Raw genomic sequence first — 54,927 nt, 5'->3', positions numbered from 1 at the left:
CAGCAGGAGGAGCACCGACTTCGCGTTGAGCTTGGCGAGATTGTCGTAGAGGGTCGACAGCGGATAGCCACCCCGTTCTTCGCGATAGGGCTCCGCGTCCACCGGCAACAAATAATTGTCGCTGTGACTGCTATTGGTCGCCCCGAGACCGGAATAATAAACGATCACCCGGCCGCCCGGCTGCGCACGCACCAGACGGGCAAGCTCGCCGTCGGACCCCGGCACCGGGCCGAACAGCCGCTCCAGGTCGGCACGCTTCGCATTCCGCACGTCTATAATGTTGTCTTGGCGATAGCCGAGATGTTCGGTGAGGAAGAAGTACATCGCGCCGGCGTCGTTCCGTGCGGTCTCGGCGGTAGGCAGGTTCTCGTAAGCGCTATTGCCGATGATGACGGCAATGTCACCCGGACTCTCCGCAGCGGCCGGCAACGCCCGATAGAGCTCGCGAATGCGCGTGAAGGACTTCACGACGTTGCCGTTGCCGCTCCCCGGGCGCGGCAAGTGGCGCGGCGGCATGGTGCAAAGATCGAAATGACCTTCGCTCTCGATCTTCCGCACGTCGGCCAGGGACAAGTGCCCTTCGATCTGCACGCAATTGCGGCACCACACAACGCCATAGCGGCTCTGCAGATCATCGAGCTGGATCTGGTTGAGCCCGTCAGGCGACGGCAGGCAGCCGGACGCGCAAGCGCGGGCCCTGACACTGTCGCCGTGAGCCTTGCGCAGAATCCCGATAAGATCCTCCGGCAGGCAGTCTATCTCAAGCCGCGTCAGCGGCACGGGCGCCTCCTCCTCGATAGGCGGCGCGGATTCGGCGGGAGGTGCGAGCGCCGCGGTGACGCCGGTCTCACTGGCCTCGGTCGTATCGGCCTCCGGCGCATCGGGCCCCGTCGCCGGCTCGGCTGCCTCGGCGCCGGCCGCTTCCGCTTCGACGGCCTCGGGCGGCGGCGCGGGGGGCTCGGGCTTCGCCACCGGCAGGTCCTTGCACAGCGCCCTCAGCTTCTTCTGGACCGGTTCGGCGAGAAAATCGCCGTAGGCCTTCATCCCGTGTTCGTTCTTGAAATACCAATGGGCCGTCCACGTCTCGTCATTGGCCTTGCCGTCGATCGGGCCCTTGTAATATCCGAGCTGAGAAAAGCAGCGTTGCACCCAGGCCGTCGCCTCGGCCTTCTTGTCCTTGGGCTCGGCCGCCGCCGTGGCCTCCACCTCCGGCGTCACCACCGCGATGACCATATTTTGTGCCGCTGCTGCACCGGCCGCAGGCTCCGCACGTGCCACGGCAAGGCACGCCGCCGTACCCGCAAGCGTAAGGACGAGCCCGCCTAACAGGCTCCGCCCGCGTCCCAATCTCCCCGCCATGGATACCCTCAAACGCAAAAACGCACTCTGACCGCGCCCTCTGGCGCGGCCCACTTCAAACATATTTGCCATCTTCCAGAGCAAAGATTAGGCCAAGCAATCAGGCGACCCAAGGCCTCTCCGGGAGCGCCACCAGGAACGCTAAGGGGCGATGGCGGCAAGACATTGGCAAACCGCGCCATGGGACCGGATGGGACCCGCTAACGCACCACAAGCTTAATGGCAGTCCGGGCCAGAACCTCGGTGTCCTCGGAATCCCCGGAATCGGTGTCCCCGGACTCGCCCGCGCCCGGTTGATCGTCGTCGGACCCAGCCTCCTTGGCCTTGAGCGCCACCTGGCTCCCGGCTGCCTTCTGCCCAGCTGCGATCTTCGAAGCCCCTTCGACCACGATCTGGCGGGTCAGGAAGTCGCGATAATTCCCCAGCGGGGTGAACTGCCGCGTCTTGAAATCGTGCTCGATCCCATCGGCCTCGACACCGCTCGCGTTACAGATGGCGATTACGGTCTCCGTTCCGGGATCCTTGAGCCGGAACTGGAATGGCGCCTCGTCGCCCGGGAACCGCGCCTCGGTCTCCGCCGGCAGGAAATTGTCCTGCTGAAACTGGTTGGGGAAGATCACGGTGCCGTTCCCGTCCGCCTCCACATTGATCAGCGTGAGGTGGCAATCCCTGCCCGACCGGATGCTGAACACGGGAAGGTCGTTCACGCGGTAGGTGCTCTTGTCGGAGGTAAGCGCCAGATCGAAATCGTCGAACACGTCTTCATTGTCGTCTCTGATCCGAGCCACGGCGGTCGGCGTCAACGAAGCGATCTCGATGGGCTTGCTGGTGGAGACCTTGGCGACCAGATCCCCGAACTCGGCCTCGAGGATTTCGCGCGGTAGCACGCCCTGCTCCAGGCGGCGCTTGATCCGGCCGGCCTCGCCGCCGGCTTTGGCCAAGCCTTCGGCCAACACGTCCGCCTGAAGCCCGTACTCGCCGCCGCGATCCTCAGATCGACAGACTTCTCATAGGCCCGCGAGAGAAAGTTGATGCTCTCCACGCCCTCGGCCTGCGAGTCGAGATCGGGATCGAGACCGGCGCGGAGCATCGCCTTGCGGAAGCGCGCCGCGTCGGACGCGAGCAACTCTTTCATCTCGGCTTGCGGCGCATAGAGCGCCTCGACCTGACGGCGAACGCTCATGGGAAAGCTCTTGTCGTGCAGCACATGCTCGCGGATGTCGTCGGACGCCTGGCGGATGCCTTGGTTGTGGCAGCCGAAGCAGGAAATGGCATTGGTCACCGCGCGGTCGCGCTGGCTATCGTCGAGAACGATCTCGGTGGGGCCTTTGCGCAAACGTTCGCCCTCGGCGGTGTTGAGATAATAGGCCTGGAATCCGTTGGGCAGGCTGAAGATGGTCTCTCCGCCATCGTGCTGGAAAGCATCGGCGCCGTAAGGACCGAGCGGATGGACGAAAAGGCTCTGGGCCGACGCATCGCCCTTGAAGTCGTAGGATGTCCAGAAATAGCCGGTCGGGATCGGATGCCGTTCAATCAGACGATTATGCTTGGATACACCCGACTTCTGAAAGCCCGCGCGCCTGGCGAGGAATGCCTCGAGATTCGCTTTGACGTCGACGCCCTCCTCCCGTTCGAGCTCGGCGAATGTCTCGGGCAACCTGAGTAGGTCGTAATAGAGCGGCGGACGCGACGCGGCGAAGGCGAGCCAGTCGCCTCTGACCCAGGGCAGCTTCGTGCCGGTGGTGGATGTTGCCGTGTCGTAAGCCATCCCCTCCGGCTCCATGCCGTAGGGATAGCCGCCGGCTATCCGCGCCCAAGCCTCCTTGCGCCAATCGAGATCATCGAGATTGAAGGCGATGATCGTGGCGTTCGGATCGATCGTGCGCATTTTCAGCACGACCGAATTGCGGCTTAGGCTGTTGAGCAGCTTCACCACGCCTTGCCGGTAGCGCACCATGTCTTCGTTCGAGGCGCAGGCATTATAGAAGTGTGTCAGCGTGACGTAGCGCATGCCCGGACGCCGGGACGCATCCTGCGCGGCGATATCGTCGGCGATCGCGCTGACCATGGCGCCCGTATCGATGGGCACGCGGTTTCCGCACGCCGCCTCGACCGTATCGCCTAGCCCCTTGATCCAGTCATAGACGGCCTTGACGTCGTTCGCCGTCGGCTCGGCGTCGCAGTCGAACTCCTGATAGCAATCGTAGGGCATGTCCTTCTTGGCGATCTGAATGAACAGGCCGGAACCGTCCGGGTTGCCGGGTAGGATCAAATCCGGGTCGCGCGCGATCTCGTCGAGTCTCAGGACGTTGCCGAAATTCTTTGCGGGCTTCTGCCGCTTCAGGGCCGGCCCGGCCTGATGACAGCGCGCGCAATGCTTGTCGAGCGCGTTCAGGGCGGGCGCGCCACCGGATCGTCGGGGGTCGCCGCGACGTTCCCGGCCATCGTCTCGACGGCGACGGCACTGGCCCAATCCCGCCGCCATGCACAGCACGGCGAGCGCGAGCAGCGCGGGCATCGATCGCCACCTCATCAAGACCTCCGTTGGGTCGAGAACCACGGTTATCCGCTCCCCTTTAGAAGACGGCAACTGAACGCCCCATGAACGGGAATGGTTTACGGGGCTCCCGCTCTGCCGCTAGTTCTCGGCCTCTTCGCCAGCAGTCTCACCCTTGGCCTTCGATTTTTGCACGGCATTGGGGCGTGGCGGCAACGACTTGATGAAGGCGGCGATCGCGTTCCGATCCTGCGGCGTGAGCTTCGCCATATTCTCCTGCACCGGCGCCATGGTCTCGCCGATCACGTCGAAATCCGGCGTGTTCCCGGCCTCCAGCAGATAGGCGATGTCCTCCTCGGTCCAATCGCCGATTCCGTCCGCGCTCGGCGTAATGTTGGGAACCGTGCCGCCTTCGGGACTCTTCGCCCCGGCAAACGCCTCCGCCGCGATCGTTCCGCCGAGCCAATTGCGCGGCGAGTGACATTCACCACAATGGCCGGGCCCCAGCGCGAGATAGGCACCGCGGTTCAGTTCGTCGCTGGCGTCAGCATCCGGCGCCCGCGTCTTGCCGTCCACGTAGAGGCGTTGGAATAGCCCGACCCCTCGGCGAATATTGTAGGGAAAGCGCAACGCGTGGGCCGGCGCTTCATTGCTGATCGAAGGCAGCGTGTCGAGATAGGCCTTGAGGTCGATGAGATCGGCGTAGCTCATGCGCTGATAGGACGTGTAGGGAAACGCCGGATAGAGATGGACGCCGCCGGGTGCGACGCCTCGCTTCATGGCATTGACGAAGTCGAGCGTGGTCCACGCACCGATGCCGGTCTCCCTATCCGGGGAAATATTCGGAACATAGAAGGTGCCGAAATCGGTCTTGAGGCAACGCCCGCCCGCCAGCACCGTCTCGTCCTTGATATCGAGATCGTCGCACGCACCGGCCGGCGCGGCGTGACACTCGGCGCAACCGCCTGCGGTGAACATGGTCTTGCCGTTATCGAGATCGGGGACATGATCGTCCGGCAGCGCCGATGCCGGCACCGTCACGGGAATCGTCAGCAGATAGAAGGCAAGCGCACCCGCGGCACCAAGCACCAGCAGCACGAGCAAGGCTCTGCGCACAACCCGGTCCTCCCGAAAAGGCCTAGTCCTTCTTCACGCGGAAGGCCTTGTGGCACTCCTTGCAGACTTTCGTCATGTCGCCGAACGCGGCTTTGAACGGTCCTTCCCCTTGCTCGGCCGCTTCAGCCGCCGCCGTGCTCGCATCTTCCAGCTTCTGCGCCAGCGCCTTGAAGCCCTCGAAGTCCTCCCAAATCTTGGGCGACGCCTCGCTATCGGGGACAGCATCCACTTCCGAGCCGCGGGGAACAGCGTCACATAAGTCTCCGGCACATCGCTGATCTTCAGCATGGCCGCGGCCGCCTTGGCGCCATCGAACGGGATCGTGCCCTTGATCATGTCGCCGCCGAGCTTCGCCGCGGGCCGCACCACGTCGTCCATCAGCTCACGCCGTTCCTTTACGGCTTGGGCCAGATCGTCGGCCGCACTCGCCGCCGCAACGAAGACGATCGCGCCCAAGCAAGCGCCCACGATGAACGTCACTCTTTGCATGGACTTCTCCCAGATCGGCCGCGCATTGCGGCGGCCCTCATCCAACCTTGCGTTTCGTTCGCGCTGTCCAAGAGCGCATTGACGTCATCCTGCCATGCGCAAGCGCCGTCTTCTACCCGCCGGTTCGCCTAAGGCATGGGGATTGGTCGCCCCTCCTCGAGCACGTCCCAACCGCGCTTGACGGCGGGCCGCTCGGCGATCGCCGCATACCAGCGCTTCACATGCGGATAGTCGGCGAAGTCAACCGTCTGCCATTCGAAGCGGGAGATCCAAGGCCAGATTGCGATGTCGGCGATCGAGTAGTCGCCGGCGACATATGCCGACTCGGCGAGCCGCGTGTTCAGCACGCCCCAGATTCGCTTCGCCTCTTTGGCGTAGCGCTCCTCGGCGTAGGAACTCTTGCCCGGGTTGAACTTCACGAAATGATGGGTCTGGCCGAGAAAAGGACCCGCCCCGCCCATCTGCCACATGAGCCACTCGACCACGCGCCATTTGGTGGGAAAGTCCTGGCGCCACAACTGGCCGGTCTTCTCGGCGAGGTAGAGCAGGATGCGCCCCGACTCCATCAAGTGCAGCCCGTTGTCGTTGTCGACGATGGCGGGGATCTTGTTGTTGGGCGAGATCTTGAGAAAGGCCGGATCGAACTGATGGTCCTTGGTGATGTCGATTGGATGGACGCGATACGGAAGCCCGACCTCCTCCAACATGATCGAGATCTTCTGACCGTTCGGCGTCATCCACGTATAGAGATCGATCATCCTTCCCCCACTTTAATTGTTGCGCTGCACAGGTCTGCACACGAACCACATCGCCGTCAAAGGCGCACTGCGCAGGCTGGCTCGTTCGCATTTGCGAAAAATTCGATTCACCAAGTCTTCATCCCGCGGCCTCCCTATCGCCCAGAACCGGTCGCGTCCACGCCACAGCCGGCTGTTAGCCTTAAGGATTAGGCGCGGCTGACGCATTCGCGCGCCGAGGGAGGTTCTGATGCTCAATTGTGCTCATCTCGACAGTCAACGCCCGCAGGGTACCGTTCCTAGCCAATCGAGCTTCGCCCGTTACGCTATCTATTACACGCCACAGCCGGGAAGCGCCCTCGCGTCGTTTGGGCGCTCTTGGTTCGGCCGCGCCAATGACGGCGCAACGCTGCAGGCATTCTCCAGCGACGGCCTCCCCGGCTCGGGCTTGCCAAGACACCGGCCGCCGCCGGCCGTTACACCGGCTTGCACGCCCTCTTCCGGCCACCGTTTGCGCTGCGCGACAATGTTGGGCTCGACATGTTGAAATCGCGCCTCGTCACCTTCGCCGCGCACCGCAAACCCGTGGAGACCGGGCCGCTGACGCTCGCGCGGTCGGGCCGCTATCTCGTGCTACGCCCAGTCGAGCCGAGACCCGAGCTCGACTGGCTTGCCACGCAATGCGTGAACGCCTTCGACGACTTCGCCGCGACCGCCGGCTACGACGATGGCCAGGACAGCCGCCATCTGAGCGACCATCAGCGCCTGCTGTTACGGAGCTTCGGCCATCCCCACGTGATGAGCGAGTATCGCTTCTGCATCGCGCTCACCGGCCCGCTCGACGCGGCCCATCTGGAGCGGGTGTCGCAAGCCCTCTGGCCGGTGATGGAGGAGATCTGCGCGTCGGGAGTCAGCGTGGACGGCTTGTCCCTCTTCGGCGATGCCGGCGGCCGCATGCCCATGCGCCTGATCGGACGTATCATCTCGGCGGCTGAGCTTCGGCCCGGTGCCGGACTTGCTCCGACGCTTTAGAACGAGCCTAAGTTTTGACACACGGCTCCCCCACCCTCGTTCTGCTGGGGAAATACGGGGGTTCCAATGCCCGATTACGGGGAGATCCTGGCGTTCCTCGCCGCTAATCCGCCACAACTCGAGGCCGAGCGCGAGCTCCACGCATCGCTGCTTGAGCTGCTCGCCCAATGCCTGCGTTCCGAGCGCGTGGTCACCGACGGCGAAGAAGGCGAGGAGGATCTCGACCTCAGCGAAATCCGCTGGATCAGCGTCAACTGATCGCTGGCGCGATTTGACCCTAATCAATGGCGCGAAGCCTGGGTCGATCTAGTGCTTGGGGCTCGCCCCAACGGGGACCTGCCCTTGGCATTTGCGCCTAAGGGCGCCGGGGTGCTATTTGAGCGGTTGGATGGGTCTGCCTGGGCGCTGGATCAGCCAGCATTTTTTGCATCGTTTCGAGGGAGTTGACCTACACCATGAGGGAAAGCGTGGCGGTAAAGCAATCAGACGCTGAGACTGTGAAAAGTTCGGCCGACGACGTCGTCCGTGCCTTTTCGCAAAGCGTCGCAGCGGGTGAGCGCTCCGATCAGCCCTACCCGCACTGGGTCTTGAGGACCTGTCTTCCGGCCGACACCATCGAGGACATTCTTGCCCTCCCCTTCCCGGCCCCGTCTCTCGAAGGCGTGTCGGGAAAGCGAGAGCTCCACAACAACACGCGCCGATATTTCGACGCCGACAACCGCGCGGCCTTCCCGGTCTGCGAGGCAGTGGCCGAAGCCTTTCAGGACAAGCGCGTCACCCAGTTGGTCGAGAAGGCATTCGGCACCAAGCTCGACGGCACCTATCTGCGTATCGAGTTCGCCCAAGACACGGACGGCTTCTGGCTTGAGCCGCATACCGATCTCGGCGTGAAGTCCTTCACCATGCTGCTCTACCTGTCGACGGACGACAGCCACGAGGATCTCGGCACCGATATCTACGATGCCGACAAGAAGCATGTCGGCCGTTCACCCTTCGCCTCGAACGCGGCGATGATCTTCGTGCCGGGCAGCGACACCTATCACGGCTTCGAGAAGCGGCCGATCAAGGGCGTGCGCAAGTCGCTCATCATCAATTACGTGACCGACGAATGGCGCGCCCGCGAGCAGCTCGCCTTCCCGGAGGCGCCGATCGCCTGATCGCGCTGCGCTTCAGATCGGTTTTCGCAAATGGCCGGGCTCGTCCCGGCCATTTCATTTTGTGCTATGCCGACGAAAAGGCAGCGCAGGAACGAAGGACGGAACGTCGCCCATGAGCAAAGTCGCTTGGATCGGGCTCGGCGTGATGGGCTACCCCCTCGCCGGACATCTCAAAACCCACGGCCATGACGTGACCGTGTTCAATCGCACGCGCGAGAAGGCGGAGCGCTGGGTCGATGCGTTTGGCGGCAGACTCGCCGCGACGCCGGCCGAAGCGGCAGGCGATGCCGACTTCGTCTTCGCCTGCGTCGGCAACGACGACGACCTCCGCTCGGTGACCCTCGGCCCGGATGGGGTGTTCCAAACTCTCCAGTCGGGCGCCGTCTTCGTCGACCACACCACGGCTTCGGCCACCATCGCCCGGGAGCTGCATGGCGCGGCGCGTGAGCGCGGCGCAGGCAGCCTCGATGCGCCCGTCTCCGGCGGCCAGTCCGGCGCCGAAAGCGGCACGCTCACGGTTATGATCGGCGGCGACGAAGACGATTTCACCAAGGCAAAGCCGGTGATCGACGCCTATGCGCGCGCGGCCAATCTGATCGGCCCGTCGGGTTCTGGCCAGCTCACCAAGATGGTCAACCAGATCTGCATCGCCGGTCTCATCGAGGCCCTCGCCGAGGCGCTTCACTTCGCCAAGGCGGCCAACCTCGATGTCGAGAAGGTCATCGACACCATCTCGAAAGGCGCGGCCCAATCCTGGCAGATGGACAATCGCTGGCGGACGATGATCGAGGGAAAGTTCGACTTCGGCTTTGCCGTCGACTGGGTCCGCAAGGATTTCGCCATCTGCTTCGACGAGGCCCGCCGCAACGGCGCGAGCCTGCCGGTGACGGCGCTTGTCGATCAGTTCTATGCGGACGTTCAGGAGATGGGCGGCAACCGCTGGGACACTTCGAGCCTGATCGCGCGCCTCGGCCGCAAATAGCTCAGACCCGCGGTTCCTCGGCGGCATAGTCGAGCGGCAGCGCCGTGGTGAACTTGATCTGCTCCATGGCGAAGGCCGAGCTCACGTCTGACAGCTCGATCTTTGAGATGAGCCGCTTGTAGAACGCGTCGTAGCGCTCGATGTCGGGCACCACCACGCGGAGCAGATAGTCCACCTTGCCGCTCATGCGGTAGAACTCGACCACTTCGGGGAAATCGTTGAGCGCGGCGTGAAACCGCTCGAGCCACTCTTTCGTGTGATGGCTCGTGGTGATGGAGACGAACACCGTCACCCCGACATTGACCTTCTTGGGGTCGAGCAGCGCGACGCGGCGCTCGATCACCCCCTGCTCCTCCAGCTTCTGGATGCGGCGCCAGCACGGCGTGGTCGACAGGCCGATCTGCTTGCCGATCTCGGCCACCGGCAGCGTGCTGTCTTTCTGCAAGATTTCGAGGATCTTGCGGTCCATGCGGTCGAGTATCGCCATGGCCTGCTTGATTTTCCGGCTGCAAAATTCCGCACGGATATGGCGGCTTGTTAAAACAAGGTTCCATTACCCTGCTTCTCTGCTCACGGTGTTAGATTATTTTTCTACGACCCGCAAGCGAGCTTCCTACAGGAGCCGCCGCACCTCGCGCCGCAGCACCGGCAGCAGCTCGGCTTCGAACCAGGGATTCTTGGTCAACCAGGCATTGTTGCGCCAAGACGGGTGCGGCAGCGGCAAGATTCTGGGGCGCCGCTTTGCCTTGAGGTGCTCCCGCCAGCGCAGCATTGTTTCTTGCAAGGTCTTGCCCCGCGATGCGCCGAGATGGAATTCCTGCGCATAGGCTCCAACGGCGAGCACAAGCTCGATCTGCGGCAGCGCGTCGAACAAGCGGCGGTGCCACAGGGTCGAACACTCACGCCGCGGCGGGAGATCGCCGCCCTTGGCGTCCTGTCCCGGGAAGCAGAAGCCCATGGGCACGATGGCGAGACGGCTCTCGTCGTAGAACTCGTCCTCGGTCACGCCCATCCATGCGCGCAACCTGTCGCCGGAGGGATCGGTGAACGGCGTGCCAGAGGCATGCACGCGCGTGCCCGGCGCCTGGCCGCAAACGGCGAGCCGCGCCGTGCCGCTTGCCCGCAACACCGGCCGCGGTTCATGCGGCAGCGTCTTGCCGCGAGGGTTTTCGACACACTGGCGGCAGCGCGGATCGCGCCGAGCAGATCGGCGAGTTCAGTCGCGGGCGCGGTCATAGGTCGAGGGTCATGCCATCCTCGGCGACCAGATAACGTGCGGCATCGACCTTGCCCAATTCAGCGAGCATGGCGTCACCCATATGCGTGAGCAGCACGCGCTTGGCGCCGAGCCTTTCGTAGTTCGCATCGATCGTTTGGTAGTCGAGATGGATGGGCATCGTCACGTCGTATTGGAAGCATTCGCTGATGAAGAGCTCGGCGCCGCGCGCCACGTCACACAGCACCTCGACCCAGCCGGTATCTCCAGTGAAGGAAATCACCTTCCCGTCGACCTCGAGTCTGAGCGCATAAGGCGGCGCACCGGATGGATGTTTCACCTCGAACGGCGTCACCGTGACGTCTTCCACCGTGAACGGCGTCTGCTCTTCATACTCGACGAAGATGAGATCGAAGCCGCGCTCCGCCGTGCTGGCATTCGGATAGAGCGCCTCGGCCAAAGTGTTGAAGCGCGCCTCGATGCCCTTCGGTCCCAAGACGACCAGCGGCCGGGTCCGGTTGCTCACATATTTCGCGTCGATGAGGAGCCATGGCAGCCCGCCGAAATGATCGCCATGAAGATGGCTGATGAACACCGTGTCGATGTCGTTGGGGCTGATCCCAAGGCGGCGCATACCGATGAGCGACGTCGCCCCACAGTCGATGAGGAAGGTGGAAGGCCCGGAGCGGACGCAAAACGATGTCTGGAGGCGGCTGCCTGCGCCGAAAGCGTCGCCGCAGCCGATCACGGTCAGTTGCATGGAGTTCCCATCTTTTCGTAGTCCCTTCCATTCGTGAGCGCGTTATCGGCGGCTCCGCCTCATCCCATCCCGTGTCAGCCCGGAGCGACAGTAAACGCGCCGTTAGGGATTTCCGCTGATAGTTCTCGTTAAGCCTAAATCGGGGGGTCCGACTCCGGCCGCGCGCCGGAGCTATACCATTGATCCTTCGAGGCTTTTTGGTCAGCGGGATAGTTGCGAGTTTAATATAGGTCATGTCAGGAGGCGCGTCAGCCGAGGCCCCGCGGGTTCGTTCGGGATCGCTCGACAACCATAAGCGGCGTGCCTATCGCAGCGTCCAGGAGGCCCGCGAGAAGCTCGCCTATAAATCGGGGCCGAGGCCGGAGTTCGAATACGAGCTCCTGATGATGTTCGTGAAGAACGAACTCTCAGCCGCCATCACCACGCCCCTGCTCGCCATCGTCGTCGCCATGGGCGCCATGTTCTGGGCGCCCCCCCGCGCGCTGCTACTCTGGCTCTGCGCCGTGTTCGTGGCCAAGGGCATCCTCATCGCCCTTTGCCGGCAATTCTCCAAGGCCCCGCATGACGACGCCACCACCGCCAGCTGGCGCGCCAAGATCGCCTCCGCCGAGTTCCTCTACGGGGTGACCTGGGCGAGCGTCGCCTTCATCAGTCCCGAGACCCAAGGCGAGGCGGCTCACACCTTCATCTTCGCCTCCCTCCTCGTCGTCATCTCGATGCGGATGCTGTTCGCCTCGACGGTGATGCCCATCGTCTATGCCGGCACGCTGCCGATGACGATCGCCATCGTGGTGCGCTTCGCCCTCCTCGATAATCCATTCTTCTGGGCCATGGCGGCCATGGCCGTCGGCGTGCACATCTACTTCATTTGGCTCATGAACGGCTTCAACTCGACCGTCCTCGCCATGCTGGAATATCGGGCCGAGAAGGATGCCCTGATCGCGGAGCTCGAGCAGTCGAAGTCGATTTCCGACGATGCCCGGCTGCGCGCCGAGGAAGCCAACCTCGCCAAGTCCCGCTTCCTCGCGACGATGAGCCATGAGCTGCGTACGCCGCTCAACGCCATTCTCGGTTTCTCGGAAATCATGCGCGGCGAGATTCTGGGGCCACACGCCAACCCTACCTACAAGGAATATGCCGACGATATTCACCAGAGCGGACAGCACCTGCTCACGCTCATCAACGAGATTCTCGATATCAGCCGGATCGAGGCCGGCCGCTACGAGCTGCGCGAGTCGCCCATCTCGCTCCCCGAGGTTGTCGAGGATTGCCACCGCCTCATGCGGCTTCGCGCCGAGAACAAAGGACTGAAGATCGTCGAGTCGTTCGAGGAAAATCTGTCGCAGCTTTGGGCCGACGAACGCGCGATACGGCAGATCTGTCTCAACCTGCTGTCCAACGCCATCAAGTTCACCCCGTCCGGCGGCACCATCACCCTGAAGGTGGGGCGCACGGCGCTCGGCGGCCAGTTCCTCAGCATCAAGGATACCGGCCCCGGCATCCCGGAAGGCGAAATTCCGCGCGTACTCCGCAGCTTCGGCCAAGGGTCGCTCGCCCACCAGACCGCGGAAGGCGGCACCGGGCTCGGCCTGCCCATCACCAAAGGGCTCACCGAGCTGCATGACGGCACGTTCGAGCTCAAAAGCAAGCTCCGCTACGGCACCGAGGTGACCGTGACCCTGCCCCGCAGCCGGGTCATGGAGGCGCTGCCGCGCCTGGCCGAGCCGGGCGAAGATCAGCCCGACAAGCCGGACGTGCCGTGGCGGGCCGGCCGGGACAAGCGCGCGAGCTAGCCTGCCCCCCCGGGTCCTAATTTGCCCTGCCTCGCGAGACTCCCTACATAGGCCCGAGGGATACGATCAACCGGCAGGGCTTCTTGGAAACACCGTGCATCAATATCTGCCTGCTCGACGATAAGTCCGGGCTCTGCGTCGGCTGCGGCCGCAGCGGCGAGGAGATCGCGGGCTGGGTAGACATGCGCCCGCCGACCGGCGTGCCATCATGGTTGTCCTGGCCGAGCGCCTGGAGCAGCTGGAGCGTCAGGCAGAAGCGGAAGGCTCACGCGCGTGACCACTTGGCTTGCCCTGTTCATTCTCGCCCTCGGCGCCATGATGCTGGTGAGCGACGCTAATGGCATGATTGTCGGCCTCGATGCCACCACCTTCGGCTATGTCGCGGTCTTCCTCGCTCTTCTCGTTTACGTCGCCGGCGGGCTGGTGACACGTTATGCGGGAGGCACCAGCGCCATGTTCCGCGATGCGGTCACCTGGCTCGCGCTCGGTCTCGGCCTGGTGACGCTCTACGCCTATAAGGACGAGCTGACACCCATCGCGCCCGCGTCGTGGGCGAGCTCCTGCCCGGCACGGCCATGACCGTCGAGCAAAGCGCCGGCGGCCTCACCGAGGTCCGCATTCGCAAACGCCTGAACGGCCACTTCTTCGCCACCGTCAAGGTCAACGGCAAGGAGATCTCGATGATCGTCGACACCGGCGCCTCGTCCATCGTGCTGCGGCCCGAGGACGCCAGGAAGGCCGGCATCGACCCCGACACGCTCACTTACCGGGTTCCCGTGATGACGGCGAATGGGCGGACCGTGGCGGCGCGCGTGCGGCTCGACGAGGTCGCCATCGGCCCGCTGGACCGCACCAAGGTCGAGGCCCTGGTGGCCCGGCCCGGCGCCCTCACCCAAAGCCTGCTCGGTATGAGTTTCTTAAGCCGCCTCCGCTCCTATGAGTTTTCCGGCGACTTCCTAACCTTGCGCGGCTAAAGGCCCTCCACGCCCGCCGCTATCGAAGCGAGGCGTTTTGCGTTCAGCCACCAAACATACGCTGATCGAGGCAATGCAGTGGGGCGCTCTGGCCCTCGGCATCTTCGCGGTGATCTATTTCTTTGACGATCTGCGTGCGGCCTTCGGACCCGACCGCGGTGGCCTGCCGACCTTCGCCGAGGCCATGCGCGATCGCCCCGCCGCACCCGAGAACAAGGGGTCCGGCTTCACCCGAGAGGTCAGGTTGCGGGCGAACGAGAGCGGTCACTTCGTCTTCAAGGCGGCGGTCAACGATCGTCTCGCCAGCTTCGTGGCCGACACGGGCGCCACCTTCGTCGTGCTCACCTATGAAGATGCCGAGCGCCTCGGGCTGTCGCCGCGCAGCCTCGACTTCACCGCGCCGGTCCAGACCGCCAATGGCATCACCTATGTGGCACCGGTGACGCTGGACCGGGTGCGCGTGGAGGACATCACCATTCGCGACGTCCCCGCAGCCGTGGCCGAAAAGGGCGCCCTCGGGACCAATCTTCTCGGCATGACCTTCCTCGGCCGATTGAAGAGCTTCCAGATTCAACGCGGCGAGCTCGTGCTCGTCCAATAGCGGCAGCGCGGCCCGCTATACGACCGGCACGCCTCCCGGGTGCTTCGCCTTGTGCTCGGGCTCCACATGGATCGTGACCACCGCATCCGGCACGTCGGCCTTGATCGCCGCCTCGATCCGGTCGCAAATCTCATGGGACTCGGCAACGCTCATACTGCCCGGCACCACCAGGTGAAACTGCACGAAGGTGGCGCGCGCAGCGTGACGCGTGCGGAGGTCGTGCGCCTCGAGCGCGCCTTCGGCGCGGAGGAGATCGCCTGACGGATCTTCTCAAGCTCGTCTTCGGGGACCGCCTCATCCATCAACCCGCCGATCGACTGGCGTACGAGCACCCATCCCCACCACAGGATGTTCAGGCAACGATGACGGCCATGAGGGGATCGAGAACGAGCCAGTCGGTGGCCGCCACCAGCGCAACGCCGGCGAAGACGCCGATAGACGTGATCACGTCCGTAAGGAGATGGCGCGCATCCGCCAGCAACGCGGGCGACCGGCGCGTGCGGCCGGCCCGGAGCAGCACTAGACACCAAGCGCCATTGATGACCGTGGCGACGCCGTTGATCGCAAGGCCGAGAAAGGGCGCTTCGATCGGGCGCGGATCGAGGTAAGCGAAATAGGCCCTCTGCAGGATGGCGATCGCCGCCACGACGATCAGCACGCCTTCCAGCACGGCGGAAAGATATTCGGCCTTGTGGTGACCGTAAGGGTGATTGGAGTCCGGCGGACGGGCACTGAGACGAACGGCAAAGAAGGCCGCGAGCGCTGTCGCGACGTTAACGATGCTCTCTAGCGCGTCGGAGTACAGTGCGACGCTGCCGGTGAGATGATAAGCCGCATATTTCAGCGCCAAGACGAGAACGCCGATGCCGATTCCCGAAAGTGCGAGCTTGATCACCTTCTTCATAGTAGCCGATACGGTGCTTGATGGTGAGATGACGCAGGAGCCGACCCCGCGATGGATGATCAAATGGCTCCTAGGGGCCTAGACCGCGCGATGCAAGCGCTCTCTTTTCGATTGCAACTCGCTTGCATTAGGAGCGATGCATAACGAGTTCTGTTTCAGGAACTTCGCGGCTCTCGTCACGCTTGTTATGGACAGAATTTAGCCCGAAACGCAAAAAGCCAGGGGGGAGAATGTTCCCGAAACCGCGCCAAGACCTCGTACCCAACACCGCCGAGTTCGAACGTCTGCCTTTGGTCAAGGTCACCGGATTCCGCGAATATGACGCGCGGTGGCGCTACCCTGAGGAGATCAACCTGCTGGGCATGGAGGCGGTCGGTCTTGGGCTGACCACCTTGATGCGGGAGCGCGGCGTGCCGGTCCGCATCGTCGTCGGCCACGACTTCCGCTCTTATTCCTCCGCGATCAAGGCTGCACTCACCACGGGCATGCTCGCCGGCGGCGCCGAGGTCCACGATATCGGCTTGGCGCTGTCGCCCATGGCATATTTCGCGCAATTCGAGCTCAAGGTCGAAGGCGTCGCCATGGTCACCGCGAGTCACAACGACAATGGGTGGACCGGCATCAAGATGGGCATCGACCGGCCCCTCACCTTCTCGCCCGACGACATGACGGCGCTGAAGGAGATCGTGATGAACGCGAAATTCGCCCCCTATCACGAGGGCGCCCGTTACATCTATGTGCCAGACTTGGCCGAGCGCTACATGGCGGATCTGCTCAAGCGCCCCAAGCTGATGCGACCGCTCAAAGTGGTGGTGTCATGCGGCAACGGCACCGCCGGCGCCTTCGCGCCGCATGTCCTCGCCGAGATCGGCTGCACCGTCATCCCGCTCAATTGCGAGCTCGATCACAATTTCCCCGCCCACAACCCAAACCCTGAAGATCTCGGCATGCTCAACGCCACGCGCGATGCCGTGCTCGAGCACAAGGCGGATCTCGCCCTCGTCTTCGACGGCGACGGCGACCGCTGCGGCGTGGTCGACAATACGGGTGAGGCGATCTTCGCCGACAAGGTGGGCGTCATGCTCGCCCGCGACATCGCCGCGCAAAATCCGAATGCGCATTTCGTGACCGACGTGAAGTCGACCGGTCTGTTCCAGACCGATCCCGTCCTCAAGCAACACGGCGCCAAGACGGTCCTGTGGAAGACCGGCCACTCCTACATCAAGCGCTACAGCCACGAGACCGGCGCGCTGGTCGGCTTCGAGAAATCGGGGCACTTCTTCTTCAATCCCCCTCTCGGCCGGGGCTATGACGACGGCTTGGTCTCCGCGCTCGCGGTGCTCGACATGCTCGACCGCAACCCCGGCAAGACCCTCGCTGAGCTCAAGGATGCCCTGCCGCGCACCTGGCAGTCGCCCACCATGTCGCCGCATTGCGCCGACGAGGTGAAATACGACGTGGTCGACCGCGTGGTGAAACATTTTCAGGACGTTGCCGCAAAAGGCGGCACGCTCGCGGGACAGAAGATCCGTGAACTGATCACCGTGAACGGCATCCGGATCGTTCTCGATGACGGCACATGGGGATTGGTCCGCGCCTCCTCCAACAAACCGGAGCTGGTCGTCGTGGTAGAGAGCCCGACGTCGGAGGAAAATATGCGCGCGATCTTCGCCGAGATCGACGCGGAACTCGCCAAGCAGCCGGAGGTCGGGGAGTACAATCAAAAGATCTAGGAGAGGTCTCGGAATGCGATGACCGCAACAGAACCGTCAGATCTCTGTCGCAAATTTGCAATCCGAATCTGCTTCCTTGCACGCTTGTTATGATCCATTTCGATTACACAAGCGCCGTCTTCGCAGTGGGCCTCATCGTCGGCCTCACCCTCGATTGCCTGCTGCTGCGCACCCTCTTCTTTCCGCCCTTCCGCATCTGGCCCACGCCGGCGCCGGGCAGCTGGCAGAGCCTCACCTTCTGGGGACTGTTCCGCGGCGGCATGGTGCTGACCTTCGTCGTCGCCGTTCTCGATTGGAACGCGACCTCGCTGCTCGATTGGACACGGTTCATTATCGGACTGCCGCTCGGCCTCGGCGGACTGTTCGTCACCGTCTACGGCTACTTCAATCTCGGCCTTGGCAACACCTATTGCGGCTCCGACGGTCTCGTGAGCCACGGCCTGTATCGCTTCAGCCGCAACCCGCAATACACCGCCTCGATCGTCGGCCTGATCGGCCTGTCGATCGGCGCCAACTCAATCCTCACCATCGTCCTCTCCTGCGTGATGATCGGCGCCTATGTGCTGATGTCCTTGGTCGAAGAGGCGTGGCTGAAGGAGCATTACGGCACGAGCTACCGCGAATATTGCGAGCGCACCGCCCGCTTCCTCGACGTCCAAGGTCTCATCCTCGCTATCGGAGATCGCAAGAAACCGTCCCGCCAGACTGGTTGAACCGGCAACCCATACGACGTAGCGGACAAACGGAATTCGTCATGCCCGGGCACTAGCTTGGATCGAAACTCAGATCCGGGGTGCCCGGCATGACGAGATTGGTTTCAGCCAAACGGCGCCGCCGCTATTCGGCCGCCACCGCCCCATAGCTCTCACCCAAGACAATCGCCCGCGCCTCACGCAGCACCTCGATGCCGGCGCCGTCCCGATGGGCGTTCTCGGCGATATGGCGGCGGAAGGCGCGCGCGCGCGGCTGGCCATGGAACAGGCCGAGGATATGCCGCGTCATGGAATTTAGCCGGACACCACGGGCAAGTTCCCGCTCCACATAGACCATGAACCGGTCGAGTACCTCGCCCCGGCTGGGAGGCTTCGCCTCCGACCCGTAGAGCGCGCTGTCCACCCCGGCCAAGAGATAGGGGTCCGCATAGGCCGCCCGGCCGAGCATCACGCCGTCGAGCTGCTTTAGCTGCGGCGCGGCTTCGGCCAGCGAAGCGATGCCGCCATTGATGACGATCTCAAGCTCGGGCCGGCGCGCCTTCAAGCGATGAACGCGGCCGTGATCGAGCGGCGGCACGTCGCGGTTCTCCTTCGGGCTCAAGCCCTGCAGCCAGGCTTTGCGCGCATGCACGATGAACGTAGCGCAGCCGGCATTCGCCACCGTGTCGACGAAGCTGTCGAGGCTCTCCTCGGCATCCTGATCGTCGATGCCGATGCGGCACTTCACGGTGATGGGCAGCGCGGCGACCTCGCCCATGGCCCGCACGCAATCGGCGACCAGCACAGGCTCGGCCATGAGACACGCGCCGAAGCGGCCCGACTGCACCCGGTCCGACGGACAGCCGATATTGAGGTTGATCTCGTCATAGCCCCAGTCCGCGCCGATGCGCGCTGCGGCCGCAAGCTTGTCGGGATCGCTGCCGCCGAGCTGAAGCCCGACAGGATGCTCACCCGGATCGAAGCCGAGCACGCGCTCGCGGTCGCCATAGAGCACGGCTTTTGCCGTCACCATCTCCGTGTAGAGGAAGGCGCGCGCGAGATGAGCCGCAGGAAGCTGCGGCAGTGGCGGTCCGTCCACTCCATCATGGGCGCGACGCAAAAGCGGTGTGAGTCAGATTTCAACGGCTTACGCTCTCGACGAGATTCCAGGCCTGAACATGGCGTCAGGGCGCCGGACCCGCAAGCGCCCAATGCTTAACGCGCGGATCAGTTGGGCGGCGTCTCCTCGGGAGCAGCCTCCTCGCCCTCCGCCGCTTCCTCGGGCTCGGGCTCGGGCGGCGCCACCGGGTGCGGCTGGGCGTTCATATAGGCGGCCACGTCCCAAGCCTCCTGCACCGTGAGCGTGGCTCGCGATAGTCGACGCCCAAAGGCATGTTGGAGCGGATATAGGACGCGGCGTAAGCGATCTTGCCCATGCCTGCGCCGCCATTATAGCTGCCCTCGCCCCACAGCGGCGGCACCGCATAGCCGACCGCCGGGCTTGCCAGCCTCTCCCCTTGCCCGTCCGCCTTGTGGCAGCTGGCGCAGTGCTGGGTGTAGACCGCTTCGCCGCGCCGCGCGTCGCACCGCCGCCGGAAAGCCGATGGGCATCAGCCCCATCCCCGGTACGCGCACGCCTTGCGGCGTTCCCTTGCCGACGAAGACCATATAGGCGACGAGCGCTTGCAGCTCGCGACTGTCGTCCGGCAAGGGCCGGCCGTTCAAGCCGAGCTCGATGCAGCTATTGATGCGCTGACTGAGCGGCAGCACCTGATTGTTGACCATCATCGGAAACGAGGCAACCGTCGAGACGAAGGGCGCCGCGAAGGGCTGCAGACCAGCCTTCAGGTGGCAGCTCTGGCAACTGAGATCGTTGCCCGCGAAGGCCATGTCGGGGTTCTCGGCGCTTCTGCCGATGTAGCGCGGCGTATTGACGATCAGGTCGTGGCCGTAGCGGATCAGATCGTTCTCCGGCCCCGGTCCCAGTGTCGAGACGTCGGCCGCGTACCAGTTGGTCTGCGTGTCCCACAGCAGATAGCCGGCGCAGAAGCCGGCCACGGCCGCAAGCGCGATAAAAATCTCGATGATAAGAGTCCGCAAAACCATCCCCCGACAAATCCGGTCTTTACACTATGCTAGGCGCTGATGTGCCAGGCATGAATCACTATATGAGGGTTGAGCCCCTACGGTTTTGAAAGCATGACAGAAGCCACAGCCGCCGATACCCATCTCGCCATCGATCCGGTCTGTGGCATGAAGGTCGATCCTCATGCCGGCAAGCCCAGCCATGACTATCAGGGGCACGTCTACCATTTCTGCTCCGCCGGCTGTCAGGCGAAATTTGCCGCAGACCCCGAGCGCTATCTGAACAAGCAGGACGAGCCGGAGCCTGCGCCGCCCGGCACCCTCTACACCTGCCCCATGCATCCGGAGGTCGTGCAGGAGGGGCCGGGTCCGTGCCCCATCTGCGGCATGGCGCTCGAGCCCATGGGCGTGCTCCCGGAGGATGCGCCCAACGAGGAGCTGATCGACTTCACCCGGCGTCTCAAGGTCGCCGTGCCGCTGTCGGTCGTCATCGCCGCCATCGACATGAGCGCGCATGTCTTCGGCATCGATCTCCTGCCCTTCCTATCGCCTAAGGCCGAGCAATGGCTCCTCTTGGTGCTGGCGACCCCCGCCGTCCTGTGGTGCGGCTGGCCGTTCTTCGTGCGCGGCTTCGAGTCGCTGCGTTCGGGCTGGCTCAATATGTTCACCCTGATCGGGCTCGGCACCGGCGCCGCCTATCTCTACAGCGTCGTCGCCACCCTCGCGCCCGGCCTGTTCCCGGCCGCCATGCGCGACGCCCATGGTCTCGTGCCTGTCTATTTCGAGGCGGCTGCGGTCATCGTGGCACTGGTGCTGGTGGGACAGGTGCTGGAGCTGCGCGCGCGGGAGAAGACCGGCGGCGCCATCCGTGCGCTGCTCGATCTGGCGCCCAAGACCGCGTTGCGGGTCCTGAAGGACGGCAAGACCGAGACGGTGCCGCTCGCCGAGGTCAAGGTCGGCGACGTCTTGCGCGTGCGGCCGGGCGACAAGATCCCGATCGACGGCACCGTGACCGAGGGCCGTAGCGCCGTCGACGAATCCATGCTGACGGGCGAAGCCGTGCCCGTGGAGAAGACAAAAGGCGACGCCGTGACCGGCGGCACCTTGAACGGCTCGGGCTCCTTCGACATGCGCGTCGACCGCACCGGCGCCGAGACCACGCTGTCGCAAGTGGTCCACATGGTTGCCGACGCCCAGCGCTCCCGCGCGCCCATTCAAGCCCTGGCAGATGTGGTCGCAGGCTATTTCGTGCCCGCGGTCATTGCCGTCGCGGTTATCGCCTTTTTTGTCTGGGTCTACTTCGGGCCGGCGCCGCAATTGGCCCACGCCCTGGTTGCCGCTGTGAGCGTGCTCATCATCGCCTGCCCCTGCGCGCTCGGGCTGGCCACGCCCATCTCCATCATGGTGGCCACCGGACGTGGCGCGCAGGCCGGTGTGCTGGTGCGCAATGCCGGCGCGCTGGAGCGCCTCGCCGCCGTCAACACGCTTGTGGTCGACAAGACCGGAACCGTGACCGAGGGCAAGCCGACCCTCACCGGGGTGGAGGCCGCGAAAGGGTTCGAGCCGGACGACGTGCTTCGCCTGGCCGCGGCGCTCGAGGCCGGCAGCGAGCATCCGCTGGCCGAGGCGATCCTGCGGGGCGCTGAAGACAAAGGTCTCAAGCCGGAGAAGGCGCAAGGCTTCGAAGCGATCACCGGCCAGGGTGTCAAAGGCCGCGTCGGCGATCGCGACGCACTCCTTGGGAATGCCCGGCTGATGGAAGCATCCGGCATCGACATCGCCCCGCTGGCGGACGCCGCCGAGGCCCGGCGCAAGGACGGTCAGACGGTGATGTTCTTAGCGCCGGCGGCAAGCTCGCCGGCATCGTCGCCGTGGCCGATCCCATCAAGGAAAGTGCCGCGGAGTCCATCGCCAAGCTTCACGCAGTGGGCCTTCGCATCGTCATGGCCACGGGAGACAACGCGACCACCGCAAAGGCCGTCGCCGCCAAGCTCGGCATCGACGAGGTTCATGCAGGGCTAAAGCCGGAAGAGAAGCTGACGCTGATAGAGGGCTTGCAGAAGAAGGGTGCCGTGGTCGCCATGGCGGGCGACGGCATCAACGACGCCCCGGCATTGGCCAAGGCGGATGTCGGCATCGCCATGGGAACGGGCGCGGATGTCGCCATGGAAAGTGCCGGGCTGACGCTGCTCAAAGGCGATTTGCGTGGCGTCGTGCGCGGCGTCAAACTTGCCCGTGCCACCATGCGTAACATCAAGCAGAACCTGTTCTTCGCGTTCTTCTATAACGCGGTCGGCGTACCGGTCGCGGCCGGTATCCTCTACCCCGTCGCCGGCATCTTGCTGTCTCCCATCGTCGCCGCCGCGGCCATGAGCCTGTCGTCCGTCTCGGTGGTGGGCAATGCGCTCCGCCTGCGGCGGATCGATCTCAACTAGCCGAGAGCGGCGGCCGACACCGCCATCGGCGATCCATCAATGATGACGCCGATGAGAAGCGCTACCACGAAGAGCAAGACAAATCCGCCGAACAGACCGCCGAAAAACACGAGGCGGTGATGGCCTTCGTCCAAGAACAGCTCAATGCGCCGCATCCACGCGCGCGGATAGTCGCGGCCGGACACCTGATGCAATGGCCGGGATGAAGATCGATCCATCTTTGCCGTGGTCATTGGCTCTCCTGTTTCCTGTCTAAACTAGGATCCCCAGGAAGATCGCCAATATGGCAAGCACCACAAAGCCGCCAAACAGCCCGGTCAGGAAGACAATCCGCGACCATTTGGTCTTAAGGATGATCTCGCCTTGCCGCGCCTTCTCAGCTGAATAGGCCTCCGGCGCTGTCTCACCTGGCGATCGGCCATTTTAGCGTGAATTTGCTCATAACAGGCTCTCCGACATGAGGTGTAGCGGGGCTAACGCACGAAACGGCCTTGGGTTTCATCCCGCAATCCATGGCCAGCCTCGACAGCCGCCACGGTTCGGATTAGGCATGGCCGCCCGGCTTCCAACCGCCACCCTCGAGGATTAATTCGTCCGCCATGAACGATTCCAGCCGTCAGACCAAGTTCCTGCGGAACTACGCACCACCGGCATATCTCATCGAAGAGGTCGCGCTCGACGTGCACCTGGCGCCCAAGAACGCCCGCATCGCCTCCAAGCTCAGAATGCGCCCGAACCCGAAAATGGCCCCCGGCCAGCCACTGGTGCTGGATGGTGAGGATTTGGCGCTCGAGCGCGTCGCCCTGGACGGCAAGGACCTGTCGCCCGGCGATTACGCGCTTTCCGATGGCTCGCTCACCATTAACAGCGTGCCGGCCCAGCCCTTTACCCTGGAAATTGTCACCCTGTGCGATCCCGAGGCCAATACGGAGCTCTCCGGCCTCTATCGCTCGCGCGGCACCTATTGCACCCAGTGTGAGCCGGAAGGTTTTCGCCGCATCACCTATTTCATCGATCGGCCTGATGCGCTCGCCGTCTACACCGTGCGGATCGAGGCTGATCGCGCCACGACGCCGGTGTTGCTGTCGAACGGCAATCTGATCGAGCAGGGGGACGTTGCGGGCACGGATCGGCACTTCGCCGTGTGGCACGATCCCTTTCCCAAGCCCTCATATCTGTTCGCGCTCGTCGGCGGCGACCTCGCCTCGGTGCATGACAGCTTCACCACCGCCTCGGGCCGAAAGGTGGCGCTCGGCATCTATGTGAAGCCCGGTAAGGAGGACCGCTGCGGCTGGGCCATGGAATCTCTGAAGCGCGCCATGCGCTGGGATGAGGAGCGCTTCGGCCTCGAATACGATCTCGACGTGTTCAACATCGTCGCCGTCAGCGACTTCAACATGGGGGCGATGGAGAATAAAGGGCTCAACATCTTCAACGACAAGCTCGTGCTGGCCCGACCCGATACCGCGAGCGACGCAGACTATCACTCGATCGAAAGCGTGATCGCCCACGAATATTTCCACAACTGGACCGGCGACCGCGTCACCTGCCGCGACTGGTTCCAGCTTTGCCTGAAGGAAGGGCTCACGGTCTTCCGCGATCAGGAGTTCACCAGCGACGTCCGCACCGGCCCGGTCGAGCGCATCATCGACGCCCGCATGTTGAAGACTCATCAATACCCGGAGGATGCCGGTCCCCTCGCCCACCCGGTGCGTCCGGCCTCCTATATCGAGATCAACAACTTCTACACGTCGACGGTCTACGAGAAGGGCGCCGAGGTCTGTCGCATGTTGCAGACGCTGCTCGGCGCGAGACCTTTCCGCAAAGGCCTCGACCTCTATTTCGAGCGCCATGACGGCGAAGCGGCGACGGTCGAGAACTTCGTCGACGCCATGGCCGATGTCTCCGGCCGCGACCTGACGCAATTCATGCTGTGGTACACCCAAAGCGGCACGCCGGAGCTTGCCTGCTCCCTCGACTACGATCCGCACGCCAAGACAGCAAAGCTGCATGTGAGCCAGGTCGTACCGCCGACGCCAGGTCAGACCAGCAAAGAGCCCATGCTGATCCCGCTGAAGGTGGGGCTCATCGGCGCCAATGGCGATGAGCTGCCGCTCAAGCTCAATGGCGAGATACTCACCGACGGGCTCCTCGAGGTGACGGACCGCGAGCAGGTCTTCGAGTTCCACGACGTGCCCGCGCCCCCGACACCCTCCCTGTTGCGCGACTTCTCCGCACCCGTGCGCCTCACCACCAGCCTCGATGCCAATCAGATCGAGTTCCTGATGATGCATGACAGCGACCCGTTCAATCGATGGCAGGCGACGCAAACTTACGCCGGCAATCTGCTCACGGCCGCCGCGCGCGAGGGCGATGTCGGCCGGGCGACGGGCAAGGAGGCGGTGCGGCTCGCCCAGGCGCTCGCCACCGCGGCCAGGGACGACACCCTGCGTCCGGCCTATCGCGCCGAGACGTTGAAGCTGCCGAGCGAGTCCGACATTGCCCGGGAGCTTGCCCGCAACGTCGATACCGACGCCGTGCATGCGGCCCGGGAGGCGTTGCGCGCCAAGATCGGCGGCAGCATCGGCGACACGCTGGCCGCGCTTTACGACACGGCCGGGACGGACGCTCCCTTCTCGCCGGATCCGCAAAGCGCCGGGCTTCGTGCGCTGCGCCTCGCCGCGCTCGATCTGCTGGCGGCGACCAAGGCACCAGGCGGCGCGCGCCGAGCGCACTACCGCGAGGCGTCGAACATGACCGACGCCATCATGGCGCTGTCCATTCTGTCTCAGCTTCAATCGCCGGTGCGCGATGACGCGCTCGCGCATTTCTATGCGCGCTGGGAAGACGAGCCGCTCGTTCTCGATAAATGGTTCGCCGTGCAGGCCCGCGCCACCCGTCCCGACTCCGTGGAGACCGTGCGGGCGCTCCTCACCCATCCGAAATTCTCGCTGAAGAACCCCAACCGCGTGCGCGCTCTGATCGGCAGCTTCGCCCAAGCCAACCCGTCAGGCTTCAATCGTGCCGACGGCGCGGGCTATGCGCTGCTGGCCGGCCAGGCATTGGAGATCGATCGTTTCAATCCCCATGTGGCCGCGCGGCTTCTCGGCGCATTCGAGAGTTGGCGGACCCTGGAACCGGGCCGGCAACGCCATGCCAAGGCCGCTCTCGAGGATCTCGCGGGGCAATCTTTGTCCACCGACAGCTACGAGATCGTGACCAAGACCCTAGGCGACGGTTAGAGTCTTAACCTCTGTCAACGGGTTATTAACCGAATTTCCACAGGTTTCCTCTGGACAGATGCTCTGATCGTCGATTCCATGGACGGAAGCGATTCGGAGATGCGGCAACTTCTCCGGAATACGATCGCGGGAGAAGAAGGGGGACCGAATGGCGCGGGCACGTTCTGCGCGAGGTGAGGGAGTCTTTTCCGTCGCGGGGCCGCAATGGCAGGACCTGCGGCAGATTATCGACCTGCATCTCCCCTCGACTGACGCATTGCGCCGCCTCGTTCCACTTCTCTTGATCGGCTTCGCCGTCGTAGCAATCACCGGCTTCGCCTACCAGATCGGCAACGGCAAGACATCGGCCCTTTCGTCCGCCGAACGCCAGCTTGCCCTGGTCGCCGACGTGACCGCCCTTCACCTCAAGGACGAGACCCTCAGTTCCAGCACCGATTGGCAAGGCGCCCTGGCCGGCAGCCTGCCCAGAGGCGCGACCCGCGACGGGCGGACCGCCCTCCTCGCCGACGCCGAGAGCGAAGTCCAAGCCCGGGCGCCGATCGATAGCCCCCTTAAAGGCAACCTCCTCACGATTCTCGGACCGCAGCAACCCCTCACCATCATGGGCGCCAATGCAGGCGTGCTCCGCATCACCCTCCTCGACGGCACCGATGCGCTCGTCACCGTCCGCAACGTGCCCGAGACCGACGCGCAAATCGCCTTCGTTCAGCCATCAGCGGCGCGCTCGGCGCCTGGCGCAGCGACGCGATCATCGAGATCACGCTCCTGGTGTGCGCCGGATTGGTGCTCGCGCTGTTCGCCGGCGGCCTTTGGTATCTCGTGCCTTCTGCGGCGACACGCGAGAGCAATGACAGCGACAGCCTGACCCAAGAGCTGACCGAGACATTGCCCGGTTGCGGCGTCTGGCGCTGGAACCTCGCCCGGGGCCATGTCCATTGGTCGGCGCCAATGCACCGCCTGCTCGGCCTGGAGCCAACCGGTGACGCGATGCCCTACCGCAACCTGGCCAAGGCGCTGCACCCCGACGACGACCTGCGCGCCGAGCTGGACCGCCATATGCGCGAAGGCATCTCGGCCTTCGATCAATGCTTCCGTCTGCGCCACGCCGAGGGCCATTGGATCTCGGTGCGCTTGCGCGGCCACATCACCCGCAGCCCGACGGACGCCGAGCCCTATCTGACCGGCATGGCGGTGCTCGCCGACGAGGACGCCGTGCCGGGCTCAAGCGACGCCAATGCCCGGCTGCGCGACGCGGTCGAGACCATCTCAGAAGCCTTCGTGCTGTGGGACAACCAGAACCGGCTGGTCATGTGCAACAGCAAATACCAGCAGTTCCACGGCCTAGCCGACGACATGGTGCGGCCCGGTAGCCCCTATGAGGAGGTAATCGCCGCTGCCTCCGAGCCCATCGTCTCCAAGCGCATTGCCGTCGCCGGCCAATATGTCGACGATTCCCGCACCTATGAGGCGCAGATCGAGGACGGCCGCTGGCTGCACATCAACGAGCGCCGCACCCGCGACGGCGGCTATGTGAGCGTCGGCACCGACATCAGCGTGCTTAAGGAGAGCCAGCAGCGCCTCGGCGAGAGCGAGCAGCAGCTTCGCGCCAGCGTCGCCGAGTTGAGACTGTCGCGCCGCGAGCTCGAGCACCAGAAACAGCAGCTTGTCGACCTCGCCGAGAAATATGCCCTGGAGAAGAACCGCGCCGAGGCCGCGAACCGCGCCAAGTCGGAGTTCCTCGCCAATATCAGCCACGAGCTGCGCACGCCGCTGAACGCGGTGATCGGCTTCTCGGAGGTCATGCAGCAGGCGCTGTTCGGCCCGCTCGGCCATCCCAAATATGACGAGTACGCGCGCGACATCTATGCCAGCGGCGCCTATTTGCTCGAGGTCATCAACGACATTCTCGATATGTCGAAGATCGAGGCTGGACGCATGAGCCTCGCGTCGGCACCGTGGACGTGGCCGACATCATCGAGGACAGCATGAAGGTGGTGAGTCAAGCAGCCGCCGACCGCGACATCACGGTGGAGCGGCACGGCCCCGCCCATCTCGCCATCGAGGCCGACCGGCGCGCTCTAAAGCAGATATTCCTCAATCTGCTGGCCAACGCGGTGAAGTTCACCCGCGACAGCGGCCGTGTCGATGTGCATGTGTCCCGGCTTCGCGGACAGGTGAAGATCGCCATCAAGGATACCGGCATCGGCATTGCCGAGACCGACATCGGCAAGCTCGGCCGTCCCTTCGAGCAAGTGGAGAACCAGTTCTCCAAGAGCCATCAGGGCAGCGGACTCGGTCTCGCCATTTCCCGCGCGCTCGTGGAACTGCACGGCGGCACGCTCCAGATCAAGAGCCGCGAAGGACAAGGCACGACGGTGACTTGCACCCTCCCTACGCGCGCGGCGGCCCCGGACGAGGAAGCGCCGCTCGCCAAGAGCGCCTAAAGCCGCCCTCCCTGAGTTCACGCCACCAGACGGTCGAACGCCTCATGCACGGCGCCGAGCGTATCCTTGAGCGTCGCCTCGAGCGTGTCGAAGTCCGGCATGTCGGATGCCCGCGCCAGCAGCTCCCGCAAGGCGAGCGGCGCCTTGTCGGCGGCGAACGGCTTGTCGAGACACAGCCGCAAGATTTGCGTGAGCGTGTGATAGAGCCGCGCCGCGGGAATCAGAATTTCGGAGTCGCCAGGGCTTAGCACACCGGCGGCGGAGAGCTTGGTAAGCGCCATCTCGGTGTTCTGATCGAGCACCTCCGGATGCTCGGCGGCGCTGACGAGTTGCAGGAATTGCGCGAGAAATTCCAGGTCGATCAATCCGCCACGCACCTGTTTGAGATCCCAGATATCGGCGGTGCCTTTCTCGTCGGCGATTCTCGCTCGCATGGCCCTGACCTCCTCGGCCACAGCGACACGGTCACGCGGACGCGACAGCACGGACCTGATCGTGTCGTTGATGGCGAGGCGCAGCGCCACGGGTCCGGTGACGACCCGGGCTCGGGTCAGCGCCAGATGCTCCCACGTCCAGGCCGAGCCCGTCTGGTAGTCCACGAAACTCGAGAGCTTGGTCGCCACCGGTCCTTGGCTGCCGGAGGGCCGCAATCGCATGTCAACTTCATACAATGCGCCTTCGGCGGTCTGGGCCGAGAGCGCCGCGATCAGGCGCTGGGTGAAACGGGTGTAGTATTGCGTGCCCGGCAGGCTTCGTTCGCCGTCGGAGTGGGCGTCGTCGCCGGTGAAATCGTACACGGTGACGAGATCGAGATCCGACGCCGCCGTCATCTCCCTCCCGCCCAGCTTGCCCATTGCCACAACCGCCGTCTCGCCGCCCGGCATGCGCCCGTACTGGCTTTCGAGCTCCTCGCCGACAAATCCGGCAAGCGCCTCGATCAGCGTCTCGGCCAGACCGCCATAGGCGGCACCCGCCTGCCGCGCCGAGATCGTGCCGGACATCACACGGACGCCGATCAAGAAGCCCTGCTCGCGGCCAACGATCCGGGCCCGGTCGAGCGCATCCTGATAGTCGGTGGCGAGTTCGAGCGCCGTCCCGACCAGCTCCTTGAGCTTGGCAGGCGTAGGGACCGCGCCGAAAAACCCGGGATCGAGCACCGCATCGAGCAAGCGCGGCCGGCGGCCGATGATATTCGCCAGCCGCGGCGCCGTGCCCATGATGTCCGCGACCAGGCGCAACAGGCTCGGATTAGCGGCCAGCAGCGAGAAGAGCTGAAGCCCGGCGGGCATGCTCGCGATCACCTTGTCGAAGGTGGCCAGCGCCAGGTCCGGCTCCGAGGTCCGGCCGAAGGCATCGAGCAGCAAGGGGAGAAATTCCGTCAGCCGTTCCCGCGATTTCGCGCTTCGCGTCGCGGCATAGCGGCCCGACTGCCAGGCGCGAATGGCGCCGACCGCGGCCTCTGGATTGTCGAAGCCAAGCTGCTTTAAGCTCGCCAGCGTGGCCGGGTCGTTTTCGTCGGCAACGACAATGCCGGGCGCCGATGTGGGTGCTTCCGGAATCTTCTCGAACAGCGCACCGTAATGCGCCTCCACCAGCTTGAACTGGGCCAGGAGCGCATCGCCGAACGCGTCCGTGTCGTCAAACCCCGCCAGCCTGGCGAGCCGATCGAGCTCTGCGCGGTCGGCCGGAATGATATGCGTCTGCTCGTCGCCCACCATCTGGATACGATTCTCGATCCGGCGCAGAAAATAATACGCGCGGGTGAGATCGTCCGCCGTCTGCGGCTCGATCCACCCGCCCCCCGCCAGGGCTTCAAGGGTCTCGATCGTGCCGCGTGTTCTGAGTTCCGGATGCCGGCCACCGGCAATCAACTGCTGGGTTTGAGCGAAGAACTCGATGTCTCGAATGCCGCCGCGGCCGAGCTTGATGTCGTGGCCCTCCACGGCAATGGCGCCGTGACCTTTGAAGGCGTGCACGCGGCGCTTCATGGCGTGAATGTCGGCGACGGCGGCGAAGTCGAGATATTTGCGCCAGATGAAGGGCGCGAGCTGGTCCAGGAACTCGCCGCCGAGAGCGACGTCACCGGCCGCGATGCGCGCCTTGATCAGCGCGGCCCGCTCCCAGTTCTGGCCGAAGCTCTCGTAATAGGTAAGGCCGGCGTCGGTGGAGAGCGCGATCTGGGTCGCGCCGGGATCGGGCCGCAGCCGCAAGTCGGTGCGATAGACGTATCCGTCGCCCGTGTGCTCCTGCAGCAGACGGACGAGATCGCGGGTCAGGCGGACGAAGAAGGACGACGGCTCGACATCCGCGGCAAGCCCGGCAAACTCGGTGTCGTAGAACACCATGAAGTCGATATCGCTCGAATAGTTGAGCTCCATGGCGCCGAGCTTGCCCATGGCGATGACGAAATAGCCCGCCGCGTCCTCCTGCCCGGTGACCTGCCCCGCTTCGCGCGCTTTGCGGAACAAGAATGCCACCGCCTCCTGCACCGACGCATCCGCCGTCTCGCTTAAGGCCCGCAGTGTGACAGCCGTGGGCCAAACGCCGCCGAGATCGGCAAGCGCCGTCAGCAGCGCCGTGCGCTGCTTGAACTGCCGCAGCAGCGTCATGACCTCCTTCTGGCCGGCCGCTTGCGCCACATCTTCGGCCAGCGCAGCGCGGGCGTCGGCCAGATGGGTGTCGGGATCGCGCGTCAAGCATTCCAGCAGAAGATGGGGGGATCGCCCGGCGAGCGCGGCGAGATAGGGTGACGCCGAGAACACGGCCTCGAGCAGCGCCGCGGATTTCGGCGCGGCCAAGAGCTCGGCGGACGCGGCAAGCGCTGGCACCTCGCGCAGTGCCTTAAGCGCACTGGCAAGCACATCGGCGCCGCGGGCGGCGTCGTAGATTTGGGGAAGTTCGGTGATCCGCTCGGCGAACGCCGTCACGTCGGTCTCGACTCTGCTCCCGCGGGCGGCTCCTCGGCCACCCCGTTGACGAGCGCGTCCCCCTCCGTGGGCAATTCGAGGACGACACGGAGGCCCGGTTCGTTATCCTCCAGCCTCAAGAACCCACCATGCAGCCTGGCCACGGCGGCGACAAGGCTCAAGCCGAGCCCGCTGCCAGGCTCCGACCGGCTCGCTTCGAGCCGCACGAACCGGCCCAGCACCCGATCGCGCTCGGCCGCCGGCACGCCGGGGCCCCTGTCGGCAACGATAATACGCGCGAAGCCCTCTCCGGCTTCCGTCCGCACCTCGACTTCCGGCGCCCGACCGTTGCCCCCGTCACTGCTCAGGGCTCCGTATTTGAGCGCGTTGTCGATGAGATTGGCGATGGCCTGGCCAAGCAACTGACGGTCGCCGTGAATGACGATCGGCGTGCCCGCTTCCGATCTAAGGCCGATGCCGCGCTCTTCGGCGACGGGCTCGTAGAGTTCGGCCACGTCACCCACCAGCGCCGCCAGGTCGAGCGTCTCGCGGTTCTCCCCGGCCGCCCCCGCCTCGAGCCGGGCAATGGAAAGCAGCGCGTTGAAGGTCTTGATGAGGCCGTCGGCCTCCTCGATGGTCCGTTCCAGTGCCTCGCGATGCGCCGTCTCGTCATGAGGTTCGCGCAGTGCCTCCTCGACCCGATTGCGCAAGCGGTTCAGCGGCGTCTTGAGGTCATGGGCGATATTGTCAGACACCTCGCGCAGCCCCGCCATGAGCTGCTCGATCCGCGCCAGCATGAGGTTGAGGCTCTCCGACAATCGATCGAGCTCGTCGCCTGAGCCGCTCACCGGCAGCCGCCCGGTCAAATCGCCGGCCATGATGGTGCGCGTGGTGGCGGAGAGACTGTCGATGCGCGTGAGCAGCCTGCGGCTGACCCAATAGCCGCCGCCGATGCCCACGAGGGCCATCACGCCGAGCCCCCACAGCATTGTCGTGCGGATCAGCCGCGCCAGCTCGCGCCGGTCCTCGATGTCCCGGCCGACGATCAGGCGGTAGCCGCCCGGCAGACGAAACACGTTGGCGAAAGCGAGCCGCCGCTCCACGCCGCCAGGCGCAGGTCGGCTATAGACGAACTCGACCGGTCCGAGACTGTCCCACAGTTGCGGCGACACGGCGCTGAGATTGCCGGCGAGCTGCTTCCCGTCCTTGTCGGCCACGAGATAAAGGCTGTTGCCCGGCGTCTGGCTGCGTTCGGCGACGATGCGCACGAGCTGATCGAGACCGCCGGCGCGATACTGCTCGGCGAGCCCTTTCAGTTCCGCGTCGATAGTCTGATTGAGCTGCCGCGACAGCAGAACCGTCGTGTTCCAGTAGATGTAAAAGACCGCCAAGACGGCGGCCACGCTGAACAGCGCGAGATAGGTCAGCGACAGACGGAAAGTGGTGGTCCGGAAGAGCTTAGTGAGCGCTGTCACGGATACTGTAACCGGCGCCGCGGACCGTGTGCAGGAGGGGGTTGGCGAAGTTCTTGTCGATCTTGGACCTGAGCCGCGAAATGTGCACGTCGATCACGTTCGTCTGCGGATCGAAGTGATAGTCCCACACATTCTCGAGCAGCATGGTCCGGGTCACGACTTGGCCTGCGTGTTTCATCAGATATTCGAGCAAGCGAAACTCACGAGGCTGCAACATAATGGCTTCGCCCGCCCGCGTCACCTTGTGGGACAGGCGGTCGAGCACGAGATCGCCGACCACGAAGCGGGTCGAGCCCTCTTCCGGCGAGGTGCGCCGGGCCAGCGCCTCGATGCGGGCAAGCAGCTCGCTGAAGGCATAAGGCTTGGTGAGGTAGTCGTCGCCGCCGGCGCGCAGGCCTTTGACACGGTCGTCGACCTCGCCGAGCGCGCTCAGGATCAGCGCCGGCGTGCGGATTTCCTCGGTCCGCAGGGACTTGATGACCTCGAGCCCATCGCATTTGGGCAGCATGCGGTCGACGATCAGGACGTCGTAGGCATTGGACCGCGCGAGATCGAGGCCGGTCTGGCCGTCCGCCGCATACTCGGCGACGTGGCCGGATTCTTTGAGGGCCCGCTTGAGAAACGCCGCGGTCTCTTGATCATCCTCGATCACCAGAACGCGCATATCGGCGGGCTTTCCTGACAAGGTGGCTTACTCGGCTGGAACGAAGGGGTGGGCGACGCGGCGGGGGGAAACCGCGCCGCCCTCCGGCGTAGAAGGCTTACGAGATACTCAAGCCTTCTTCAGTGAAAGCGCCACGAAGCGCGTCTGATCGCCGGTTTTGACTTGCATGAGCACCTTGACGGTATCCTTGTCAGTCTTGGAGGCGGCCATGGCCTTCTTGATCCCGGCCGCGACATCGCCCGGCTCGGACACGGTCACGCCCGCGACTTGCAGGATGATGTCGCCCGGCTTCAGGCCCTTGTCGGCGGCATCGCTGGAAGGATCGACCTCGGTGATGACGACACCCTCCTCGCCGGCGCCCGGGAACTTCACCGCCGGGGCAAGCGACAGGCCGAGATCCTTCATCTGCTCGCCGGCGTCTTCCGGCTTGTCCTCTTGGAGGGCAGCCAGCTTCTTGGCGCTCGGGAAGGCACCCAGCTTCATGTCGACCACACGCTCATCGCCATAGCGGACGATGGAGAGCTTGACCTGAGAATCGGGCTCGAGCTCGGCGATCTTTCGGGCGAGGTCGCGGGAGTCCTCGACCTCATCGCCGTTCACGCCGACGATCACGTCACCGGCCTTGATGTCTTCCTTGGCCGCCGGACCGTCCTCCGTCACCTTGGTGATCATGGCGCCCTTGGGCTCCTTGAGACCGATCGAGTCGGCGATGTCGTCGTTGACGTTCTGGATCACCACGCCCAGCCAGCCGCGATCGACGCTGCCATGGCTCTGCAGCTCGGTGACCACCTGCTTGACGAGCGCCGCCGGCACGGCGAAGGCGATGCCGACATTGCCGCCCGAAGGCGAGAAGATGGCGGTGTTCACGCCGATGACGTTGCCGTCGAGATCGAAGCTCGGGCCACCGGAGTTGCCGCGGTTCACCGCCGCGTCGATCTGCAGGTAGTCGTAGGGTCCGGAACCGATGTCGCGGTTATGCGCCGAGATGATGCCGGCCGTGACCGTGCCACCGAGACCGAAGGGGTTGCCGACCGCGAGAACCCAATCGCCGACGCGCGGGTCCTTGGTCGAGAAGTTCACAAACGGGAAGGACGTCTTCGTCTTGTCGGTGATCTTGAGCAGCGCCACGTCGGTGCGCGGGTCGGTGCCGACGAGCTTGGCCGAGAACTTCTCGCCATCTTCCATCGTCACCGTGATGTCCTCGGCGTCCTCGACCACATGGTTGTTGGTCACCACATAGCCGTCCTCGGAGATGAAGAAGCCGGAGCCCTGCGCCAGGCTCGGGGTCGGCTTGGACGGACCCTGCGGCATGCCCTTCTTGAACTGCTTAAAGAAGTCGTAGAGCGGATTGTCCTCCGGCAGGTCGGGCATGCCGGGAATCTGCATGTCGTTATCGGCGACCTTGGTCTCGCCCTTGACGTTGATGCTGACCACGGCCGGACTGACCTTGGCCACCAGGTCGGCGAAGGTGAGCGGCGCGCGACCGAACGGCGTCTCGATCGTCTGCGCCGGCTGTGCGGTCTCGGCGGCCGCGAAGGGCACGCCGTTGCCGAGCGTAATTCCCAACGCGCCCGTCGCGATCAGGGCGGCAGCGGCGAGGAGCGCGGGCTTGCGGGTCAGCTTCCGCACTCGCGGGCTCTCATTCGCGGCAGGGCTCTGGTCAGTTTTCATCAGTCACCTCTCTCCTGAGAAGGAAAAATCCCGTTGATCGCGCCTGGCCCGGAATCACTTAGGGGCAGGCATCCAAGGGCCTACATATAGGCCTTCACCAATTACGCCGCGGTTTCGGCGGGATTAAATTTCGGTAAGGTTGAGGCTGAGAAAAGTCAGGATTTGAAGGCATTTGCGGGGCCCTCTGGCGCCGGCGAGCGTGGCTTCAGCCTTCGCCCATGATCCGCTTCAATCGGCGCTTTTCGGTTGCCGTCAGCGGCTTCGGCGCTTCGGCTGCCGTGCTCCGCCGGCGATAGGCGATCACCAGCGCCGCGAACGCCCCGAGCAGGACGAGCGGCGTGGCGAGCCACAGCACCCAATTATGCGGCGTGAAGCGCGGCTTCAGCAGCACGAACTCCCCGTAGCGGGCCACCACGAAATCGATGATCTCCTCGTCGGTGTCGCCGGCCTTCAGCCGCTCGCGGACGAGGACCCGCAGATCCTTGGCCAGCGGTGCATCCGAATCGTCGATCGACTGGTTTTGGCAGACAAGGCAGCGCAAGCCCGCCGACAGCGCCCGCGCCCGCGCCTCGAGCGCCTGATCCTGCAAGATCTCGTCCGGCTGGACCGCGACCGCAGGACCCATAGCCGTCGCGCCGATCACGCAAGCCAGAAGCATGGCAAGGACTGACTGACGGAGACGCATGGTCACTCGACCGCCGCCGCGGCCGCCATCTTCGAGCGCGCCCGCTTCGGTGCGCCGACCCGCAAGCGCCGGTCGGATAGCGAGAGTCCGCCGCCGAAGAACATAATCAGCGCGCCGATCCAGATCAGCCGCACCATCGGGTTGAAATAGACTCTCACGCTATAAGCGCCGTCCTTGAGCTGATCGCCGAGCACCACATAAAGGTCGCCGCGCCAGCTATTGTGGATGCCGGCTTCCGTGGTGGCGCTCTTCTCCACCGCGAAGGCGCGCTTCGACGGGGTGAGCTCGGTGACGGGCTCACCCCCGCGCGTCACCACGAACTTGGCGACCCGCTCGCTGTAATTGGGACCTTGGCGCGGCGCCACGCCCGCGAAGGCGAGATCATAGCCGGCGATGTCCAGCGACTCGCCCGGCGCCAGGAGCTCGATGCGCTCGGAGCGCCACGCCGTGGTGGACACGAGGCCGATCACCATGACGCCGACGCCCGCATGAGCCAGCGCGCCGCCGAACGTCGCGCGCGGCAGGTTTCGCGCCCGCCGCCACGACTCGGACCCGGAGACATCGAACAGCTTGACCCGATAGGCGATCTCGGTTGGCGCTCCCATGATGAGCCAGATGCCGAGACCGATGCCGAGCGGCGCCAGCCATGGGCCGTGCTGGTTCACGGCGAGCACCAGGATCATGACGGCGAGAGCCGCGATCGCCGCCGTCATCAGACGTTGCGCCGCCGCCAGCAGATCGCCCCGCTTCCAGGCGAGCAACGGCCCGAACGGCATGGCGATGAGCAACGGCACGATGAGCGGCACGAAGGTGAGATTGAAGAAGGGCGCGCCGACCGAGATTTTCTCGCCGGTGATCGCCTCAAGCGCCAGCGGATAGAGCGTGCCGACGAGCACGGCGGCGCAGGCCACGGTCAGCAGTAGATTGTTGAGAACGAGACTGCCCTCGCGGCTGATCGGCGCAAACAGCCCGCCTTGGCTGAGCAGCGGCGCCCGCCAGGCGAACAGCGCGAACGCGCCGCCGATGAACACGCCCATGATGGCGAGGATGAACACGCCGCGCGCCGGGTCGACGGCGAAGGCATGCACCGAGGTGAGCACGCCCGAGCGCACGAGGAACGTCCCCATGAGACTGAGCGAGAAGGTGATGATGGCGAGCAGGATGGTCCAGACTTTGAGCGCGTCACGCTTCTCCATGACCAGCGCCGAATGGAGCAGCGCGGTGCCCGCGAGCCACGGCATGAAGGACGCATTCTCGACCGGGTCCCAGAACCAGAACCCACCCCAGCCGAGCTCGTAATAGGCCCACCACGAGCCCATGGCGATGCCGATGGTGAGGCACATCCAAGCGGCGAGCGTCCACGGCCTAACCCAGCGCGCCCAGGCCGCATCGATGCGGCCGTCGATCAGCGCGGCGACGGCGAAAGAGAACGCCATCGAGAAACCCACATAGCCCGCGTAAAGGAAAGGCGGATGGAAGGCGAGGGCCGGATCCTGAAGCACCGGGTTCAGCCCTTCCCCGTCGAACGGCGCGGGATCCAGCCGCATGAAAGGATTGGACGTGATGATGATGAACAGCAGAAAGGCGACGGCGATGGAGCTCTGCACCGCGAGCACATTGGCCTGAAGCTGGCGCGGCAGATTATTGCCGAAGGTCGCGACCGCGGCGCCGAACAGCGCCAGGATCAGCACCCACAGGACCATGGAGCCTTCATGGTTCCCCCACACGCCGGAGATTTTGTAGAGCAGCGGCTTCGCCGAATGGGAGTTCTGCCAGACATTGGCGACCGAGAAGTCCGACGTCACGTAAGCCGTCATCAAGGCGATGAAGGCGATGCCGATGAGGATGAATTCGGCCTGTGCGGCGGGAACGGCGACAGCGGTGAGCTTTGGGTCGCGATAATGCGTACCGATTAGCGGCACCAGCATCTGCACGATGGCGACGCCAAGGGCGAGGATCAACGCATAGTGGCCGGTCTCGGCAATCATTCCTGACCTATCCTAGTTGGTCGCGCTCGGCGCCGCGGCACCGGCCTCGCCGCGCCACACGCCTTGCGTCTTCAACTTGGCGGCGACCTCGGGCGGCATGTAATTCTCGTCGTGCTTGGCCAGCACGTTGTCGGCGTGGAACACCCCGTCAGGCTCCAAGGTGCCCTCGGCGATCACACCCTGCCCCTCGCGGAACAGATCGGGTAGCACGCCCGTATACGTCACCGGCAGCGTCTTCGCCCCATCGGTGATGACGAAGCGGACGGTCGTGCCCTCGCCCCGGACCACGCTACTCGTCTCGACGAGGCCGCCGAGGCGGAACCGCTGCCCCGGGGACATCTGCATCTCGGCTACATCGCTCGGGGCGTAGAAGAACACGATGGAATCCCGCATCGCGTAGAGCACGAGGCCTACGGCGACACCGAGCACCACCAGGCATGTGCCGATCAAGACGCCTCTACGCTGCTTCCGGGTCATGACTTCAATCCAAGTTCTGCGGCCAGCGCGTCGAGTTGCTCCGTCGCGTCCGCGTTGCCGGCAAACTGGGCCTTGGCGCGGGCGAGCGCTGCCGTGCGTCGTCCTTGCGGTCGAGCACCGTATAGGCCCGAACCAGCCTGAGCCAACCGGCAAGATCGTCGCTGTTCTGTTCAAGCTTTGTGGCGAGCTTTTGTACCATGGTCTCGACCATCGCCTGACGGTCGGCTGGGCTCATATTCTGCGCCGCGGCGATATCAGCGGCGCTCGGCCCCGCCATCCCGCCTTGCGGCGCCCCCTCGGCCGCAGCGGGCGCCTTGCCTGAAAGATGCGCCTCGGCATTGGCGATCCGCTTCTGCACCATCGCCTGCCAAGCCTCGTCCGCGCCCTTCTTCTCCAAGAGCGCGCGCCAGCCGTCGATGGCGGCCGCGTAATCGCCGTCCTGCTCCTTGGCGATGGCGATGAGAATGCGCGGCTCGACCAAGCTCTCGTCGAGCGCCACGGCGCGCTCGAGCGCCGTCCGCGCCTCTTCCGTCACGAGCCCGCCCTTCTCCAGGACGAGCGCCTGGCCGTAGCCCGACAGGCGGTTCGCCGTCGCGCCAAGCAAACGGATCGACTGCGCATAGGCCTCCGCCGCGTCGGCGTAACGGCGCGCGCTGAGATAGACCGGTGCGATCGCGTCCCAGCCCTCGCCTTCCTCCGGATGGGCGCGCAAGCGCGCCTCGACCCGCGCCACCAGCACGGCGATATTCTGCTCGGACGCCGGATCTTGCAGGCGCGCCGCGAGCGGTTGATCGGGAAGACGGGGAGAGCCGTAGAAAAGATAGAGGCCGAGCGCGGCGAGCGGCAGGGCGAGCGCCACGGCGATCAGCGCCGCACGGGCCGGTCCCGCCGCCCTTGTCCGCGCCTTCGCCTTGCGGCGCTTGGCGTCGGTGGCGAGCAGCCGGCGCGCCACCTCGAGACGGGCCGACTCGGCTTCCGCCTCGCCGATCAACCCACGGGCACGGTCGCTGTCGATCTCCTCAAGCTGATCGCGATAGACGGCGGCGTTGAACGCCTCGCGCGCAGGCTCGGACCCGCCGCCGCCCGCCAGCGGGCGCAACAGGAAGAACAGCACGATTGCCGTGAGGGCGGCGAGAATGACCCAGAGCAGCACGAGCGGCGCGAGCCTCCAAAAGCCAAAGAAGGGCTAGGCATAGGGAAAGGCGCTTGGTGGGGCAAGGTCCGGCCGGCGCGCGCGGATTAATTCGCCGCAATGTGCGGCGAACGTGGAGCTCACGCAGACGGTGGAGTGACTAGCCGACGGGATTCCAGGTGCCGTCCGGGCCCCGGCAAGCCGTGCCACGGGCCGTCTGCGGCTGACCGCTGATATAGATCGTGTGGGTATAGGGCCGGCAGAACGAGCCGCCCTGCTGGTAAGGCTTGCCCGGCACAATCTGGCCGCGATGCTGGTTGGAGGGATTGTTCCACGGCGTCGCCTGACCGGGCTGGCCGTATTCGAGGGCCTGATACTCCGCGGCAGCCGCCAGTTTGCGGTCGCGCGCATCCATATCCGCACCGATCAGGTTGCCGAGAATGCCGCCCGCCATCGCGCCGATCGCCACGCCGCCGATGCGGTTTTTCTTGCCGCCAATGGCAGCACCGGCCGCACCGCCGGCGACGGCGCCGAGGATAGTTCCGGTGCCCTGCTTGTTCCCCGGGCCGCACGCCGCGAGGAAGACAGGGACAAGTGCAATGGCAATAATCGGCGTGAATCTCATGTGTTCCCCCTCGGCCTGAGTTAACCAGTCGGCCCCCGGCGAGAGACTGAAGTGCTGGAGTTTAGCGTCTCTAACGACCCTTAAGAATAACAAATCTGGCCAAAATAGGTTGCAACGAAGCTAACGGTTAAATTTCAGGCTGCTGGCAGGGTTAGCCTGGCCCGCAAGCCACCTTCCGGCGACGGTTCGAGCTCGAACCGGCCTTATAGAGATGCGCCAGGTCGGCCACGATGGACAAGCCGAGGCCCGATCCGGGCTTGCTCTCGTCCAGCCGCTGGCCCCGCTTCTGGGCGCGCGCACGCTCGGCCTCGGTCAATCCGGGTCCGTCGTCATCGACGACGACCGTGAAACTAGTGCTGCCGCGCACGGGCTCGGCATGCGCCGTGACCCGCGAGCCGGCCCATTTGCAGGCGTTGTCGAGCAGATTGCCGACCATCTCCTCGAAGTCCTGCTTCTCCCCCTGGAACTTCAGGCCCGGGCTCGTGGCAACCTCGAGGCCTATCCCCCGCTCGCCATAGATGCGGTCGAGCGTGCGCCGCAGCGCCTCGAGCACGGGCCCGACGTCGGTGGTGTCACCGATCACGCCGGAGCGCGCCGCCACCCGCGCCCGGTCGAGATGATGGGTGATCTGGGTGCGCATGATCTCCGCCTGCTCGACCACCTTGTCGGCGAGTGGCCCTTCGTGGGTGCGCGCCTCGTTGCTGATCACGCTGAGCGGCGTCTTCAACGCATGGGCCAGATTACCGACATGGGTTCGCGCCCGATCCACGATGTCGCGATTGGATTGGATGAGCGCATTCAGCTCCTGTTGCAGCGGCTTGATCTCGTCGGGAAGCTCCCCTTGCAGGCTCTCCGCGTCGCCCGAACGGATCGAGGCGAGGTCGTGGCGGATGGCGCGGAGCGGCAGGAGTCCGAAGCGCACTTGGAAGAAAGTCGCCACCAGGAGGCCGAGCCCAAGCACGCCGAGCGCCAGAATGAGCATGGTGGTGAACTCGGCGAGATCGGCGTCGATCTCAGCCGCGTCGCCCGCGACAGCATATGAGTACGGCGCCGAGTCCGGCCCCTCGGGCCTGATCTCGCGCTCGACGATTCGCAAATTCTGCTCGTCGGGCCCCGGCGCATAGCTCCGGCGCGTGAGCGTATCGTCGGCGGCAATACCGTCGCTGCTCGGCAAGTCGAGCTGCTGGTCCAGCAGCGAGTCAGAGATGAACAGCGGACGCTTGGCGCCTTTGAGCGGCTTGATCTGCCAATACCACCCGGAGAACGGGATGGTGAAGATGGGATCGCCGAGACTGGCGGGTTCTTGGGGAGTGGCCGCCCCCTCAGCCGTGGTCGAAGCCACGAGGCTCGTCAGATAGACGTTGAGGCGCGCGTCGAAATTTCGTTCGACGGCTTGGCGGTAGAGGGAGACGAGGAGAATGGCGGCGATGGGGATGACCACGAGGGTCCACGCCGCGGCCGAGGCAAACAGCCTGAAGGCGAGAGATTTAGGCCCCATCTTCTTGGTCCGTGAGGCGGTAGCCCAGCCCCCGGACTGTCGTAATGAGGTCGATGGGAAGCTTCTTACGCAGGCGCCCGATGAATACCTCGACCGTGTTCGAGTCGCGGTCGAAGTCCTGCTCGTACAAATGCTCGACGAGCTCGGTACGCGACACGACACGCTCCCGATGCAGCATTAGATAATGCAGCACGCGGTATTCGTGGGAGGTGAGCTTGATGCCTTGCCCGTCGACCGTGACGCGCGCCGTTTTGGTGTCGAGGCGCAACGGCCCGCACTCCATCTCGTTGCGGGCATGCCCCGCCGAGCGGCGCAGGAGCGCGCGGAGCCGCGCCAGCACTTCCTCCATATGGAAGGGCTTGGCCACGTAGTCCGTCGCGCCGGCATCCATGCCGGCCACCTTGTCACTCCAGCGCTCGCGCGCCGTGAGGATCAGCACCGGCATCTTGCGGTCGTCACGCCGCCATTGCTCGAGCACGCTCAGCCCGTCTTTCTTGGGGAGGCCGAGATCGAGCACCACGGCGTCATAGGGCTCGGTATCGCCGAGGAAGTGGCCCTCCTCGCCGTCGAATGCGGTATCCACGGCGTAGCCGCCTCGCCGAGCGCGGTCACGAGCTGCCGGTTCAGATCTGGATCGTCTTCGACCACGAGAAGCCGCAAACGATGACCCTCCCTATTCAGGACGCTGCCAGCGCCCTCCTAGAATTGCCCGGTACGCGCGTCAACGGTGAGATTGGTGACGTCGCCCTTCTTGCCGAGCACCACGATCTTATAGACGAACTTGCCGCCGCTCTCGCACAGGGTGGCCGAGATGACCTTGCCCCCGGTCTTGGACTGGACCTTGTTGTAGATGACGTTGCCGGGAACGAGCGAGTTTTGCGAGATGATCGCGCCGGCCGATTTCCACGGCACGCAGCCCGCCTGGGCGGGCGCCCAGGCCGCGGTCAACATGACCGCGGCGAGCGCCGCAATGGCAGTCCGCTTCATCGCCCAACACATCATCTCAGTCCCAATATCCTTGCTTTGCGGGTAACCCTAAACGAGCCCCAATGAACGGCGCATGAACGCGTCCGCCCGTCTTACCTCTGACGCGCGGCTTTGCCCACACCGCTCTTGCCGGCGGCAGTCATCGACGGACTTGGATTGCAGCGATTGTGATATAGAGCGGCGCTTCTTAGAAGAATCGCCCAATGTCCAAGAGCGTCATGCCCGATAATCACAATGCATAAGCGCCAAGCCCCGATTGGCCGCCGCAAATTCTGAAGACCGCGAGCCTCGCCGGCGCCGCGGTCTTGTCGGCGCGCGCGGCGCAGGCCCAAGAGCCAAACCCGACGGCGGATCCGATGGAGGATCCCTCTTCCGGCTCACCCCCGGTCTTCTCGCCGGACACGCCAGCCTCCTCCCTGGTGAACCCACGCAAACCGATGCCTTCCGACATCACCGCCGCGCAAGTGCGCGAGGCACTGCAGCTCGAACCCTCTGAAATTTTCGGCTATGCGCGCGACACCTATCGCAGCGCACTCTATGTCGCGCCGGGCGGCTTGCCTGCGCCGTTTCAAACCGGACGGCCATTGGGCGGTGCGCAGTTCTTCATGGTGACGCCGCGCGCACCGGTGAAGCTTCACCGCGTCGAGAACGATCAGCTCTATCACTATTACGGCGGCGACCCGATCGAGGTGCTGATGCTCTACGAGAGCGGCACCAGCGAGCTCACCGTGATGGGTCCCAACGTCATCGGCGGCCAGCTCGTGCAGCTGTTCGTGCCGGGCGGCACGTTCCACACCGCGCGCGTCACCGGCCACCGGCGCTGGTTCCTGGGCGGCGCCACGTCCTGGCCCGGCATCGACCCCGCCCGCGACGTGGAGTTCGGCGATCTCGAGATGCTGGTCGCCCAATATCCGGAAGCCGCGAACGATTTGCGCGACTTCCCAACGCCGCAAGAGCCCCCGCCTCTGGCCGAACCGGAATCCGAGCCCGAGCCGCTGAAATGCCCCGAGCCCGGGGAAGCCGCAGCGCCCGAGTCGAGTCCGGCGCCGGAAACCCCTTCCGAGCCTTAGCCGTTCAACGTCTTGCCCCGCGACCATTCTGCCGATTGAAGCGCGGCCTCCGGAGGCATATTTCTACCTCCGATGAATCTCCACATCCTCATATACCTGATCTTGTTCATCGCCTTCTTCCCGGCGACTTGGGCCTCTTCGGCCTATCTCGACCGCGTTTGGCCGACCACGACCGAGCTCCTGCGGGAGCGCGGCGAGGAGATCAAGGAAGAAGACATCCCCGATTAGGGGTCGCCTTCCGAGGCCTTGAGCAGCACGATCTCGCCTCGCTGACGGGCCGGGCCTTGTCGGACGTGCTCAATCCAGCCGGAGCCGCCCTCACATCTGTCACGTCACTCTCCGGTTACAGACCGAGGCGCGCCTCGACGACCTTGCGCAATTCGACGCGATCCCGCGTGGACACGCCAATGAGCTCGGCCACGCGCCACACCAGATTCGACTCGAACTCGTCGACCACGCCGTCGGCCATCACCACCTCCCACAGCATCTCGACAATGCGCTTGCGGCCGTCCTGGTCGAGCTCGCGGCAGAGAACGCTGGTGAAGCGGTAAAGATCGACGGCATCGCGCTCGCGTGCCTCCGACTCCTCGAACAGCTGACGGACTTCGCCCGGCTCGAGGTCGAACCGCTTCTGTAGCAGCGCCTTGACCTTGCGCTTTTCATTGGCATCGAACTCGCCGTCGATCGTGCCCGCGGTCACGAGCAGTGCGCCCGAGGCGAGGCGCAGCTCCTCCTCGCGCAGATTGCCGGCGCGCGAGCCATCGGCATCGATGCCTTCGACGAGATCCTTGAGTTTGGTCCAGAGCGACATCGGGGCTCCCTCAGCTTCGCAAAATGAGAGGCGAAGCGCCCCCTATAGCGCAGCCCGCCCCGCCCATGCGAGACCCCGACCACAAAAATCCATCACCAAAAAAGCCGATGGCCGGGCATCAGGCCCGGCCATGACAATGTCTGCCGTTGAATTTGGAAGATTTAGGCCGCGGCCTGCTGCATGGGCTCAGTCACCGCGCGATAGCGCACGATACCGTGCAGGGTCTCGCCGTCCGCATCGAGCCGCGCCTCGGTGTACTCGTGGCGGAGATTGACCAAATAATGATCCTCGAGCTCAACGCCTGATTATGCAGCACCATCCGGATCACCTGGATGATCTCATGCACCTCGATCGAGCCGCTGGCGCGCGACCAGACATGAAGCGTCAGGCTGTGCTCGAGCCCGTCTTCGGTGCCAGTGCTCCAATCCTGGTTCACGGTCTGGCCGAGGGTGATGTAGGGAAACGGCGTCGCGGGCGGCGCGTCGCTGTAAATGCGGTCGCCGCCGAGCAGCGTTGTCAGCTCGGACGAGTTCACCAGCGCCTGGTAGATGCTCCTCTGGAGCGCCCAACTCGCTGCGGTCATGGCAGGATCTCCTAACGTTCGTTAACGAACATGTAGGCACCGAAGCACCAAACGCAAAGCCCCACCCCTTCACGAATTTGAGATCAGACCTCGCGGCGCGCCCTCTTGAAAGAGCCCACCAAAATATTTCTGAGACTCTGCTTAACGCGAGGTAAACGCGCCCGAAAAATCGGCAGGAGCCAAGGGGACGCGGGGCGCCGCACCGTACCGTGCTCGATGAAGCGCGCGCGCCGTTCTCGGTCATCCCCCTTGGGATCGTCGTGGCGCCCGCCTAGGCGCGCAGCCGTTCGCGCCGTGAGCGGGGCTGATCTTGCGGCATCAAGCGCCAGAGACAGCGCGAAGCGCGGCAGCGAAAAGGGAAGATCAAACGAAAATGCCCGGCGCATTGGCCGGGCATGAGGAAGGAAATAAATGACGTTAGACCTCCTAGTCCTGGGGGTTCCCGGCGTCCCAGTCCCGCAGCGCCTCGCCGACGATCTCGCGAAAGTCGGCGCCCTCCGTCATGTCCGTGATGCCTTCGCCGAACTTCTGCGACAGCGCAGTGCAAGGCGACTTCTTCGAGAAGGCCACGAACAACTCCTCCGAAAACAGCTCCGGTTCCAGGGCAACGATTTTCTCGCCGAGCCCCAGCCGCGCCAGCTCCGCGCTTCCGGGATAGTAGGCCGCGATCACATAGTCGGCGTCGCCTGACAGGAGGGCGTCGAACGCGGCGGAGAGCCCGTCCACGCGCGTCACCGTCAGCTTGTCTTTCATGAAGGTGTCGAACGCCGGGCCGAAACTCTCGCCTTCATTCGCCACGCCCTTCTTGCCGATGAGATCGTTCTGGCCCTTGAAGTCGAACCGCGCATCGTTGGCGACAAACACCTGCACCGGATCGTAGGCGAAAGGCGGCTGGACGTATTGGAGATATTCGGCGCGCTCGTCATTGTAATAGATGCCGATGATCATGTCGGCCTTGCCCTCGCGCGCCGCGGTCTGCGCGTCCGCCCACGAGCCCATATATTTGGATTCGAACGGCACCTTGAGTTCCTCGGCGATCTCGGCGACGAGGCTGGGCGCCGCGCCTTTGATCTCGTCGCCGTCCTTGAACGCCATGACGGGATATTCAGGATGGCCGGTCGCCACGATCTTGGTGCAGGTCTCTTCGGCCCGCGCCGCTGATACGGAGACCGCCGCGGCCACAAGCAGGCCCAGACAGACGCTTCGCTTCATACTCACCCTCCACCTCCCAATCGGCTGCTGACGTCTTTTCGGGTTTGGACCTTATCGGCCCCGGCGCGGCGGGCCAAACTGAAGTTGGTCAGGCGGAGGATCTCGTGCCCCGCTCGCGGTGCGGACAGCCGGGCCAGCAACAGGGCCTGCGCTTTCCCTCGTTCAGGCTGGAACAGCCCCATTCGATGCGGTGCGTTCGCGTCTCCGCCTTCTTGGCCGACTCGATCCAGCAGATCCACTCATTGCGGGCGAGCGGCGTGATGTCCTCCCAGGTCGCCAACGCCTTGGCATCGGCGAGCAGCGCCTTTTTCAGGTCTGCCGGCAGGTCGTGGACCACACCGCCCGAGATCTTGTTCTTGGTCGGAGCTTGGCTCATTGCGCGGTGAACCCGCCGTCGATGGTCAGCACCGCGCCGACCACGAAGCGCGCCTCGTCGGATGCCAGATAGAGCGTGGCCGCGGCGATCTCTTCAGGCTTGCCGAGGCGCTTGATCGGCAGCCAGCCGCACGCCTCCTTGCGGCTCACCTTATGATCGTCGATCCAGCGCAGGAACATGTCGTCCGGAATGTCGAAGGCGCAGGACGCGATCGCGTTGATCGAGATGTTCTCGGGCGCCACTTGGAGCGCGGCGGACTTGGTCAGCCCGATAATGCCGCCCTTGGTCGCCGCGTAGAGGCCGTTGTCCGGCACGCCGGTCATGCTGCTGGTGACGGAGGCCTGGTTGACGATCGCCCCGCCCCCGTTCTTACGCATCTGCGCGACCTCGTGCTTGAGGCAGTAATAGGTGCCCTTCAGATTGGTGTCGACCACGGTGCCGAAATCCTCCGACGGCAGGTCGAGCGTCGGACCGGTGATCTCCTTGGACGCGTTGTTGATGGCGACGTCGAGCCGGCCGAAGCGCTTCACCGTCGCCGCCACGAAACTCTCGACGTCGGACTCTTGGGCAATGTCGGCGTGTTGGTAAAAGCCGTCCGTGCCGTGAGCCTTCACCTGCGCCAGCGTCTCCTCACCGCCCTCATCGTTGATGTCGCACAAAGCGAGCTTCGCGCCCCGTTCGGCAAACGCATTCGCCAGCACGCGGCCGAAGCCTTGCGCGCCGCCGGTGATCAATACGACCTTATCCTTGAAATCGAGCATTGCGCCTGCTCCCTAGCTCGGCACGTAAGAGCCGTCGTCCGAGACTCTCATCATTTCCCGTGCATCATCCGCTTCTGCGGCTTGATACAAAGCTTACCCCAGGCCAACGGTGACTTTCTCCGGCCATTGAGGATGGCTCTGCCAAATCCGCAGCGCGGTCTCTCTTTTCGCAACCGGGACCTCCAAAATCTCCTTCCCCTCAGCGGTCGAGACAACGATTGCCCAATTCGGCGTCTCGAGCGTTCCCTCAAAGCTCGGCGAGTATCCTGGATCGACTTCGTGCGCAGGACCAACAGTGATCTCGGTCTCTCCATCCATTTGCGGATAGCACCCCACCACGATGCAAGAGGGTGTCGACCAGACCAAATCCTTCGACTCCCGCGGAATGTCGGGAATCTCGCAATCTTCTTCGCCAGATAGGAACATGATCGAATATGGAGGTGCGATCTTCACCCGCTGGATCATTTCTCGTTCCTGTTTTTGTTCCTCGACAGCGCCCCGACGTGGCCACCCTGACGTTGACTGCAAGACCGGCATTGAGGGTATATCCGCTGCGTTTCACCAGGCCGAATGAGCGCACTGGGCCTTTGATGATCTCCAACAAAGTTTCCGCTAGGCATGCCAGGATTTCTTGTACCACAAGAGTGGCAGCCATCTTCGCGTCCGTTGCGATTGTTCTCAACTTGCTCGGACCGGTTCAGTTTGACGTCCGGACCTCTCGCGGGAAATGACCGCTTGGCATAGGGCCCTGGCCCGACCTCGCGCACACGTAACTCGTAGAGATAGGCCGCCGCCTGGCGGACTTCTGCTCTCGTAGCATCAATCTCACCTTGTACTGTTTCGACGAAACTTGGAGTGGGTCGCCAATTTGGATCGAGACCGCGTATCTGCCTCTCCAACCTTCGGACGGACCATCGTCGACGTCGAGAAGCGTTCCCGGACCGCGTGGCAGCCGCCCACCGGTACCGCCACCCGTATCCGTCCACTGCCCGCCGTCGGGATGGCCGGCGGGCACGCGCGGCTGGTTCGGGTCATATTTATTGACCGCGTCGCGCAGCGCGCAGAGCTTCGTCTCCACCACATACGCATGCAGGAGCCAGCCCGCGCGATGAAGCGCGCGCGAGGCCGCGCGGCCCGCGTCGGGTACAAACATCCCAGACTCTCTGGATTAGTGTCGGACTAGCGTGCCCGCATCGCTTGGGCGCCGCGGCGGAGGCTGCGCGCCAGATGTGAGAGATCGCCGCGCTTTGGAGTCGCCCGCCGCTTCACCGTGCTCACCCGCGCCTCGGGCAGCATGGGGAAGGTCACCACCGAGATCTCCCACAGATCGATCTTGTCGAGACGGCGCACGCCGGATGCCGGGTCCGTACGCCCCTGCACCGTGCGGAAGCCGATGGAGAGTCCGTCGAGCGCGCCGGCCCGCATCAGGCTCAAGACTTCCCGTGCCCGGGTCACCTCCGGCATCAGCCGTCCGCGCGCATGCAAGCCGCGGCCGTCCTCGTTGAGCTCGAGCCACACGCCGATCGGCTCGTTGGGGTCGTGCTGGAACAGGAGCTTCACGCCGCGGGTGCCGCGCGCGGCGAGGCTATCGCGGAAGGCCCCCGGCATCACCAGGTCCTGACCGAGATCGACCGTGCCGAACAGGCTGGCATAGCCCGAGAACGTGCCGTTGGCCTCGACCGACTTGAGATCGACGGGCGCGAACTTGACCTCGCGCTCCGGCAAGGTTTCGCCAAAGCGTTGCAGCATGTTGATATCTTTCGAGGAACGAGGCTGACGAAGCCCCGGCGACGAGGCGGCTAGACGCCCTTCAGCGCCACGCCCGCCGTCATCAGCCCCCAGGCCAGCATGCCGACCCAGAAGGCGACCGCCAGGGTCGGGATCTCCGCGCCGACCACGCCGAGCACGCCGAGCAGATAGAGGACGAAGGCGACGATCGCGCAGAGCGTCGACAGATAGAAGATATTCTTGGTCGGTGGTGTCAGTCGCAGCGCCATGGGTGCCTCCCTCAAATAATGCCCGAGGAAAAAGCTACCATGGCGGACGCGCCCATGCACCGCTGCGCCATGCCGCTATAGAGAAAGTCGTCCCGCACCGGCTCCCAGTCGCGGTCGTCCGGTCTCTCCGGATCGGCGGGCGTGCCGCTGCTTCGATCGAGAGGATCGTCCTGGGTCATGGTATGATGCGGGCCTGGAAATGAAGTCTCTCGGCCGAAAGGGGCCTTTTCAGGCGGCCTTGCCCGCGTCTGGAGGCGGCATGCTGAGGACAATCGCCGTTTGGGGTTTCGGCCTGATCGCCGCCGCGATCTTCGGCGGCCTCGTCGGCGAATTTCTCGTGGAGCGCGGCGGCGCCTATGTCGGCATGATCGGCGGCGTGTTCGCCTTCGCCTGCGTGCGCATCTGCCTGATGGGGCGATAGCCCCACTCAAAGCCCCCTCAAAACCAATAACGCCGCCCCATCTCTGGGAGCGGCGTCTCACAACGCGGCGGGCGAAATGTCTTGGCGCTAAGCGCCGCCGCCCACCTGTCGCGTTGTAGCTGAAACCTAGCTCATCAGCGTCACGCTGTCAAGGGATTTATTCCTAATTATGCACCCTAAGCCGGGACAGCTTGACGTGACAAGCTGGAAGCCGATGCGTTATGAGCGACCGCATGAGACGTGCTGCCTTGCTATCGATGACGACATGCCAGCCACAATGCGACGTTTGTTACGGGAGACCAGCCAGTGGTAGGCTCAAGATGGAAAGCCGAACCGAAGGACTATCTGTTTGAGGAAGCGTTCCTGTTCAGCCGTGAGTTCGAGGGGCTAGCCTCCGAGCTGACTACGCAAGCATATGCTCCCATCGTGAGCACTTTTACAGAAAACCTTCGGCGGGTGGTGCTGTTCGGCGAAATGCCCCTACAGTTGATGTTCTTAGCTGGGTCTTTCGAGCGCGCAATCTGCGAATCGCGGTACGAGTGTGGCGTCGCCCCAAACGATCCCTCCAAAGACAAAGAAGATAGCTATCGTGACGCACTGGGGAAGCGCGTTGCCGGATACATTATCCGAGACTCTGAGTGGGCAAGTAAGACGGCCTTTGATTACGGAGCCCACAATCTAAAGTTTCTCCTTGGCCCGGGACATCCTGGCCGAGCTGCACTTGAGGCCATGCTGGCTGCCATGATTACGTCTGCGTACTCTGCGTTTGAGACGCTCGCGGCCGATTTGTGGGTAGCGATAGTAGATATACACTTCAAACTGGCAGCCAACGCTCTGGGCGATAAGCAGTTGCCTGCAAATGTGGTGGCCGGTTACGGCGGAGATATCTCCAAGGTGGGGGGCCGCGTTCTGCGCGATACCAAGAAAGTTACATTTGATAGCCTGAACGGGATTCAAGAAGCGTACAAGCGAGCGTTCAAAGGGGAAATCGATAAGGCGTTCCACCCCGAGCTAAGACACACTGAAAAGCTCAGGCATCTCATCGCGCATCGCGCTGGAGTCATTGATCAAAAATTCAAGGACGAGATGAGCGGGCATCCGGAATATAGCTGCCAACCTATCGGCTCTCGAATATTGCTCACCGGCCCCATTGTTCGCAATCGGATCAATGCATGCGTCCGATGCGGAGTCGATCTTGTCCATGCGACAGATACATGGGCAACTGCCCATTCGGAATAGAACAAGCCTCTGGGAAACTCTGTCGGGCAGGATGGATCGAATGCCCTACCCCGCGCACCAATCGCGGCGCTTCGGGCATGAGGTCGCCCCGCAGGCGTAAGCTTCGGCCAGGCCTTCGGCGATGAGGATGGCGCCCACGTCGCGGCCGTCCGCTCGCAAGGTGCCGCACAACCGCCCGTGATTGCAGGACTTCGTGCCTTCGGTGCCGGGCGGACAGGAACAAGCCACGCGGGCCAGCGCCACATCGCTCGCGCCCACCAGTCCCGAGCCGCGAGGTCGCCTGCGAGGCCAGCGCGCGCTCCTGTGCGCAACGGGCATGGCGTCCCTGCTCCGGCGTGTTGAAGCCCACGAGCCTGTAGGTCTCCCCGCCCCGTCTCACCGTGTCGCCGTCCACCACCTGAATGGCACTCGACCAGGCGCCGCGCGACGGCGCGTCCGGCGAGGACACGAGCACACCAGTGCGGCCGTCGAGCGCCGGGAACAGCCACACGAAGCTCGCCACGAACACGATCGCCACCAGGCTCACGAGCTGCCAGTCGAAGCGCCGCCGCTTCTCCGGCGGCGCGCCTGGGGTGCTTGGAGAGCGCCGGCGAGGCCGGCTGCCGAATTGAGGTTTGAGGATCCGCGCCATGGCGCGGAGTGTGGCGTGCGCGAAGCAAACAAATCGTTTGCGTTTGCCGGGTGCGCGTCACTCACCTCACGGCGGGCGTGCCGGCCGGTCTAGGCGAAGCTCCCCCCGGCGAGCAGGCTGTTGCTGACTTTCATCTTGTGGGCGAGCTCGCGGCCGATGAGCTGATAGATCAGCCCCGCGACCTCCGTCTCGTTCTTGAAGAATTGATTGAGCTTGCCGCGCTCGAAGGCGAGCGCCCGCACGGGGGTCCGGCACACCACCGTCGCCGATGCGGGCCGCTCGGTCAGAAAGGCCACCTCGCCGACGAAGTTCCCGGGTTCGAGCTGCGAGACATCGCGGCCGGCAATGCTGACCTGGACGCGGCCGGAGCAGATGAAGAAGAGCGTTCCGAGCACCTCGCCCTCTTCGGCCAAGGTCGTGCCCTCGGGAATGTCGCGCAGATCGCTGGCCACGACGAGCCGGGCGATCTGTGAATCGTCGAGGCCGACCAGCACCCTGCGCAGCAGATCGCGATCGGCCTCGGGCAGGCGCAAGGACAGGCGGTCCTTCATCAGGCTGTAGATCTGATAGAGGTTGATGGCGATGAAGACGAGGTCCCAGCCGATCCCGGCGCGTAAATCCCCGCCGGTGGAGAGGAAGTAGACGATCTCGAGCGCGAGCCCGACCACCGCCACCACCCGCAACCAGAACATATTGGTCATCCAATAGGACAGCGCGATCAGCGCGTAAGACACATGACCGGGCAAGTTGCTGAAACTGAAGATCGCCGCCAGATCGTCCATGTCCTCCCCCTCGCGTCATTTCGGAGATGTTAGTCCTCCGTACGAGGAGCGCGCCACCCCGCTGACAGCCTCAGCCTTCCGGCGTTTCCGTGCAGGTCGGGCCCCAGGTCCAGGCCTCGCCCTTATGCTGGCCCGGCTTGCAAGGCGGGGCGTCCTCCGGCGGCGGCGCTTCCACCGGCGCGCCGAGCGGATCGATGCACAGCACGGCGCCGGTCACCGGATTGATCTCCGCGCGCTTGCACACCGGCTGAGCCGGCGGCTTGGCGTCGGCCGCGGCGTCTTCGGCAGGGCCGCCCCGCACATCGTGAGGCCGAGCAGGATCGCGGCGAACATTCTCATCATGCGGAACTCTCTTTCTCTTCCCGGCCCGGAATCGGCAACAATATTAATCACGCGGGAGGCAGTATGGTCGATGGTCACCATCAAACAGCACAACAGTCTCTCGCTCGTCGATGTCCTGCGCAGTCTTGTCGGCATCGGTCCGTCGACGCGCATTCATCTCAACAAACCGAAAGTCGCCCCGCCCGGCGCGCGGCCGGCGCCGGTCACCCCGGCCAAGCGCGGCACCGGCAAAGAAATCTTCGGTCAACGTAAAAATTGCAGCTCCTACACTGGTCGCTGACAGGACTCCCGCGTCGCAGGCATTGCGCAGGCATAAAGACTCGCTTCGTCTGACGAAAGGGCGCAAGGTAGCTGAAGTGCGTGGGTGGCCCCCGGTGAGTATGGCCGTCGGATCGACGGCGTTCCCCGTGTCGTGGAGCCCACGCACACATTCCTCTTCATCATCTGCACCCGAAAGCCGAACGCGACAGTGACGCGCGCGTTGTCGCGTCACTCGGGCTTCGTCACTCGGGCTTCGGCGTGTCGCTCTCCGGCGCCGCTGCGGCGGCGTCCGCATCATCGGCGTCGGCTGCTTTCGGCCGGCAGGGAATGCCTTGCGCGAAACATTTGCTGTAGAGACCTTGCACCGCGCAGGCCACGTCCGCGTCCTTGGCGGTCTCCCAAGTCGCTTCCGGATAGACGGCCTTCGCCTTCTCGAGCCACGCGGCGCGCGCGGCTTCCTCCGAGGCGTCCCGCGAACTGGAGAAGCCGGGACCGCTCCCGCTCAACGGTTCGGTGGCGCATTCCAGATTTGGATTCTCGGCGGCGTCGGGCATCGCGTCCATGTCTTGACCAGCCATGTCTTGACCAGACATGTCTTCGGCGCGCAGCGATGACGCGAGCAGTGGCAGCGCGAGCGAAAGGACCGCGACGGTCAACGCAAGGCGGATGTCGGCAACGGTAAATCTGTTCAAGGTTCCCTCCCCAGGGAAATGGTGGCTGACGATGTTGGCCCGCTCGTTGCGCCAGTCTTACCACAAACGCCGCAGCGGAATAAACGCGAAGGGCCCGCGCGTGGCGGGCCCTTGCGGAGACCTCCTGGGACGAAGCGGCGACATCGTCCCTTTCCTATCGGGCGAAGCCCGGCGGGATTAGCCTGGTTCTTCGAGTAGAAGGTCTGGGCCTTCTTCAGATTCACCTTCGGGTTCTTCATGAAGTCTGCCTTGGCCTGCTCGCTGCCGAAGCAATAGGTCTTGCCTTCGACCTCGCCGTTGATCGCGCAATCGGTCTCGATCTTCTTGTGCATGGCGAGACCCTCGGCGCACATATTGTTGAACTCGCCGGTCTTGGCGAAGGCGGCCGTGGTGAGGCCGAACGCGAAGACACCGGCAAGCGCAGCCGTGATGAAAGATTTGGTCATGATCGTCTCCATTGGATTAGGGGGTTGCCCTTCATTCGGGCGACGAGAAACCCGGGCCCGAGGATCGCGGTTCCGTCCGTGGGGGTGCGGCGTTTTAGCAGTGCCGTTTAAGACCGCGGGCGGGCGCCGCCGACGCGCGCCACCGTCACGTCATCGTGAAACCGCAAATGGCAGCGTTCATCGCGCCGGGTCGCGGCCGTCCGCGCCTTGATGCGCTTTGCGTTTCCGGCGAAACTGCCGCCGGGCGGGCGGTGCGTCCCCGGCGGGATCGAGCAAGCGGCTCTTCATCTTTCGGTCCTAAACCTCGCATTGGCCGGGTGACGAATGCAAAGCACGGGGACGGAGTTGTTGAGGCGGGGCCGGGAGTTGTCGAGGATGTGGAGAGTTGGCGCGGCGCTGCTGGCGGCCGGGCTGCTTGGCGTGCCGCTTCAAGCGTGCAGCCGCTCGGAGCCGCCGCCGGAGGTGGACTTCACCGCCACGCGCGCGGTGGCCGAGACCCCCGATCCGAAGGCCAAGCTCGAGGCGGACCAGGTCGCCTGCACCGACGAGGCGCGGCGCAAGGGCATCTCCTCGGTGACGCGCATCCTTCTCCTGCGCGGTAAGATCTCCAAATCCGACTATGTCGCCTGCATGGAGCGCAAGGGCTACGTCGCCCCCGAATAGGACCGGGCGATCCCCCGTTGGTTAGCGCTTTGCTAACGGAGTTGCGCGAGGCTTTAGCCGCAACTTCCGGCGGTGCCGGCAGCTTGCGTGTTTTGGGGCTGCCGGACCCCGCGGAATCTCTATAAAACGCCGCAATCAGGGTGTACGGTTCGCCTCAGGCTCGCCCCTTTGGACGGCCGGATTTGGTGTGCCAATTTGGCCGGAAGCGCCGAGAGGTCGGGGTAAATTGCGGGACTTTCTACAAGGCAATCGCCGCGGCAAGCTGATCGATTGGCTGAAGATCG

The 54,927-nt window shown here is 64.4% G+C and carries 60 protein-coding genes and 7 pseudogenes (2 of these 67 cut by a window edge); 24 read left to right on the top strand and 43 right to left on the bottom strand.

Features of this window, described 5'->3' with window-relative positions; genetic code table 11:
- From AUC69_RS05495 to AUC69_RS05470, 6 genes and pseudogenes are all read right to left on the bottom strand, one after another.
- Positions 1–1,233, bottom strand: the 5' portion of a protein-coding gene (locus tag AUC69_RS05495; protein WP_141700608.1) for a caspase family protein. The gene continues 279 nt to the left of window position 1, outside the view; the window shows 1,233 of its 1,512 coding nt (coding positions 1–1,233); the start codon lies at positions 1,231–1,233; its stop codon lies beyond the left edge, outside the window.
- Between the two features lie 326 nt (positions 1,234–1,559).
- Complete coding sequence (locus tag AUC69_RS16105) at positions 1,560–2,246, bottom strand: DUF4384 domain-containing protein (protein WP_158008027.1); 687 nt, start codon at positions 2,244–2,246, stop codon at positions 1,560–1,562.
- Positions 2,159–3,892, bottom strand: a complete 1,734-nt coding sequence (locus AUC69_RS17355; RefSeq protein ID WP_158008026.1) for a hypothetical protein — start codon at positions 3,890–3,892, stop codon at positions 2,159–2,161. Before AUC69_RS17355 ends, AUC69_RS16105 begins: the two co-directional genes overlap by 88 nt.
- Positions 3,893–3,997: 105 nt before the next feature.
- Positions 3,998–4,972 carry a c-type cytochrome gene (locus AUC69_RS05485; protein ID WP_069441253.1) on the bottom strand — a complete coding sequence of 325 codons (975 nt, stop codon included), beginning with the start codon at positions 4,970–4,972 and terminating at the stop codon, positions 3,998–4,000.
- Between the two features lie 22 nt (positions 4,973–4,994).
- Positions 4,995–5,216, bottom strand: a pseudogene (locus tag AUC69_RS18340) (cytochrome c); the annotation flags it as partial.
- A gap of 373 nt (positions 5,217–5,589) precedes the next feature.
- Positions 5,590–6,219 (bottom strand): glutathione S-transferase N-terminal domain-containing protein, encoded by a 630-nt coding sequence (locus AUC69_RS05470; protein ID WP_069441250.1) that lies wholly within the window; start codon positions 6,217–6,219, stop codon positions 5,590–5,592.
- A gap of 465 nt (positions 6,220–6,684) precedes the next feature.
- On the opposite strand from AUC69_RS05470, the gene AUC69_RS05465 reads away from it, so the two are divergent.
- The 4 genes from AUC69_RS05465 to AUC69_RS05450 all read left to right on the top strand — a co-directional run bounded on the left by AUC69_RS05465 (position 6,685) and on the right by AUC69_RS05450 (position 9,369).
- Positions 6,685–7,230, top strand: a complete 546-nt coding sequence (locus tag AUC69_RS05465; RefSeq protein WP_069441249.1) for a DUF1045 domain-containing protein — start codon at positions 6,685–6,687, stop codon at positions 7,228–7,230.
- 66 nt (positions 7,231–7,296) lie between these two features.
- On the top strand, positions 7,297–7,488 hold the full coding sequence (locus AUC69_RS05460) for a hypothetical protein (RefSeq protein ID WP_069441248.1): 192 nt from the start codon (positions 7,297–7,299) through the stop codon (positions 7,486–7,488).
- A gap of 239 nt (positions 7,489–7,727) precedes the next feature.
- Positions 7,728–8,387, top strand: coding sequence for a 2OG-Fe(II) oxygenase (locus AUC69_RS05455; protein ID WP_069441336.1), 660 nt, complete (start codon positions 7,728–7,730; stop codon positions 8,385–8,387).
- A 112-nt stretch (positions 8,388–8,499) separates the two neighbouring features.
- Positions 8,500–9,369, top strand: coding sequence for an NAD(P)-dependent oxidoreductase (locus AUC69_RS05450; protein WP_069441247.1), 870 nt, complete (start codon positions 8,500–8,502; stop codon positions 9,367–9,369).
- A gap of 1 nt (position 9,370) precedes the next feature.
- Here AUC69_RS05450 and AUC69_RS05445 read toward each other — a convergent pair whose 3' ends face one another.
- From AUC69_RS05445 to AUC69_RS05435, 3 genes are all read right to left on the bottom strand, one after another.
- Complete coding sequence (locus AUC69_RS05445) at positions 9,371–9,856, bottom strand: Lrp/AsnC family transcriptional regulator (RefSeq protein ID WP_069441246.1); 486 nt, start codon at positions 9,854–9,856, stop codon at positions 9,371–9,373.
- A gap of 126 nt (positions 9,857–9,982) precedes the next feature.
- A complete protein-coding gene (locus AUC69_RS05440) occupies positions 9,983–10,498 on the bottom strand; it encodes a uracil-DNA glycosylase family protein (RefSeq protein ID WP_342018533.1) in 516 nt (171 codons plus the stop codon).
- Between the two features lie 103 nt (positions 10,499–10,601).
- Complete coding sequence (locus AUC69_RS05435) at positions 10,602–11,345, bottom strand: MBL fold metallo-hydrolase (protein ID WP_069441245.1); 744 nt, start codon at positions 11,343–11,345, stop codon at positions 10,602–10,604.
- A gap of 233 nt (positions 11,346–11,578) precedes the next feature.
- Between AUC69_RS05435 and AUC69_RS05430 the strand changes: the two genes are divergently transcribed.
- The 5 genes from AUC69_RS05430 (at position 11,579) to AUC69_RS05415 (ending at position 14,713) form a co-directional block, all read left to right on the top strand.
- Positions 11,579–13,138, top strand: coding sequence for a sensor histidine kinase (locus tag AUC69_RS05430; RefSeq protein WP_069441244.1), 1,560 nt, complete (start codon positions 11,579–11,581; stop codon positions 13,136–13,138).
- Positions 13,139–13,221: 83 nt separating this feature from the next.
- The gene (locus AUC69_RS16100; RefSeq protein ID WP_244500106.1) at positions 13,222–13,476 is read left to right on the top strand and encodes a DUF1289 domain-containing protein; all 255 of its coding nucleotides are present in this window, start codon (positions 13,222–13,224) and stop codon (positions 13,474–13,476) included.
- Positions 13,412–13,717 (top strand): hypothetical protein, encoded by a 306-nt coding sequence (locus AUC69_RS05425; protein ID WP_069441243.1) that lies wholly within the window; start codon positions 13,412–13,414, stop codon positions 13,715–13,717. The genes AUC69_RS16100 and AUC69_RS05425 overlap by 65 nt, the downstream gene beginning before the upstream one ends.
- Complete coding sequence (locus AUC69_RS05420) at positions 13,687–14,112, top strand: retropepsin-like aspartic protease family protein (protein WP_069441242.1); 426 nt, start codon at positions 13,687–13,689, stop codon at positions 14,110–14,112. The genes AUC69_RS05425 and AUC69_RS05420 overlap by 31 nt, the downstream gene beginning before the upstream one ends.
- Positions 14,113–14,149: 37 nt before the next feature.
- Positions 14,150–14,713: a retropepsin-like aspartic protease family protein gene (locus AUC69_RS05415; RefSeq protein WP_141700605.1), complete on the top strand. Its 564-nt coding sequence runs from the start codon at positions 14,150–14,152 to the stop codon at positions 14,711–14,713.
- A 15-nt stretch (positions 14,714–14,728) separates the two neighbouring features.
- Here AUC69_RS05415 and AUC69_RS05410 read toward each other — a convergent pair.
- Positions 14,729–15,617: pseudogene (locus AUC69_RS05410) on the bottom strand (cation diffusion facilitator family transporter).
- A 230-nt stretch (positions 15,618–15,847) separates the two neighbouring features.
- Between AUC69_RS05410 and AUC69_RS05405 the strand changes: the two are divergent.
- Together AUC69_RS05405 and AUC69_RS05400 are read left to right on the top strand one after the other, a co-directional pair.
- A complete protein-coding gene (locus AUC69_RS05405; RefSeq protein WP_069441240.1) occupies positions 15,848–17,350 on the top strand; it encodes a phosphomannomutase/phosphoglucomutase in 1,503 nt (500 codons plus the stop codon).
- An 89-nt stretch (positions 17,351–17,439) separates the two neighbouring features.
- Entirely contained in the window at positions 17,440–18,063 is a 624-nt protein-coding gene (locus AUC69_RS05400; RefSeq protein ID WP_069441239.1) for a methyltransferase family protein, read from the top strand.
- 124 nt (positions 18,064–18,187) lie between these two features.
- Here AUC69_RS05400 and dusA read toward each other — a convergent pair.
- The 4 genes and pseudogenes from dusA to AUC69_RS18335 all read right to left on the bottom strand — a co-directional run bounded on the left by dusA (position 18,188) and on the right by AUC69_RS18335 (position 20,142).
- Positions 18,188–19,149, bottom strand: a pseudogene (gene dusA / locus AUC69_RS05395) (tRNA dihydrouridine(20/20a) synthase DusA).
- Positions 19,150–19,269: 120 nt separating this feature from the next.
- Positions 19,270–19,398, bottom strand: coding sequence for a hypothetical protein (locus AUC69_RS18945; protein ID WP_280136618.1), 129 nt, complete (start codon positions 19,396–19,398; stop codon positions 19,270–19,272).
- A pseudogene (locus AUC69_RS19640) lies at positions 19,365–19,586 on the bottom strand (c-type cytochrome); the annotation flags it as partial. The gene AUC69_RS18945 and the pseudogene AUC69_RS19640, both read right to left, overlap by 34 nt.
- Positions 19,492–20,142: a c-type cytochrome gene (locus tag AUC69_RS18335; RefSeq protein WP_244500105.1), complete on the bottom strand. Its 651-nt coding sequence runs from the start codon at positions 20,140–20,142 to the stop codon at positions 19,492–19,494. The pseudogene AUC69_RS19640 and the gene AUC69_RS18335, both read right to left, overlap by 95 nt.
- Before the next feature lie 99 nt (positions 20,143–20,241).
- Between AUC69_RS18335 and AUC69_RS05385 the strand changes: the two are divergent.
- Positions 20,242–22,562 (top strand): annotated as a pseudogene (locus AUC69_RS05385) (heavy metal translocating P-type ATPase).
- On the opposite strand, the gene AUC69_RS05380 reads toward AUC69_RS05385, so the two are convergent.
- Positions 22,559–22,795, bottom strand: coding sequence for a hypothetical protein (locus AUC69_RS05380; RefSeq protein ID WP_141700604.1), 237 nt, complete (start codon positions 22,793–22,795; stop codon positions 22,559–22,561). The pseudogene AUC69_RS05385 and the gene AUC69_RS05380 sit on opposite strands and share 4 nt — an antisense overlap.
- Positions 22,796–23,161: 366 nt before the next feature.
- Between AUC69_RS05380 and pepN the strand changes: the two genes are divergently transcribed.
- The 4 genes from pepN (at position 23,162) to AUC69_RS16080 (ending at position 28,248) form a co-directional block, all read left to right on the top strand.
- The gene (gene pepN / locus AUC69_RS05375; RefSeq protein WP_069441236.1) at positions 23,162–25,804 is read left to right on the top strand and encodes an aminopeptidase N; all 2,643 of its coding nucleotides are present in this window, start codon (positions 23,162–23,164) and stop codon (positions 25,802–25,804) included.
- 148 nt (positions 25,805–25,952) lie between these two features.
- Positions 25,953–26,669 carry a hypothetical protein gene (locus AUC69_RS16090; RefSeq protein WP_141700603.1) on the top strand — a complete coding sequence of 239 codons (717 nt, stop codon included), beginning with the start codon at positions 25,953–25,955 and terminating at the stop codon, positions 26,667–26,669.
- Positions 26,573–27,793 (top strand): histidine kinase dimerization/phospho-acceptor domain-containing protein, encoded by a 1,221-nt coding sequence (locus AUC69_RS16085; RefSeq protein WP_141700602.1) that lies wholly within the window; start codon positions 26,573–26,575, stop codon positions 27,791–27,793. Before AUC69_RS16090 ends, AUC69_RS16085 begins: the two co-directional genes overlap by 97 nt.
- Positions 27,766–28,248 (top strand): sensor histidine kinase, encoded by a 483-nt coding sequence (locus tag AUC69_RS16080; RefSeq protein WP_141700601.1) that lies wholly within the window; start codon positions 27,766–27,768, stop codon positions 28,246–28,248. The genes AUC69_RS16085 and AUC69_RS16080 overlap by 28 nt, the downstream gene beginning before the upstream one ends.
- Positions 28,249–28,265: 17 nt before the next feature.
- Here AUC69_RS16080 and AUC69_RS05365 read toward each other — a convergent pair whose 3' ends face one another.
- From AUC69_RS05365 to AUC69_RS05310, 12 genes and pseudogenes are all read right to left on the bottom strand, one after another.
- A complete protein-coding gene (locus AUC69_RS05365; protein ID WP_069441235.1) occupies positions 28,266–31,175 on the bottom strand; it encodes a bifunctional [glutamine synthetase] adenylyltransferase/[glutamine synthetase]-adenylyl-L-tyrosine phosphorylase in 2,910 nt (969 codons plus the stop codon).
- Complete coding sequence (locus tag AUC69_RS05360) at positions 31,172–32,629, bottom strand: sensor histidine kinase (protein ID WP_069441234.1); 1,458 nt, start codon at positions 32,627–32,629, stop codon at positions 31,172–31,174. The genes AUC69_RS05365 and AUC69_RS05360 overlap by 4 nt, the downstream gene beginning before the upstream one ends.
- Complete coding sequence (locus AUC69_RS05355) at positions 32,613–33,293, bottom strand: response regulator transcription factor (protein WP_069441233.1); 681 nt, start codon at positions 33,291–33,293, stop codon at positions 32,613–32,615. Before AUC69_RS05355 ends, AUC69_RS05360 begins: the two co-directional genes overlap by 17 nt.
- 108 nt (positions 33,294–33,401) lie before the next feature.
- Positions 33,402–34,922, bottom strand: a complete 1,521-nt coding sequence (locus AUC69_RS05350) for a Do family serine endopeptidase (RefSeq protein ID WP_244500104.1) — start codon at positions 34,920–34,922, stop codon at positions 33,402–33,404.
- Positions 34,923–35,169: 247 nt separating this feature from the next.
- Positions 35,170–35,649 carry a cytochrome c-type biogenesis protein gene (locus AUC69_RS05345; RefSeq protein WP_069441231.1) on the bottom strand — a complete coding sequence of 160 codons (480 nt, stop codon included), beginning with the start codon at positions 35,647–35,649 and terminating at the stop codon, positions 35,170–35,172.
- A gap of 2 nt (positions 35,650–35,651) precedes the next feature.
- Positions 35,652–37,637, bottom strand: a complete 1,986-nt coding sequence (locus tag AUC69_RS05340) for a heme lyase CcmF/NrfE family subunit (RefSeq protein ID WP_069441230.1) — start codon at positions 37,635–37,637, stop codon at positions 35,652–35,654.
- A gap of 12 nt (positions 37,638–37,649) precedes the next feature.
- A complete protein-coding gene (ccmE, locus tag AUC69_RS05335; protein WP_069441229.1) occupies positions 37,650–38,114 on the bottom strand; it encodes a cytochrome c maturation protein CcmE in 465 nt (154 codons plus the stop codon).
- Positions 38,115–38,118: 4 nt separating this feature from the next.
- Positions 38,119–39,267, bottom strand: coding sequence for a c-type cytochrome biogenesis protein CcmI (ccmI, locus tag AUC69_RS05330; RefSeq protein ID WP_083239114.1), 1,149 nt, complete (start codon positions 39,265–39,267; stop codon positions 38,119–38,121).
- A 139-nt stretch (positions 39,268–39,406) separates the two neighbouring features.
- On the bottom strand, positions 39,407–39,871 hold the full coding sequence (locus tag AUC69_RS05325) for a glycine zipper 2TM domain-containing protein (RefSeq protein ID WP_069441228.1): 465 nt from the start codon (positions 39,869–39,871) through the stop codon (positions 39,407–39,409).
- Between the two features lie 151 nt (positions 39,872–40,022).
- A complete protein-coding gene (locus AUC69_RS05320) occupies positions 40,023–41,369 on the bottom strand; it encodes an ATP-binding protein (protein ID WP_342018532.1) in 1,347 nt (448 codons plus the stop codon).
- A pseudogene (locus tag AUC69_RS05315) lies at positions 41,359–42,029 on the bottom strand (response regulator transcription factor). Before AUC69_RS05315 ends, AUC69_RS05320 begins: the two are co-directional and overlap by 11 nt.
- 39 nt (positions 42,030–42,068) lie before the next feature.
- Entirely contained in the window at positions 42,069–42,371 is a 303-nt protein-coding gene (locus AUC69_RS05310) for a PepSY domain-containing protein (protein ID WP_141700600.1), read from the bottom strand.
- Positions 42,372–42,712: 341 nt separating this feature from the next.
- Between AUC69_RS05310 and AUC69_RS05305 the strand changes: the two genes are divergently transcribed.
- Positions 42,713–43,426 carry a cupin domain-containing protein gene (locus AUC69_RS05305; protein ID WP_244500103.1) on the top strand — a complete coding sequence of 238 codons (714 nt, stop codon included), beginning with the start codon at positions 42,713–42,715 and terminating at the stop codon, positions 43,424–43,426.
- A 72-nt stretch (positions 43,427–43,498) separates the two neighbouring features.
- On the top strand, positions 43,499–43,654 hold the full coding sequence (locus AUC69_RS17350) for a hypothetical protein (protein WP_158008025.1): 156 nt from the start codon (positions 43,499–43,501) through the stop codon (positions 43,652–43,654).
- A 115-nt stretch (positions 43,655–43,769) separates the two neighbouring features.
- On the opposite strand, the gene AUC69_RS05300 is transcribed toward AUC69_RS17350, so the two are convergent.
- The 11 genes and pseudogenes from AUC69_RS05300 to AUC69_RS17345 all read right to left on the bottom strand — a co-directional run bounded on the left by AUC69_RS05300 (position 43,770) and on the right by AUC69_RS17345 (position 49,345).
- A complete protein-coding gene (locus AUC69_RS05300; protein ID WP_069441225.1) occupies positions 43,770–44,237 on the bottom strand; it encodes a tellurite resistance TerB family protein in 468 nt (155 codons plus the stop codon).
- Between the two features lie 161 nt (positions 44,238–44,398).
- Entirely contained in the window at positions 44,399–44,515 is a 117-nt protein-coding gene (locus AUC69_RS19635) for a hypothetical protein (RefSeq protein WP_425283503.1), read from the bottom strand.
- A 92-nt stretch (positions 44,516–44,607) separates the two neighbouring features.
- A pseudogene (locus AUC69_RS19630) lies at positions 44,608–44,820 on the bottom strand (DUF3168 domain-containing protein); the annotation flags it as partial.
- A 426-nt stretch (positions 44,821–45,246) separates the two neighbouring features.
- Entirely contained in the window at positions 45,247–46,032 is a 786-nt protein-coding gene (locus AUC69_RS05290) for a substrate-binding periplasmic protein (RefSeq protein ID WP_069441224.1), read from the bottom strand.
- A gap of 88 nt (positions 46,033–46,120) precedes the next feature.
- Positions 46,121–46,408: a YdeI/OmpD-associated family protein gene (locus AUC69_RS05285; protein WP_069441223.1), complete on the bottom strand. Its 288-nt coding sequence runs from the start codon at positions 46,406–46,408 to the stop codon at positions 46,121–46,123.
- Positions 46,405–47,169 (bottom strand): SDR family NAD(P)-dependent oxidoreductase, encoded by a 765-nt coding sequence (locus AUC69_RS05280; RefSeq protein WP_069441222.1) that lies wholly within the window; start codon positions 47,167–47,169, stop codon positions 46,405–46,407. Before AUC69_RS05280 ends, AUC69_RS05285 begins: the two co-directional genes overlap by 4 nt.
- 93 nt (positions 47,170–47,262) lie before the next feature.
- Positions 47,263–47,634, bottom strand: coding sequence for a hypothetical protein (locus tag AUC69_RS05275; RefSeq protein WP_069441221.1), 372 nt, complete (start codon positions 47,632–47,634; stop codon positions 47,263–47,265).
- A 232-nt stretch (positions 47,635–47,866) separates the two neighbouring features.
- Positions 47,867–48,322 carry a hypothetical protein gene (locus tag AUC69_RS16075; RefSeq protein WP_083239113.1) on the bottom strand — a complete coding sequence of 152 codons (456 nt, stop codon included), beginning with the start codon at positions 48,320–48,322 and terminating at the stop codon, positions 47,867–47,869.
- 26 nt (positions 48,323–48,348) lie between these two features.
- Positions 48,349–48,918 carry an HK97 family phage prohead protease gene (locus AUC69_RS05265; RefSeq protein WP_069441219.1) on the bottom strand — a complete coding sequence of 190 codons (570 nt, stop codon included), beginning with the start codon at positions 48,916–48,918 and terminating at the stop codon, positions 48,349–48,351.
- 50 nt (positions 48,919–48,968) lie between these two features.
- Positions 48,969–49,166, bottom strand: coding sequence for a hypothetical protein (locus AUC69_RS05260; RefSeq protein ID WP_069441218.1), 198 nt, complete (start codon positions 49,164–49,166; stop codon positions 48,969–48,971).
- Positions 49,167–49,177: 11 nt separating this feature from the next.
- The gene (locus AUC69_RS17345; protein ID WP_158008024.1) at positions 49,178–49,345 is read right to left on the bottom strand and encodes a hypothetical protein; all 168 of its coding nucleotides are present in this window, start codon (positions 49,343–49,345) and stop codon (positions 49,178–49,180) included.
- A gap of 80 nt (positions 49,346–49,425) precedes the next feature.
- Here AUC69_RS17345 and AUC69_RS17340 point away from each other — a divergent pair, with 80 nt between their 5' ends.
- The gene (locus AUC69_RS17340; RefSeq protein ID WP_158008023.1) at positions 49,426–49,587 is read left to right on the top strand and encodes a hypothetical protein; all 162 of its coding nucleotides are present in this window, start codon (positions 49,426–49,428) and stop codon (positions 49,585–49,587) included.
- 306 nt (positions 49,588–49,893) lie between these two features.
- Entirely contained in the window at positions 49,894–50,826 is a 933-nt protein-coding gene (locus AUC69_RS05250; RefSeq protein WP_069441216.1) for a hypothetical protein, read from the top strand.
- Between the two features lie 45 nt (positions 50,827–50,871).
- Here the strand turns inward: AUC69_RS05250 and AUC69_RS05245 are convergent, their stop codons facing one another.
- Positions 50,872–51,084, bottom strand: coding sequence for a hypothetical protein (locus AUC69_RS05245; RefSeq protein WP_069441215.1), 213 nt, complete (start codon positions 51,082–51,084; stop codon positions 50,872–50,874).
- A gap of 143 nt (positions 51,085–51,227) precedes the next feature.
- Between AUC69_RS05245 and AUC69_RS05240 the strand changes: the two genes are divergently transcribed.
- Positions 51,228–51,437 carry a hypothetical protein gene (locus tag AUC69_RS05240; RefSeq protein ID WP_069441214.1) on the top strand — a complete coding sequence of 70 codons (210 nt, stop codon included), beginning with the start codon at positions 51,228–51,230 and terminating at the stop codon, positions 51,435–51,437.
- A 109-nt stretch (positions 51,438–51,546) separates the two neighbouring features.
- On the opposite strand, the gene AUC69_RS05235 is transcribed toward AUC69_RS05240, so the two are convergent.
- Both AUC69_RS05235 and AUC69_RS05230 read right to left on the bottom strand, forming a co-directional pair.
- On the bottom strand, positions 51,547–52,239 hold the full coding sequence (locus tag AUC69_RS05235; protein ID WP_069441213.1) for a Crp/Fnr family transcriptional regulator: 693 nt from the start codon (positions 52,237–52,239) through the stop codon (positions 51,547–51,549).
- A 70-nt stretch (positions 52,240–52,309) separates the two neighbouring features.
- Positions 52,310–52,540, bottom strand: a complete 231-nt coding sequence (locus AUC69_RS05230) for a hypothetical protein (RefSeq protein WP_069441212.1) — start codon at positions 52,538–52,540, stop codon at positions 52,310–52,312.
- 111 nt (positions 52,541–52,651) lie between these two features.
- Here AUC69_RS05230 and AUC69_RS05225 point away from each other — a divergent pair, with 111 nt between their 5' ends.
- Positions 52,652–52,861, top strand: a complete 210-nt coding sequence (locus AUC69_RS05225; protein WP_069441211.1) for a hypothetical protein — start codon at positions 52,652–52,654, stop codon at positions 52,859–52,861.
- 223 nt (positions 52,862–53,084) lie between these two features.
- On the opposite strand, the gene AUC69_RS05220 is transcribed toward AUC69_RS05225, so the two are convergent.
- Positions 53,085–53,534: a hypothetical protein gene (locus AUC69_RS05220; protein ID WP_069441210.1), complete on the bottom strand. Its 450-nt coding sequence runs from the start codon at positions 53,532–53,534 to the stop codon at positions 53,085–53,087.
- On the bottom strand, positions 53,531–53,980 hold the full coding sequence (locus tag AUC69_RS05215) for a peroxidase family protein (protein WP_141700599.1): 450 nt from the start codon (positions 53,978–53,980) through the stop codon (positions 53,531–53,533). Before AUC69_RS05215 ends, AUC69_RS05220 begins: the two co-directional genes overlap by 4 nt.
- Positions 53,981–54,355: 375 nt before the next feature.
- On the opposite strand from AUC69_RS05215, the gene AUC69_RS05210 reads away from it, so the two are divergent.
- Entirely contained in the window at positions 54,356–54,643 is a 288-nt protein-coding gene (locus tag AUC69_RS05210; protein WP_069441208.1) for a hypothetical protein, read from the top strand.
- Positions 54,644–54,869: 226 nt separating this feature from the next.
- Positions 54,870–54,927: the 5' end (the start) of a transglycosylase domain-containing protein gene (locus tag AUC69_RS05205; RefSeq protein WP_069441207.1), read on the top strand. The gene runs 2,237 nt beyond the window's last position; only the first 58 of its 2,295 coding nucleotides appear in the window; the start codon lies at positions 54,870–54,872; the stop codon falls past the right edge of the window.

Origin of the sequence: Methyloceanibacter superfactus (genome assembly GCF_001723305.1) — a bacterium.
GTDB lineage: Bacteria > Pseudomonadota > Alphaproteobacteria > Rhizobiales > Methyloligellaceae > Methyloceanibacter > Methyloceanibacter superfactus.
This window is presented reverse-complemented; position numbering and strand designations above follow the sequence as displayed.

Excerpts from the sequence above, each read along its gene's own strand:
- AUC69_RS17355 (WP_158008026.1), bottom strand. The coding sequence starts at position 3,892 with ATGAGGTGGCGATCGATGCCCGCGCTGCTCGCGCTCGCCGTGCTGTGC.
- AUC69_RS05470 (WP_069441250.1), bottom strand. The coding sequence starts at position 6,219 with ATGATCGATCTCTATACGTGGATGACGCCGAACGGTCAGAAGATCTCG.
- AUC69_RS05460 (WP_069441248.1), top strand. The coding sequence starts at position 7,297 with ATGCCCGATTACGGGGAGATCCTGGCGTTCCTCGCCGCTAATCCGCCA.
- AUC69_RS05450 (WP_069441247.1), top strand. The coding sequence starts at position 8,500 with ATGAGCAAAGTCGCTTGGATCGGGCTCGGCGTGATGGGCTACCCCCTC.
- AUC69_RS05445 (WP_069441246.1), bottom strand. The coding sequence starts at position 9,856 with ATGGCGATACTCGACCGCATGGACCGCAAGATCCTCGAAATCTTGCAG.
- AUC69_RS05435 (WP_069441245.1), bottom strand. The coding sequence starts at position 11,345 with ATGCAACTGACCGTGATCGGCTGCGGCGACGCTTTCGGCGCAGGCAGC.
- AUC69_RS05430 (WP_069441244.1), top strand. The coding sequence starts at position 11,579 with ATGTCAGGAGGCGCGTCAGCCGAGGCCCCGCGGGTTCGTTCGGGATCG.
- AUC69_RS05405 (WP_069441240.1), top strand. The coding sequence starts at position 15,848 with ATGTTCCCGAAACCGCGCCAAGACCTCGTACCCAACACCGCCGAGTTC.
- AUC69_RS05400 (WP_069441239.1), top strand. The coding sequence starts at position 17,440 with ATGATCCATTTCGATTACACAAGCGCCGTCTTCGCAGTGGGCCTCATC.
- AUC69_RS05380 (WP_141700604.1), bottom strand. The coding sequence starts at position 22,795 with ATGACCACGGCAAAGATGGATCGATCTTCATCCCGGCCATTGCATCAG.
- pepN (WP_069441236.1), top strand. The coding sequence starts at position 23,162 with ATGAACGATTCCAGCCGTCAGACCAAGTTCCTGCGGAACTACGCACCA.
- AUC69_RS16090 (WP_141700603.1), top strand. The coding sequence starts at position 25,953 with ATGGCGCGGGCACGTTCTGCGCGAGGTGAGGGAGTCTTTTCCGTCGCG.
- AUC69_RS05355 (WP_069441233.1), bottom strand. The coding sequence starts at position 33,293 with ATGCGCGTTCTGGTGATCGAGGATGATCAAGAGACCGCGGCGTTTCTC.
- AUC69_RS05345 (WP_069441231.1), bottom strand. The coding sequence starts at position 35,649 with ATGCGTCTCCGTCAGTCAGTCCTTGCCATGCTTCTGGCTTGCGTGATC.
- AUC69_RS05340 (WP_069441230.1), bottom strand. The coding sequence starts at position 37,637 with ATGATTGCCGAGACCGGCCACTATGCGTTGATCCTCGCCCTTGGCGTC.
- ccmE (WP_069441229.1), bottom strand. The coding sequence starts at position 38,114 with ATGACCCGGAAGCAGCGTAGAGGCGTCTTGATCGGCACATGCCTGGTG.
- AUC69_RS05325 (WP_069441228.1), bottom strand. The coding sequence starts at position 39,871 with ATGAGATTCACGCCGATTATTGCCATTGCACTTGTCCCTGTCTTCCTC.
- AUC69_RS05320 (WP_342018532.1), bottom strand. The coding sequence starts at position 41,369 with ATGGGGCCTAAATCTCTCGCCTTCAGGCTGTTTGCCTCGGCCGCGGCG.
- AUC69_RS05310 (WP_141700600.1), bottom strand. The coding sequence starts at position 42,371 with ATGATGTGTTGGGCGATGAAGCGGACTGCCATTGCGGCGCTCGCCGCG.
- AUC69_RS05305 (WP_244500103.1), top strand. The coding sequence starts at position 42,713 with ATGGAGGATCCCTCTTCCGGCTCACCCCCGGTCTTCTCGCCGGACACG.
- AUC69_RS17350 (WP_158008025.1), top strand. The coding sequence starts at position 43,499 with ATGAATCTCCACATCCTCATATACCTGATCTTGTTCATCGCCTTCTTC.
- AUC69_RS05300 (WP_069441225.1), bottom strand. The coding sequence starts at position 44,237 with ATGTCGCTCTGGACCAAACTCAAGGATCTCGTCGAAGGCATCGATGCC.
- AUC69_RS05290 (WP_069441224.1), bottom strand. The coding sequence starts at position 46,032 with ATGAAGCGAAGCGTCTGTCTGGGCCTGCTTGTGGCCGCGGCGGTCTCC.
- AUC69_RS05285 (WP_069441223.1), bottom strand. The coding sequence starts at position 46,408 with ATGAGCCAAGCTCCGACCAAGAACAAGATCTCGGGCGGTGTGGTCCAC.
- AUC69_RS05280 (WP_069441222.1), bottom strand. The coding sequence starts at position 47,169 with ATGCTCGATTTCAAGGATAAGGTCGTATTGATCACCGGCGGCGCGCAA.
- AUC69_RS05275 (WP_069441221.1), bottom strand. The coding sequence starts at position 47,634 with ATGATCCAGCGGGTGAAGATCGCACCTCCATATTCGATCATGTTCCTA.
- AUC69_RS16075 (WP_083239113.1), bottom strand. The coding sequence starts at position 48,322 with ATGTTTGTACCCGACGCGGGCCGCGCGGCCTCGCGCGCGCTTCATCGC.
- AUC69_RS05265 (WP_069441219.1), bottom strand. The coding sequence starts at position 48,918 with ATGCTGCAACGCTTTGGCGAAACCTTGCCGGAGCGCGAGGTCAAGTTC.
- AUC69_RS05260 (WP_069441218.1), bottom strand. The coding sequence starts at position 49,166 with ATGGCGCTGCGACTGACACCACCGACCAAGAATATCTTCTATCTGTCG.
- AUC69_RS17345 (WP_158008024.1), bottom strand. The coding sequence starts at position 49,345 with ATGACCCAGGACGATCCTCTCGATCGAAGCAGCGGCACGCCCGCCGAT.
- AUC69_RS17340 (WP_158008023.1), top strand. The coding sequence starts at position 49,426 with ATGCTGAGGACAATCGCCGTTTGGGGTTTCGGCCTGATCGCCGCCGCG.
- AUC69_RS05240 (WP_069441214.1), top strand. The coding sequence starts at position 51,228 with ATGGCACTCGACCAGGCGCCGCGCGACGGCGCGTCCGGCGAGGACACG.
- AUC69_RS05235 (WP_069441213.1), bottom strand. The coding sequence starts at position 52,239 with ATGGACGATCTGGCGGCGATCTTCAGTTTCAGCAACTTGCCCGGTCAT.
- AUC69_RS05225 (WP_069441211.1), top strand. The coding sequence starts at position 52,652 with ATGGTCACCATCAAACAGCACAACAGTCTCTCGCTCGTCGATGTCCTG.
- AUC69_RS05215 (WP_141700599.1), bottom strand. The coding sequence starts at position 53,980 with ATGACCAAATCTTTCATCACGGCTGCGCTTGCCGGTGTCTTCGCGTTC.
- AUC69_RS05210 (WP_069441208.1), top strand. The coding sequence starts at position 54,356 with ATGTGGAGAGTTGGCGCGGCGCTGCTGGCGGCCGGGCTGCTTGGCGTG.